Source organism: Pseudomonas lurida (genome assembly GCF_013522705.1).
GTDB classification, from domain to species: Bacteria; Pseudomonadota; Gammaproteobacteria; order Pseudomonadales; family Pseudomonadaceae; genus Aquipseudomonas; species Aquipseudomonas quebecensis.
In genome coordinates this window covers 56,034-111,388 of record NZ_JAAMRE010000013.1, presented here as the reverse complement: position 1 = coordinate 111,388, position 55,355 = coordinate 56,034, and the positions used below count along the sequence as shown (strand labels likewise).

The window sequence follows — 55,355 nt, the reverse complement described above, 5'->3', positions numbered from 1 at the left end:
AGCCTGTCAACCACCGCGGCCAGCGCGCGTTCGAACAGTGGGCTGTCATCCAGCACCTGCAAACTGCCCTGCTTGAATGCCAGCGCCAGTTGGCCGGGGCTTTGCTCCAGCACCTTGAGCCCCGCGCGGTTGACGAACACATAGGTATTGGCCGGTGCCAGGATGGCGGCGAGCTTGCAGCGCAAGGCAACGGTGGCGTCCTGTTGAAGCAGGATCCAGGCGCCGACCCGAAGTGAATGGACCTTGAGCAGATCGGGATCGTCGGATGGCAGGTCGATCGCCGGCTCGCCTGGCAACGTGCCAAGCACGAAAGGCTCGCGCACTTCGATCAACCCGTCGATGCGCTCGGCCGGCTGCACATGCAACGCCTGCAGCTGCACGAAGAATTCTCGGGCACTGAAAGGATCGAACGCGGCGCTGTTCAAACCGTCGCGCAGCGCCTTGAGCAGGCCAGGCAACTGCTCCAGCAAACGCCGGCCGGCCTCGGTGTCGTCGTGCAGGCCGACGCTCCAGATCAGGTCGTCCATGGTGCGCAAGGCCGCCTGCCAGTGCACCGACTGCTCGCCATGCTTGAGGCTGGCCAGCAACAGCACCTGGCTCCAGGCCTGTTGCAGGAACTGCACCACCACCTGCGGCAGTACTTTGCCCAGCAGTCGCCGATTGAGCGCATCGGCCACCCGCGTACGCGCCTCGTCGGTGCGTACGCGGCCTTGTTCGGCTTCGCGGGTGTGCTGTTCGAGCAGCGCGCTGCGCCGTTGTTCGTCGGCGGTAAAGGCCCTGAACTCGGTGAGCAATTGGGAAAAAATCGCCGCGTCGTCGACAAACTCATTGAGCAAGCGCTGCACCAGTTGCTCGACGCGCAGGTACAGGGGGTCGCGCGGCTCGTCTTCTCCCACGCTGCTGCCCATGGTCGCGGCGGCGATGTCATTGAGCAGGCGTCGCGCCGGATGGCTGGCGTGGCTGAAAAAGCCCTTGTCCAGCACCGCCACTTTCAGCATCGGAATCTGCAGGCGAGCGATCAATGACTTGAAGGTATCGGGGACGGTGCAGTCGCTGAGGATGAATTCGAACACCAGCGCAATCAGGTTGATCACGTCTTCGTCGGCTTCTTCCACCACCCGCGACTTGCCACTCTTGACGCTGACGCGGGTGAGTAATTGCTCAAGCTGGTTGCGCAGATCGAACTCGTCCTCGACCTGCGGCGTCGGCACGTACTGCTGCAAATGGGACAACAGTCGCAACAGGTCGCGGGTGGCGATGGGCTGCGGTTGGTGACTGGCTTCCAGGGTCGGCGCCACACTGCCGCGCACGGCTTTGAGTAAGGTTTGCAGCGCAGCGAAGGCTTGCTGGCCGCCCTCGTCGACGGGCAACTCGGTGGGCGGCAACGCCTCTTCGTGCCGCTGCTCACGAGCGGCACGCTCACCCGCGCGCCGCGACGGCGCAGCCTTGAGTTCAGGCAGCACGCCGGTGGCGACCAGCAACTGATTGGCTTCGCCATACAGTTGATCGGCATCGCTGAGGACGTATTTTTCGAAGAGTTTGAGCATGATCAGCTTGACGCGGATTTCCACCCCAAGGCTGCGCCCCGCCTGCAGGAAGCATTCGCAGAGCAGCGCCGGCCCCAGGGGGTTTTCACATTCGGCCAGGTGACTGCCCAACACGGCGCTCAGCCGTGCGGTGAGCTGCGCCAGCGCCAGCCCGTCGCGATGCCGCACACGCTCGAGCATGGCCTCCAGTGCCACGGCTTTTTCCAGTGCATCGCGGGGCGTCGTGGGCGCCGCTTCGTAAGACACCAGCGGCACCAGTTGCAGCTCACCGCGCCCGGCTTCGCCCAGGCTGGCGAAGGCCGCGAACAGGCGCTCCATGAACACGCGCTCGAAATTCTTGCGCTTGAGGCGCAGGTCGCGCATGGCCTGAAAGAAAATATGGTGGTCGACGTTGCTGCGGGCCTTGTCGGCCATTTCAAACAAGGTGTCGTCGGCGTTATCGAACAGGTCCTGCAAGCCCTGCTGCAGCTGCTGCGCCGCCTTGTCGCGAACCTGCAGCAACACAACCGGCAGGCGGGCGAGCGGCGATGGCGTGGCGTGCGCCTTGTTGATCGGCACCACCTTTCCGTCATTGTGCATCCTGGCCTCCTGAGACGGCGGTATCGAATGGGGCGGGACCGGCTGCGCGCCAGCACGCTCGCTGGCAAAAGCCGGCCACCACCAGGACGTCAAAGCTATGACGCCAATTGCAAGGCGCGAGATTATCTTGCAAACGAGGGGGGTTACGCCAGCACGCTCTGACATTCGCGCATAAATCAGCAGGCCGCTGGGTTCGCAGGCACACACCCCCTATAATCGAGGCACTTTGTTTGTGGAGCCTGTTATGCCGAATCTGCGTCTTGCCGACCTCACCGCCGAAATTGAAGCCAACGTGCGCCGTGCGCTGCTGGAGGACATCGGCAGTGGAGACATCACCGCGCAGCTGATCCCTGCCGAACGGCTGGCCAAGGCCACCATCATTACTCGCGACGCAGCGGTGATCGCCGGCACGGCGTGGGTGGACGCGGTGTTCCGCCAGTTGGACCCTCGGGTCGCCGTGCATTGGCAGGTGGCCGATGGCGAGCGCGTCAGCCCCAATCAGGCATTGTTCCACCTAGAGGGCCCGGCGCGCTCGCTGCTCAGCGGCGAACGCAGTGCGCTGAACTTCCTGCAAATGCTGTCCGGAGTCGCCACACGCGCCCGGTTCCTGGCGGACTTCGTCGCCAGCACTCCAGTCAAATTGCTGGATACCCGCAAAACCCTGCCGGGCTTGCGCCTGGCGCAGAAATACGCCGTGACCTGCGGGGGCTGCCACAACCATCGCATCGGTTTGTACGATGCGTTCCTGATCAAGGAAAACCACATCGCGGCCTGCGGGGGCATTGCGCAGGCCATCACTGCCGCGCACAGGATCGCCCCCGGCAAGCCAGTGGAAATCGAGGTGGAAAGTCTGCAAGAGTTACGCGAAGCATTGGCGGCGGGCGCCGACATCATCATGCTTGATGAGTTGAGCCTGGAGGACATGCGCGAAGCCGTGCGCCTGAGCGGCGGTAAGGCGAAACTGGAAGCCAGCGGCGGTATCAATGAAAGCACCCTGCTGCCCATCGCCGAGACCGGTGTGGACTACATCTCCATCGGTGCGATGACCAAGGATGTGAAGGCGGTGGATCTGTCGATGCGGCTCAGTATTTGAGGCATTTCAAGCTGCAAGCAAGTCGAGTGAACACTTGCAGCTTGAAGCGTGCGGCTCTTATCTAAACCACCAGGTTATTCATCTCGCAATACTCGTCCCATTCGACGCCCAGCACCTCGGCCGCTTCCTTGTGCAGGACCAGCCGCTGAGCTTCGAATTCTTCCGGTTTCGAGGTGTACTTGAGGGTCAATTCCCAAGGCTGCAGGCCCTGGCTTTCGGCCTCGTCCTCGAATGCCCACTGGATCTGGTCGCGCTGGTCATCGGCGCTCAGGTCCTTGATCTCTTCTTTAAGCTGCGGCGACTCCTTGAGGTAAAGTTCAAGAGCTGCTTCGTGCCGCGCTGCCTGGGTCATTTCGGTCGTGGTCATGGTGTTCTCTTAGATCGAGGAATGGGGATGCATCTGGGACATCAGGTTGCGCAGATACAAAAGAACAGGCATGGATGCCGGCTCGTCTGGCCTTCAGAACCATTCTGGGATCAGCTGAAAACGTTGCCTTGAAACGCTGTTGCCTTTGTGCCCGAGACAGGAATCGAACCTGCGACCTTCGCGTTACGAGTGCGCTGCTCTACCGGCTGAGCTACACGGGCGGTGGACTAAAGCTAGCACCGCATCGGGCGTCCGGCAACTCGCGGCCTTCAGCGGGCGATGACACCCTGCGCCCAGAAGCGAGGCTGCAGGTAACTGCCCGTGGCGTCGAGGTACTGCCGCTGGGCCTGCTTGATGTGGGGCACATCGCGCAGCGCGACATGCACCAGCAACGCGATCGCCAATACACTCAACACTTTCCACACCGTCCAGGCCAACGGCCAAGTCGCCGTTGCAGGTGTTCGCCAACGATGCAACGCCATCAGCCACCCCACGACCAGCGCAAGCCAGACCTGGGAATTGGGCATCACCAGCACACCGTCGACCATGGACTGCGTCAGGGCACCCACCAACGCCGCAAACAGGCATAAGCGCAGCAGGTCCGCGCGTTCACTTGAGCGCGCGCGCTCACGCAACACAGCAACCGTGACCCAGCCACTGCGTCCTGCCAAAACCGCCACGCACAACGTCGAAAGCACACCCCACTCGCTGGCCCACTGCAATACAGCCTGATGCGGATGGGCGGCAACCTTGTTGGCAATATCGGCAAAATGCATCGGGCCGAACCCCAGCCACGGCCGCTCGGCGACCATCTGCCAACCCTGCCACCAGATCGGGCCGCGCCCAGACAGTGAAGTGGTGAGGCGCTCGCTGGCGTCATTGGACGTCTCGATCCCCAGGTAGGTCGCCAGCACCGTGAACAGCAGCCAGTAAACCCACAAGCCGCCCAGCATTGCGGCCAACTGCCAACCCAACCATTGCCGCCCCCACGGACCGAGCAGCGCCAGTACCATTCCCGCCACCCCCATGCCCAGCCAGGTGCCGCGTGTACCGCCGCTGATCGCAATCAACCACCAGGCGCACAGCAACGCAAAGGCCATCCCCCGCAGTGAGCGAGAAACGGTGGGTAACAGCAGAGGAAGCGCCAGCAACGGCAGCGTGAGTGTCTGGAACTGACCGTAGAAACGCTTATTGGAAAAACTCGACAACAGCAGGTCCGGGTTCAACGTGGGCCCGCCGCTGGCGAACGCAAGCACGCCGGCGTACAGGTATTGAAACGTTTTGATCAGGCACAGCAGCACAACGATCAGCAGCAGCGCCCGATCCAAAGGCTCACCGCCATGACGGCGCAGCGATGCAAAGGCCAGCGCGATGGCTGCGCAGCTGACGAACAGTGCCACTTCGGTCAGCGCCCAGAGCGGCTGATGGGCCAGCAGCGAAGACGTCACGCCCAAGCCCACGATTACCGACAGGCCCAACGCCGTCTGGCGATCCACCCAGGGTTCAGTGGGCGTCACCGAAATACCGTACAGCACCGCGCAGAACCCGATGGCAATCTGCATGACCCGCTGTAGATCGTGCCCACCGAACGGCGTGCAAATACCCACCACCAATAGGCACACAGCCAGCACCAGGAAAATACTGCCGCGCCGCTGTACGGATAATGTCATTGGCCAGCTCGACGTGCGTGTGGGTGCAGGCACCGTCACGCGCCGCCGGCGGCGCAGCCCTTGGCGACGTATTTGGCCTCGGCAGTAGTGGTGCAGGTCCAGCCGCTGGTAGCGTTGCGGGTCAGGCTGATGGTCTTGCCCAGGACCGGCGCCGGCGCGTCGAGGATTTCGCAGCTGATGCCACCTGCGCCGGTGGCAACGTCGCCGGTCACGTCGATCTTGCAGTTGGCGGTAGGACTGGTGCCACCGATCAAGGCCACGGTAGGGACCGTGCCCTGATTGAGCGTGTCTTCGTACCCAGCCTTTAACGCAGTGATTTCCGCCAGGCCGGCAGTGAACTTGGCCTTGGCCTGATGGGTGGTGTACATGGGCAGGCCAATGGTGGCCAGGATGCCGATGATTGCCACGACGATTAACAACTCGATCAAAGTAAAGCCTTTCTGACGCATCACTTTCATTCTCCAAAAGAACTCATGACAAGGCGCTTCCTGCGCCCCGTGTTGTGCAGCGGCGCCAGTGTACTCATCCGCCGAGCGTCAATCGCGTGCAAGACGCATATTCTGACATTTTATCCGCCGCCGCAGCCTGCCCCAACTCACCGCCTGACTAAGCTTTGAAGCTCAACGACCGTGTGCGGAACCGTGACATGAACAACGCTTCGACGACTTACACCTGGGAAGGCACCACGCGCAAAGGGCGCAGGGTGTGCGGGCAAAGCACCGCGCACAGTCCGGCCCTGGTCAAGGCGCAACTGCGCCTGCAAGGTATTCGCCCCAGCCGTGTGCGCAGGAAAGCCCTGCTGCTGCCAAGTTTTGCGGTGCCGATCAACACCGCCGACATCGCCCTGTTAACCCGTCAACTGGCCACATTGCTCAAGGCTGGTATTGCCTTGCTGCAAGCCCTCGACCTGATCAGCGAAGGTGTCGAAAACCGGGCCGTGCGTGAACTGCTGCAAGCGCTGAAACAGCAGATCGCCGCCGGCACCAGCCTGGCTGACGCATTGGGCAGGCATCCGCGGTATTTCGATGAGCTGTACTGCAACCTGGTAGCGGCCGGCGAACAGGCCGGCGCGCTTGAAACCCTGCTGGAGCGAGTAGCGGTTCATCTGGAAAAAAGCGAGCAGCTCAAAGCCAGGATCAAGAAAGCCATGACGTATCCCATCGCCGTACTGGCGGTGGCCGGGGTGGTTACCGTTGTGCTGCTGGTGCAGGTGGTGCCGCAGTTCCAGGGCCTGTTCGCTGGCGTCGGCAGTCAGTTGCCGGACTTTACCTTGGCCGTCATCGCCCTGTCGGAATTCATGCGACAAGCCTGGTGGCTCGTCGCATTGGGGCTTGGCGCGGGGTGCATGGGGCTACGCCGGGCGCATCGAACGTCTTCACGCTTTCGCTACTGGCTGGATGCGGGTTTGTTGAAAATGCCGCTGGCAGGCAAACTGCTGCAGAAATCGGCCGTGGCCCGCTACGCCCGCACGCTCTCAACCACATTCGCGGCGGGGGTTCCGCTGGTGCAGGCCTTGGATTCCGTGGCGGGCGCCGTCGGTTCCAGGCCATTCAAACAGGCAATCGAACATATGCGTCGCGATGTATCCACAGGCATGCAACTGAACCGCGCCATGGCCTCCAGCGGCTTGTTTCCCGGCATGTCGATCCAGATGACCGCCATCGGTGAAGAGTCCGGCACGCTGGACTTGATGCTGGAGAAGGTCGCCAGCCACTATGAGGCCGAGGTAGACAATCAGGTCGATAACCTGACCAGTCTGATGGAGCCGCTGATCATGGTGGTACTGGGAGGCATTGTCGGCGCGCTGGTCATCGCCATGTACTTGCCGGTCTTCCAATTGGGGAGCGCATTTTGAGCCAGCTGTTGAGTGAATCCCCCTGGCTGTTTGTGGCGCTGACGGCTTTGCTGGGGCTGATCGTCGGCAGCTTTCTCAATGTGCTGGTGTGGCGCCTGCCGAAGATGCTTGCACGGGAGTGGCGTGCCCAAGCCCACGAAGTGCTGGGTTTTCCTGCCGAAGCAGCGGGGCCGACCTATAACCTGATGCACCCCAATTCCTGCTGCCCCCATTGCGAGCAGCCGATCCGCCCCTGGAACAATATCCCGCTGCTCAGCTACCTGCTCCTCGGGGGCCGGTGCGCCCACTGCAAAGGAACCATCAGCGCTCGTTACCCCTTCACCGAACTCGCCTGCGGGGTGCTGTCGGCGCTGGTGGCCTGGCATTTTGGTTTTGGCTGGCAAGCCGCAGCGGTGATGCTGCTGACCTGGGGCCTGCTGGCGATGAGCCTGATCGATGCCGACCATCAGTTGCTGCCGGATGTGCTGGTGCTGCCGCTTCTTTGGCTGGGTCTGATCGTCAACAATTTCGCATTGCTGGTGCCGTTGTCCGACGCGGTATGGGGCGCGGTGGTCGGGTACATGAGCCTGTGGTCGGTGTTCTGGCTGTTCAAGCTGATCACAGGCAAGGACGGCATGGGTCACGGCGACTTCAAGTTACTGGCTCTGCTTGGGGCCTGGGGTGGCTGGCAAATAGTGCCGATGACGCTATTTGTGGCGTCATTGGTCGGCGTGTTTGCCGGGCTGACCCTGATGCGTCTGCGCAAGGCCCAGGTATCCACACCCATGCCGTTTGGACCCTATTTGGCGATTGCCGGCTGGATTGCGTTGCTCTGGGGTGGTCAAATAACCGACTTCTATTTGCAGTCTGTCGGTTTCCAATGAGTCCTTCTTCTGTTCCAACTCCGTGGATACTCGGCCTGACCGGTGGCATCGGCAGCGGTAAAAGCGCGGCGGCTCAGCACTTTGTCGATCTGGGCATCGATATGGTGGATGCCGATCACGCCGCACGTTGGGTGGTCGAACCAGGGCGTCCTGCACTGGCACGCATCGCTGAACATTTTGGCGACGGCGTGCTCTTGCCTGATGGTCGGTTGGACCGTGCCGCCCTGCGCAAGCTGATCTTTGAAGTCCCTGAGGAACGCCGCTGGCTGGAAGCCCTTCTGCACCCGCTGATTGGCGAAGAAATTCGCAGCCATCTGGCGCAGGCGCGCTCGCCCTACGCGATTCTGGTGTCACCGTTGCTGATCGAATCAGGCCAGTACAGCATGACCCAGCGCATCCTGGTGATCGACGTGCCGCAATCACTGCAGATTCAGCGTACCCTGCAGCGCGACGGCATCAGCGAACAGCAGGTGCAGGCCATTCTCAAGGCCCAGTCCAGCCGCGAAGACCGCCTGAACCATGCCGACGACGTGCTGGTCAATGACAGAGACCTCGCCTGGCTGCACGACGAGGTCGAGCGACTGCACCACTTTTACCTTACTTTGCGTGGAGGCCGATCATGAGCCAACCCTTGACCGTCGACTGTCCAACCTGCGGCGCACCCGTGGAATGGAAAGCGACCAACCCCAACCGGCCGTTCTGCTCGGACCGTTGCAAGCTGATCGACCTGGGCGCCTGGGCCAGCGAAGAGCACAAGATCCCCGTGGCCCCGGACGCCGAAGACGAATTATTTTCCGAAGACCTGCCACCCCGCCACTAAGGGCGCATAAACGCATATTCCTGCTGGTCGTCGAGGTTTTCTGCCAGGTATTGCAGCTCGTCGGCCAGGTCTTCGAAACTGCGCACGCCCTTGCTCTGCTGCACCACCGCGCTGAGCATGGCGCGCAGGGTCAAGCCGGGGTCGAAACCGATTTCCTGGGCCGCGTCCTGACTTCTGCGAAGTTCCTGCCGTGCCCACTCATACACACTCATGATCCGCACTCCTGGAAAATTTCGCAGAGCATGGGCCTGCCGTGGCGCGCGCGGTTTGACCTGGATCAACGCAGCGAATCGTCGTCCTTCCAGGGCGCTGAGAGGTAGCGTGTGCGATTGAACGTCTCCAGCCATTCCGGACAAAACACCACCAGCGCACTGACGACCATGCCGTTGATAAAGGCTTCCGGAAAGATGATCAGCCACAGATAACCAATGAAGTCCTCCAACCATTCCGGCATGGCGAAAAGCCCATCGAACCACAGCAACCCCAGCCCCAGCAGCAGGCACGCCAACGCCGAGAGCGCAGCAGCCAGAAAACCGGAACAGAAGATGTACACAAAGGGATTGCGTGGCTGCGCACGCTCCACCCTTAACGCGACGCCTTCTGTGATCAGTACCGGCAGCACCATCAACAGCAGGCCATTGACGCCGATTGCGGCCAGGTCCTGGCGCCCGAGCAGTACCAGGCCCAATTGCGCGGCAACACCGCCGACAATCGCCAGTGGCCAGTCCAGCAGCAGCGTCACAGCCGTCATGCCGATGAAGTGGTAGGAAACCCCGGTGTCGAAATCGCGCCGAACCAGCCACAACATGAACAGCGCGAACACCGTCCCGAACAACAAATGCTGACGCCGTCGGTCGGCCAACAACTCGACCCACGGCGAGCGCAGTACCGCCCATGCCACCACTGGCGCAAACAACAGCCAACCGACAGCGAGGGTCTGCGGTGCCAGCACCGCGGCGCCAATCATGGCCTCACCTGCCCCATGGCCGGGAGACACGCGATCGTAAGATTGTAGGAAAGCCCTCCGTAACCCCTCACCGCTCACTCCTCGTACTGGCTTGATTGCAGGAGATCTCAGTCTACACCGAGCTTTTGCGGCGGGACTTCCTGCGGTCATCATTTGGACGCTAAGCTGCACCTATGGATGACTCAGATTACTTGCGCCTGCTCACCGTAGCGGCCGAACAAGCCAATGCGTTCCTATCCAATGCCCGCAAATGGGAGCGTGAGCGTTGGGTATGCCAGCGCCTGCTGCAAGGCCTGAATGTGCCCTACCGTGCCGAGGAGTTTCACCCTGCAGGGCAAGAGCCGCCGGACGTGTTGTTTCGCGATGCCAGCTTCGAGGTGTTTTTCGTGCTGGATGAGGGCCGACGACTGAACGACGAATGGCGCGATGAGTTGCTACGTCGACGCAGCGCGTTTTCCCTGAGTCAGCTGGTACGTCGCGAGGCCAAGCCACGCCGCATTCCGGCGCATGAATTCCTGATGCGCCTGGCGCCTACGTTGCGCAAGAAGGCACATAACTACAAAGAACGCGGGATGGACCTGGGCGAACTGGATCTTGTCGCCTTCGCGAGCCTCAAACGTGAGGTGCTCGACCTCAACAGTCACTTCCCACCGCCAACCGAGTACCTGCGCCAGGGCTGGCGCTCGCTGTCGCTGGTGGGGCCGACGTTTGCCAGGGTGTTGTTCGCCCATCCGGACGCGCCGGATTTCTTGCGCAACAACCTGGGCCGCAGCATAGTGTTCGACGTGGGCATCAGCCTCTGAGCCCTGCTGTAACGTGGCGCCCCTTTGCAACGTCTACCTGACGAGGCCTTTATGACCAGCCGCCTGAAACCCGAAGACCAACAGCGTGTCGAAGAGTACCTGCAACTCTCCCAGAACAGAGTCGAGCGCAAGCCTTTCAGGCCCTGGCTGCTCCTTTGTGTGGTGCTGGTGGCCGTGATCGGGCTTGGTCTGCTGAGCCGCCTGTTGAGTTACCTCACGCTATGAGCTGCCTGGCGCTCGCGGGGGTAACTGCTCCGATTTCTTTTAGCCTTGCGAGATATCCCCATGACCCATCGTATTATTATCGTCGGCGGCGGCGCCGGCGGCCTGGAGTTGGCTACCCGCCTGGGTAAGACTCTGGGCAAGCGCGGCACCGCCAGCATCACGCTGGTCGACACCAACCTGACCCATATCTGGAAACCTCTGCTTCATGAGGTGGCTGCCGGATCCTTGAACTCTTCGGAAGACGAACTCAATTATGTCGCCCAGGCGAAATGGAACCACTTCGAGTTCCAGCTGGGGCGCATGAGCGGGCTCGATCGCGAGCAGAAAAAAATCCAACTGGCCGCGACCCTCGACGAGGAAGGCCGCGAACTGGTGCCTGCGCGCGTGCTGGGCTACGACAGCCTGGTGATCGCTGTCGGCAGCACCACCAACGATTTCGGCACCGAGGGCGCAGCACAGCACTGCCTGTTCCTCGATACCCGCAAACAGGCCGAGCGCTTTCACCAGCAATTGCTAAACCACTACCTGCGCGCCCATGCCGGGCAGACTGACGTGGTAGAAAAAATCAGTGTCGCCATCGTCGGCGCCGGCGCGACCGGCGTTGAACTGGCTGCCGAGCTGCATAACGCCGCTCATGAGCTGGCGGCCTATGGGCTGGACCGGATCAAGCCGGAAAACATGCACATCACGCTGATCGAAGCCGGCCCGCGGGTATTGCCCGCCCTGCCGGAACGCATCGGCGCGCCGGTGCATAAAACCCTGGAGAAACTGGGGGTGACGGTGCTGACGAATTCGGCGGTCAGCGAAGTGACAGCCGATGCGCTGATCACCAGCAGCGGTCAGGTGATTCCGGCCAGCCTGAAGGTATGGGCCGCCGGTATCCGCGCGCCGGGCTTCCTCAAGGACATCGACGGCCTGGAAACCAACCGCATCAACCAGTTGCAGGTGCTGCCGACGCTGCAAACCACCCGCGACGATAATATTTTCGCCTTTGGTGACTGCGCCGCGTGCCCGCAACCAGGCACCGACCGAAACGTGCCGCCACGCGCCCAGGCCGCGCATCAGCAGGCTTCGCTGTTGGCCAAGTCGCTCAAGCTACGGATCGAAGGCAAGGCGTTGCCGTCGTACAAATACACTGACTACGGGTCGTTAATCTCGCTGTCGCGATTCTCGGCGGTGGGCAACCTGATGGGCAACCTGACTGGCAGTGTCATGCTGGAGGGCTGGCTGGCGCGGATGTTCTACGTGTCGCTGTACCGCATGCACCAGATGGCGTTGTACGGCGTGTTTCGTACGGCAATGCTGATGCTGGGCAGCCGGATTGGACGCGGGACGGAGCCGAGGCTCAAGCTGCACTGACAGTAAGGTCTGGAGGGGGCTTGTTCGATGTGAGAGCAAGCCCCCTCTTGCATAGTCATACCACTGCGTTTTCGCGCGCAAAAAAAATCCCCGTATCTTTCGATACGAGGATTTTTAATATGGTCGGGGTAGGGGGATTCGAACTCCCGACATCCTGCTCCCAAAGCAGGCGCGCTACCGGACTGCGCTATACCCCGGTAATAAAAAGGCGACCTTTCAGTCGCCTTCTTCGATCAGTGCTTTTGGCCTCTGATCTTAAGATCTGATCCCAGCGCTAACTGGTTTCAAAAATGGTGGGTCGTGTGGGATTCGAACCTACGACCAATTGGTTAAAAGCCAACTGCTCTACCAACTGAGCTAACGACCCAAATATGGTCGGGGTAGGGGGATTCGAACTCCCGACATCCTGCTCCCAAAGCAGGCGCGCTACCGGACTGCGCTATACCCCGATTTGAAGTTGGCTCCGTGACCAGGACTCGAACCTGGGACCCAATGATTAACAGTCATTTGCTCTACCGACTGAGCTATCACGGAACTTAGCACTTCAAACGTACAACTTACTGCTTTTTACTTCCTCTTCGACCCTTGCGTATCGCTACGTTCGTGTCTCTGAGGCGCGCTATTCTACAATCTTAAAAACCCCTGTCAACCCTTTAAATTGCTTTTAAGACAATGATTTGCGCTTGTTTCTGATTTCCTCTTGGGGAGAAGAAACCCGTGGGCTGACGTTGCTGCGGGGCGCACTTTACAAGCCTTTGCCTTACAGTTCAACGCCCTAGCGAAAAAAAAGGCCCCGCAATGCGGGGCCTTCCCTTCTCAACCGGCGACCAGGCCTCAGTGGAACACGATTTCGTCGTTTTCCACGCTGGCCGTGACGCTGGTTCCCGGCATGAAACTGCCCGAGAGGATCAACTGCGCCAGCGGGTTTTCGATCCAGCGCTGGATCGCACGTTTCAGAGGCCGTGCGCCATACACCGGGTCGTAGCCCACTGCGATCAGCTTGTCCAACGCTTCGCTGCTCAAGTCCAGAGACAGCTCGCGCTCGGCCAGGCGACCACGCAGGCGACCCAACTGAATCTCGGTGATGCCTGCGATCTGATCCCGCGCCAAGGGCTCGAAGATCACCACTTCATCGACCCGGTTGATAAATTCCGGGCGGAAGTGTGAGGTCAACGCATCCATCACCGCCGCGCGTTGCGCCTCGCGATCGCCGACCAGTTCCTGGATCTGTGTCGAGCCCAGGTTGGACGTCATCACGATCACCGTGTTGCGGAAGTCCACCGTACGCCCATGGCTGTCGGTCAAACGGCCATCCTCCAGCACCTGCAGCAGGATGTTGAACACATCCGGGTGGGCCTTCTCGACCTCATCCAGCAGGATGACCGAGTAAGGCTTGCGCCGCACAGCTTCGGTCAGGTAACCGCCCTCTTCATAGCCCACATAGCCTGGTGGCGCACCGATCAAGCGCGCGACCGAGTGCTTCTCCATGAATTCGGACATATCGATCCGCACCATGGCCTCTTCGGTATCGAAGAGGAACTCAGCCAGGGCCTTGCACAGCTCGGTCTTACCCACACCGGTCGGCCCGAGGAACATGAACGAGCCGCTTGGACGGTTCGGGTCGGACAACCCCGCACGCGAACGCCGCACCGCGTTGGACACCGCCACCACCGCCTCTTCCTGGCCGATAACGCGCTGATGCAACAGGCTTTCCATTTTCATCAGCTTGTCGCGCTCGCCTTCCAGCATCTTCGACACAGGAATGCCGGTCCACTTGGAGACGACCTCGGCAATTTCTTCCTCGGTCACTTTGCTGCGCAACAACTGGTTCTCGCTATGGCCATGCTGGTCGACCATCTGCAGGCTGCGCTCCAGGTCGGGGATAACCCCGTACTGCAACTCGGCCATGCGGTTCAGGTCGCCTTTACGGCGCGCCGCTTCCAGTTCCTGGCGGGACTGCTCGATCTTTTGCTGGATCTGCGCAGAGCCCTGCACTTCGGCTTTCTCCGAGGTCCAGATTTCTTCGAGGTCCGAGTACTCACGCTCCAGGCGCACGATTTCTTCCTGGAGTTTTTCCAGGCGTTTCTTCGCCGCGTCGTCCTCTTCCTTCTTGAGGGCCTGGGATTCGACCTTCAGTTGAATCAAGCGCCGATCCAGACGGTCGAGCACTTCCGGCTTGGAGTCGATCTCCATACGAATACGGCTGGCCGCTTCGTCGATCAAGTCAATCGCCTTGTCGGGCAACTGGCGGTCCGTGATATAGCGATGGCTCAATTTGGCCGCCGCTATAATCGCGCCATCGGTAATCGCCACCTTGTGGTGAACCTCATAACGCTCTTTCAGGCCACGCAAAATCGCGATCGTGTCTTCTTCGCTCGGCTCTTCCACCAGCACTTTCTGGAAGCGCCGCTCAAGGGCGGCATCCTTTTCTATGTACTGGCGGTACTCGTTGAGCGTCGTGGCGCCCACGCAGTGCAATTCGCCGCGGGCCAATGCCGGCTTGAGCATATTGCCCGCATCCATGGAGCCCTCGCCTTTACCGGCGCCGACCATGGTGTGCAGTTCGTCGATAAACAGAATGATCTGCCCTTCCTGCTTGGATAGCTCGTTCAGCAGGGATTTGAGGCGTTCTTCGAACTCACCGCGAAACTTGGCACCGGCAATCAGCGCCCCCATGTCCAGGGACAACAGGCGCTTGCCTTTGAGGCCGTCCGGCACTTCACCATTGATGATGCGCTGGGCCAGCCCCTCGGCAATCGCGGTTTTACCCACGCCAGGTTCACCGATCAGCACCGGGTTGTTCTTGGTGCGACGCTGCAGGACCTGGATGGTGCGACGAATTTCGTCGTCACGACCGATCACCGGGTCGAGCTTGCCGTCTTCGGCGCGCTTGGTCAGGTCGACGGTGTATTTGTCCAGGGCTTGGCGCGACTCCTCATGATTAGGGTCGTTTACCGCATCGCCGCCGCGCAGGTTGTTGATGGCATTTTCCAGGGCTTTCTTGCTGACACCCTGGCCCAGCAACAACTTGCCCAGTTTGCTGTTCTCATCCATCGCGGCGAGTAGCACCAGTTCACTGGAGATGAACTGGTCACCTTTTTGCTGAGCCAGACGATCGGCCTGGTTCAACAGGCGCGCCAGGTCCTGGGACATGTTCACGTCGCCCGTCGGGTTCTGGATTTTCGGCAGTTGGTCGAGCTCTTTGCTCAACTCCTTGCGCAGGCTGTTGACGTCAAAGCCCACCTGCATCAGCAAGGGCTTGATGGAACCACCTTGCTGTTCCAGGAGCGCCTGCATCAAGTGCGCAGGCTCAATGGCCGGGTGGTCGAGGCCCACCGCCAAGGATTGAGAGTCCGATAAGGCCAACTGCAATTTGCTGGTTAAACGATCAATACGCATTAGTCACCTTCCTTTTGAGCAGGCCGGATCTATAAACACATCCTGAATGAAGAAACCTGCCAGATACCCTTATAGATGTGGTCGATTCTGGGAGATTCAAGCAGCCGGCAGTTGACGTAGATCAGGAGAGTCTAGCGCTCAAGCCAGATAAGGGAGGCGAATCGACCCGTACGAGGACTGCGACGATAAGAGAAGAAGCGCGGATCGGTGACGGTGCACAAACCGCCACCATAGACCGCCTTGATGCCCCGCACAGCCAGGCGCAGGCGCGCGAGTTGATAGATGTCGGCCATGAACTTGCCGGGATTGCGGCTCGGCGTGAACGCCTGGGCGGTCGCCGGCAGTTGTTGCATGAACACTTCACGCACCTCCGGCCCGACTTCAAACGCCTGCGGGCCAATCGACGGGCCCAGCCAGACCAATACATCGGCAGGCTCGACGCACAGGCTATCAACCGTCGCCTCCAGCACGCCGGCCGCCAGGCCGCGCCAACCGGCATGGGCGGCGGCCACGCGCGTTCCGGCGCGGTTACAGAACAGGGCCGGCAGACAATCGGCGGTCATTGATGTGCACGCGATACCTGGCGTGCCGGTCCAACTGGCGTCGGCCTCGACAGTACGGCCGGGATCGGCTTCGACCACGTTCACGCCGTGGACCTGACGCAGCCAGGCTGGCTGGATATCGAAGGTTTGGGAGAGACGCCGGCGATTTTCCAGGACCGCCTCCAGGCTGTCCTCGACATGATCGCCCAGATTGAGGCTGTCGAACGGCGCCAGACTGACGCCGCCCGCACGGGTGGTGACGCAGGCCTTGACCTGAGCCGGCGCGGGCCAGTCAGGCATCAGCCAGTCATTCATCCGATAAATGCCTCGCGGTCCTGCTTGAGCAGCGACAGCAACCACACCAGATCGTCCGGCAGCGGCGATTCCCAGCTCATGCGCTTACCGCTCGTCGGATGATCCAGTTCCAGGAACCGTGCATGCAGCGCCTGACGAGGGAAGGACTTGAGCGATTCAACCATGGTCGCGCTGGCCGCCGGCGGAATGCGGAAGCGACCGCCGTAGGCCGGATCACCGACCAACGGGAAGTTGATATGCGCCATATGCACACGAATCTGGTGGGTGCGACCGGTTTCCAGCTTGACCCGCACATGGGTGTGGGACCGAAAACGCTCCAGCACACGGTAGTGGCTCACGGCCTGCTTACCACCTTCCATCACCGCCATACGCTGGCGCTGCTGGCCGTGGCGGCCGATAGGGGCGTTGATCTTGCCACCGGCCACCACCACGCCGATCACGATGCACTCGTAGATCCGGCTGACGCTGCGACTCTGCAACTGGGTGACCAATTGAGTCTGGGCCTGGATGGTCTTGGCGACCACCATCAAGCCGGTGGTGTCCTTGTCCAGTCGGTGCACGATGCCGCAGCGCGGCACATTGATGATGTCCGGTACGTGGTGCAGCAGGGCATTGAGCAAAGTGCCATCAGCGTGCCCTGCCGCCGGGTGTACCACCAGGCCTGCGGGTTTGTTGATGACCAGGATGTCGTCGTCTTCATAGACGATATCCAGCTCGATGTCCTGGGCGACCCACTCTCCCTGGGCTTCCTGCTCGGCGGTCAGCTCAAGAATCGCGCCGCCATGGACTATGTCTCGCGGGCGGATAACCGCTCCATCCACAGTCAGGCGGCCGTCTTTGATCCAGGCGGAAAGGCGCGAGCGCGAGTGCTCAGCGAATAATTGTGCGGCGACTTGATCGAGGCGTTGGCCGCCCAATTCGGACGGCACCTCTGCGCGAAGTTCAATTTTATCGGACATGCTCAGACTAGGCGTGGCACAGCCTTTGGTTTCGGCTGCGCGCTTGTGGTTAAATACGGCGTCTTTTGCCCCGAGGCTTTCAACGGGGCGCTCATCATAACAGGACGGCCCCGCCCAAGACAGCGGCCGTCATAGGGACGCAAGCCGCCATGCAAGTGAAACACCTGCTGCTGATCGCCATCCTCGCCATGACTGCTGCTTGCTCGTCAACAAAGGAAGTCGTCGACGAAAACCTGAGCGAAGTCGAGCTGTACCAACAGGCTCAGAAAGACTTGGACAATAATAGCTACACCAGCGCCACAGCCAAGCTGAAGGCACTGGAGTCGCGCTATCCGTTCGGGCGCTACGCTGACCAGGCCCAACTCGAGCTGATCTACGCCAACTACAAGAACGCCGAGCCGGAAGCCGCCAAGTCCGCCGCCGAGCGTTTCATCCGTCTGCACCCGCAGCACCCGAACGTGGACTACGCCTACTACATGAAGGGCCTGACCTCGTTCGACCAGGACGTGGGCCTGCTGGCGCGCTTCCTGCCGCTGGACATGACCAAACGCGACCCGGGCGCGGCGCGCGACTCGTACAACGAGTTCGCCCAACTGACCAGCCGTTACCCCAACAGCCGCTACGCGCCGGACGCCAAGCAGCGCATGATCTACCTGCGCAACCTGTTGGCGTCCTACGAGATCCATGTCGCTCACTACTACCTGACCCGTCAGGCGTACGTCGCTGCCGCCAACCGCGGCCGCTATGTGGTGGAGAACTTCCAGGAAACCCCATCCGTGGGTGATGGCCTGGCTGTGATGACCGAGGCCTACCAGCGCCTGCACCTGGATGAACTGGCCACTACCAGCCTTGAAACCCTCAAGCTTAACTATCCGGATCACCCGAGCCTGAAGGACGGCCAGTTCGTGCCCCAGGTTGCCGAAGCCGACAACCGCTCGTGGCTGAGCAAGTACACCCTGGGCCTGATCGAATCCCGTCCACCGCTGCCGCCGGGCGAAACCCGAGCCAACCAGGATGTGATCAAGCAGTTCCAGGACGCCAAGGACGCCATTCCTTCGGACCTCAAGCCCCACGACGAGAACGGCGACGTGATCGAAGAGGAAGAACCGCAGGCCCTGGGCAACAACCAGGACCGCTCGTGGTTCAGCTACATGACCTTCGGCGTCTTCGACTGACCCGTCGGCGTAACGCAAAAAAGGGAGCTCTTCGGAGCTCCCTTTTTCATGGGCCGGCATTATTGCTCTGTGCGCTTGCCACGTCCTTGGCTAAACTGGCGCATTCCCTGTAGAGAAACTGCCCATCATGCTTCGTCTTCTGTTCTGGATCGCCGTCATTGCTGCCGCAGTATGGTTCTGGCGCAAGTTCAAAAGCCCGGCCGCCAGGCAGCAGCGCGCCAGCGAGCCGAATGCAGCGCTGATGGTGCGCTGCGCCCACTGCGGCGTGCATGTGCCGCAGGATCGAGCCCTGAGCCTGCGCCAGGAGTGGTATTGCACCCAAGCGCACCTGGAACAGGGGCCGAAGTCTATCCAGCGTTGAGCCGGCCTTCGGGTGCATAAGGCGCCGGGTCGATAATCGGCGTTCGCCCCAGCAACAAGTCGGTAAATAGCTGGCAGGAGGCTGGCGCCAACACCAGGCCATTGCGGTAATGCCCGCAGTTGAGCCACAGCCCCTCGAAATTCGGAACCTGGCCAATAAAGGGAATGCCTTCCGGCGAGCCGGGCCGCAAGCCGGCCCAGTGCCCTACCACTTCAGCGTCCGCCAACGCGGGGATCAGCTCGACGGCGGAAGCTTTAAGGCTTTGCAGCGCAGTGTCGGTAGGCGCCTTATTAAAGCCTTCGTGTTCCAGGGTGCTGCCGATGAGAATATGCCCATCCCGTCGCGGAATTGCATAACGGCCCTTGGCCAGGACCATGCAGGACAGGAAGTCCGAAGCACACTTGTACAGAATCATCTGGCCCTTGACCGGCTCAACCGGCAGCGACAAGCCCAACGTACCCAGCAGTTCCCCGCTCCATGCCCCGGCCGCCAGTACTACCGTATCCCCAAGGATCGGACCATCAGCTGTATTAACACCCACTACGCGACCGTGCTCCACGACAAAACCGGCAACCTCGCAGTGTTCGCGAACCGTCACGCCAGGCAACGCCAGCAGTGCGGCCTTGAGGGATTTGACCAGGCGCGGGTTACGCACGTTGGCCACATCGGCCATGTACAGCGCCTGGGAATACCCGTCGCCCAACACGGGGACGGCATCATGGGCGGCCGATACATCCACCTTGCTCAGCGGGCGCCCCTCCCGCGCGGCCCAGTCCAGGGCCTCAGCCTCGTCGTCCAGATCGAGCCAGTACAAGCCGGTGATGTGAACCTGCGGGTCGACGCCCGTCGCGTCAAACAGGCGTTCGGCCAATTGCGGGTAGAAATCCTGCGACCAATGGGCCAACGCCGTGACCGCCGGGCTGTAGCGCCACGGATACAGCGGCGAAACAATGCCGCCGCCTGCCCATGAAGACTCCTGCCCTACGCCGGCGCGCTCCAGCAGCACCACCGCCTGGCCCTGGTTCGCCAGGTTGAACGCCGTCAACAAGCCGATGACTCCGCCACCGACAATCACTACCCGCTGTTGCTTAGCCATCATTTGATCCAGCCGATAAATAGGAACAAGCGCACCCGGCGCCCAATCATCCAGCATTTGCATCATTGCCCCCAGCACGCCTGGCGCGACATCTCCGGCTGCGCACCTGGATTGCTCCTCGCGCCGGTGCTGGTCAGGCTGAATTCGCCGCAAGCGTCGCCGACCATGAGCGAGTCAGCCACAGGCGTAGCCAGCAGATGGAAATCCTGAGGGTTCAATACGACGGTGATTCTATAGCGATCATTACCGGCACTGACGCCGCCTGCATCAATAAAAGTGCCGTTCCTGGTATAAAAACGCTCCAGCTCGTGTGCCTGCTCAGTCAGTAAGGCGACGATCTGCGCACGGTAGGCTTTTCTCACATGGCCGGCGTAACCGGGGTACGCAATCCCGGCCAGCAGCGCGATGAGCACCACGCCGACCAGCAGCTCAATCAGGGTAAAACCTCGGCTTTCCTTGCCCATTGCATTTGCTCCTTATTGAAGTTGCCGCCAGGACACCCGCCGAAATCGTGAGCCGCCCTCCCCATCCCCCCGTGCATACACGCTTTCCAGCACGGTGCGCGACTGACCATTGAGGCCCACTGCCGTCACGCGATAGAGCGCGGCCGGTGTCAGCGCCGGTAAATGCACGATCCCCACCCCAGTACCCAATGACTGAACGCCATAAAGACCGCCCTTAATCGCGACCCAGGTAATCGCCGAAACCGGGTGCGTCCCAGCATTCATGACTGTTAACGCCTCTTCCGGCGGGACGCAGGTGACCGGCGAAGTACACGGTGGCAACCCCACGCCGCTGCGCCGTATGCTCCACTCTCCAAACCTCAAGCCGCTCTCGGCGCTTTGCAGCGACTGGTTGCGATGCCAGAAGCTGGCGGCCATTTTTTGCTGGGCCACCACCGCTTGCATCGAGGAAAGGCCGATCAGCGATAACAGCAGCAGGAAAACCAGGCTGAACAGCAGCACCATGCCTGCCTGGCGAAGATGAATACTTGCGGTGCGTTCCATGGTCGCCCTACCCCAGACGATTACGCAGCGCCGCAACGACACTGTACGTTTGATCCTTGACGCGAGCGGTCGGGTCCTGCAGCGTCATTTGAATACGCACGCTGCGTATCAACGAGTCGTCGGCCGGGCTGGCGTCGTAACGAGCCACCTGCGTCGATGCCGGGTCGGCGGCCACGCCGAAACTGATCTCGAACGCCCGCACGTTATCCACCAGCACCGCCTTGGCTGGCGCGGCCGGCGTACTGACCTTCAATTGACCCGCTTCGTAGGTGTAGGTGAGTTGGCGTACCGCGAAACGCATCTGCCCAGGGCCGGGAACAGGTGAATGCCCGGCATAAGCCTGGGCGGTGCCCGTACAGTCGGAGAGCACCGTCCAGTCCGGCCTGCCGGCGCCGTCACCTACGCTGGCGGTAACCAGGGTCAGCGATCTGGAACCTGCAACGGCGCTCCAGCTTACCGGCCGATCAAAGGCCGGTGGAGCGTGCTCGATGCCAGCGCTGGCCAGGCAACCGAACATGCCGACCTGGCGAATATCCTGAACCATCTTGCCGAGTGCGAACCGCGCATCGTCCTGCAACAACATCGCTGCCTGTTGGCTGGCGTGTGTCATTCGGGAAGAGATTGCAACCTGGCTGACGCCAGCCACCAGCACCCAGCCCAGCGTCATGGCCAGCAGCAATTCCACCAGGCTGAAACCGCGAATGAACGGGTTCATCGCATGCCCTCCACATCGGCGTCGAGGCGACTGGTCAACGTGAAGGTTTCGCGCGTGCCGGCGATGCCGCTGCCTCGGCTGTCATCCCAACTGATACTGACAGTCACGTCATGAGCATTGACGACCACCGCCCCTGCGCCGCTCTCCCCGGCGAACCCCAGGATATTGGCCTCGAAATCGTGCAGGTCGAGGTCGCGCACGCTCGCGCCGGCAACACTGGCCGGGGCCCGCGCGGCACGGCCCCACGCGTAGTCGGCACCGGCGTTGGCACGGATTCGGTCGAGCATATCGTAGGCAATAAAGCTGGCCTGGCTGGTCATTCTCGAACTGTCGGTGGACTTCAACGCGTTGAGTTGGATAACCGCCGCGCCCAGCAGGCCAACGCCAAGAATCAGTACCGCTACCAGGACCTCGATCAGTGTCGTGCCGGCTTGGTGCCGAGGTAATGCAACAAAAAAATAAGCGTTGGAATAAGCGAGCATCACCATCGTCATCCGTGTCGAGGGTCGAAAGAGAGCAGGCAAAAACCTGCTGTGCGACCCAAGACTAGCGCCAGCTTTTCGCCCGTGCCGCGCCAGGAACAAAGGGAAATACTTTGGACATAAAGGCCATCATCCAAGGCCGAGCCCCAGGCGCTATACCTTGGTCTGCACCTGACATATTCAGCCGCGTCCACGGAGGGACAGCCCATGAAACAACGAGGATTCACCCTGATCGAATTGCTGCTCGGGCTGATCGTGAGCGGTATTCTGGCTCACATCACCGTACCCGGTTTCAAGCACCTGCTGGAATCACAGCAGCGGCAAGGCGCAGCACACTCATTGGCGAACGGACTGCGCTTCGCACGCGCCGAGGCCATCGCACGCAATCGACCGGTGGTCATTCATGCCCTGAACAGCGATTGGAGCCACGGTTGGCGGATCATTGTCGACGTGAGCGGGCGCGGCCATCTGGACGATGACAACCCGATCCTGCTGGAGCGTCAGGACAACGGACGCATACCGCTTGTAGGCAACGGGCCGTTGAAGAACCAGGTACGCTTCAGCGGGCTGGGCGAACCGGTATTTTCGGGGGGAGGGTTTCGCGCCGGCACCGTGCATGTGTGCGACACGCAAAACGCCCTCAGCCTGCACCAGATAGTGCTGGCGCCCAGCGGGCGCATCAGCCTGCGCAGCGATAAGGCCGAACAGGCCTTGTGCCGCGGTTACTCGGGCAACCTCGCGCTCAGAGCAGCGAGCGAACCCGCAGTTCCTTGGGCATGGAGAAAGTAATGTTTTCCTCACGCCCGGCCAGCTCATCGGCGCCGGTCGCACCCCACGCGTGCAATTGCTGGATAACGCCACGCACCAGCACTTCCGGGGCTGAAGCACCCGCCGTGATGCCGATACGCTCAATGCCATCGAACCAATCGCGCTGCAGGTCTTCGGCACCGTCGATCAGGTACGCCGGGGTGGCCATGCGCTCGGCCAACTCACGCAGGCGATTGGAGTTGGAGCTGTTCGGGCTGCCAACCACCAGGACAACGTCGCACTCATCGGCCAATTGCTTGACCGCATCCTGGCGATTTTGCGTGGCGTAGCAGATGTCGTCCTTGCGCGGCCCGCCGATCGCCGGAAAGCGCGTGCGCAGGGCGTCGATGACGCGGCTGGTGTCGTCCATGGACAAGGTGGTCTGGGTCACGAACGCCAGACGCTCCGGATTGCGCACCTGCAGGTTGGCCACGTCCTTCTCGTCTTCGACCAGGTAGATGGCGCCACCGTTGCCGGCGTCATACTGGCCCATGGTGCCTTCAACTTCGGGGTGGCCGGCATGGCCGATCAGAATGCATTCGCGGCCGTCGCGGCTGTAACGCGCCACTTCGATATGAACTTTGGTGACAAGTGGGCAGGTGGCATCGAAGACTTTCAGGCCTCGGCCCGCCGCTTCGCTGCGCACGGCCTGGGAAACGCCATGGGCGCTGAAGATAACGATAACGTCGTCCGGCACCTGGTCGAGTTCCTCGACGAAGATCGCGCCGCGGGCGCGAAGATCTTCGACCACGAACTTGTTGTGCACGACTTCGTGACGCACATAAATCGGTGGCCCGAAGACTTCCAGAGCGCGGTTGACGATTTCGATCGCCCGGTCCACGCCGGCGCAGAAGCCACGGGGGTTGGCGAGTTTGATTTGCATGCTGTGCCTCGTGCCTGGCGCTTGGTCAGAGTTGACGCTACTGAACTGTCAATGAAGATCAAAGTTGGGAGGGGGCTTGCCCGCTCCCACACCAGCCCGCTCCCGTATTTAAATCGGGGCGTTGATCAAAGTGCTTTAACGTCGATGATTTCCACATCGAACGTCAAGGTTTTACCGGCCAACGGGTGGTTGAAGTCGATGGTCACTTGCGCGTCATCGAACGTCTTGACCACGCCTGGCAACTCGGTATTCGCCGCATCGTTGAAAATCACCAGCAGGCCTTCAGACAGCTCCATGTCCTGGAACTGCGAACGCGGGATGATCTGCACATTCTGCGGATTGGGCTGGCCAAACGCGTTTTCCGGCTGGATCTGCAGGGTACGCTTGTCGCCGGCCTTGAAACCGAACAAGGCGGCTTCGAAACCCGGCAGCAGGTTACCGTCGCCGACCTTGAAGGTCGCCGGAGCCTTGTCGAACGTGCTGTCGACCGTATCGCCGTTTTCCAGGCGCAGTGCGAAATGCAAAGTGACTTCCGTGTTCTGGCCGATGCGTTGCTCAGCCAATACCTGTTCAGTCATTGACGGTCTCTCCGGTTTTCTTACTTTTGAACATATCCAGCGCCAGCATGATTGCACCGACGGTGATCGCGCTGTCGGCGAAGTTGAACGCCGGGAAATAGTGGCGGTTCTGCCAGTGCACCAGGATGAAGTCGATCACATGGCCCAGGGCAATACGGTCGTACAGGTTACCCAACGCGCCACCCAACACCAGGGCCAAGGCCACGGCCAACCAAGTGTCATCGCGGCCCAGGCGCTTGAGCCAGACCACCAGCACCGCACTGACCACCACCGCGATCAGGGCGAACAGCCAACGCTGCCATCCGCCGCTGTCGGCGAGGAAGCTGAACGCCGCGCCAGTGTTGTAGGCCAGGGTCCAGCTGAAGTAGTCAGGGATCACTACGATTTGCTGGAACATTTCCAGGGAGCCTTCGAAGTGAGCCTTGCTGACCTGGTCGATGACCAGCACCAGCAGACTCAATACGAGCCAACCCAGACGTCCGAAACGGCCGGCGTTAGGCATAGTGGCGAACCTCACCGGCACCGCTGATATTGTCGACGCAGCGACCGCAGATTTCCGGATGCTCGGGGTTCACGCCGACATCTTCACGGCAGTGCCAGCAACGGGCGCACTTGGCGAAGGCCGACTTGACCACTTTGAGCTTCAAGCCAGGCACTTCGGTAGCCACGGCATCCGCCGGAGCCTGGGCGAACGGCGCCAGGCTGGCGGTGGAAGTGATCAACACGAAACGCAGCTCGTTGCTCAACTTGGCCAGATCGGCGCTCAGGCCTTCTTCGGCAAACAGCGTGACTTCGGCCTGCAGGTTGCCACCGACGGCCTTGGCCGCGCGCTGAACCTCCAGCTCCTTGTTCACCGCAACCTTGACCGCCATCACGCCTTCCCAGTACTCACGGCCCAATTCGAAGTCAGCCGGCAGTTCTGTCAGCCCTTCGTACCAGGTGTTGAGCATCACGGACTCGTTACGCTCGCCCGGCAGATACCCCCACAGTTCGTCGGCGGTGAAGGCCAGGATCGGCGCGATCCAGCGCACCAGCGCTTCAGAGATGTGGTACAGCGCGGTCTGCGCCGAACGGCGCGCCTTGCTGTTGGCGCCGGTGGTGTACTGGCGGTCCTTGATGATGTCGAGGTAGAAACCGCCCAGCTCCTGCACGCAGAAGTTGTGGATCTTGGAGTAGACGTTCCAGAAGCGGTATTCGCCGTAATGTTCCTGCAACTCGCGCTGCAGCAGCAGGGTGCGGTCCACGGCCCAACGATCCAGGGCGAGCATGTCCTCGGCCGGCAGGATATCGGTGGCTGGGTTGAAACCGGTCAGGTTCGACAGCAGGAAGCGTGCGGTATTACGGATACGACGGTAGGCATCGGCGCTGCGCTGCAGAATCTGCTCCGACACGGCCATTTCGCCGGAATAGTCGGTAGACGCCACCCACAGACGCATAATGTCGGCACCCAGGGTGTCGTTGACTTTTTGCGGCGCGATCACGTTGCCCAGGGACTTGGACATCTTGCGGCCGTTTTCGTCGACGGTGAAGCCGTGGGTCAGCAGTTCGCGGTACGGCGCGTGGTCGTCGATGGCGCAACCGGTCAGCAATGAGGAGTGGAACCAGCCACGGTGCTGGTCCGAACCCTCCAGGTACAGGTCGGCGCGCGGGCCGGTCTCATGCCCCATCGGATGCGAGCCGCGCAATACGTGCCAGTGCGTGGTGCCGGAGTCGAACCACACGTCGAGGGTGTCGCTGATCTTGTCGTACAGCGGCGCTTCGTCACCCAGCAGCTCGGCGGCGTCCAGTTTGAACCAGGCCTCGATGCCTTCCTGTTCAACGCGCTGGGCCACTTCTTCCATCAGTTCAACGGTGCGCGGGTGCAGCTCGCCGCTTTCCTTGTTCAGGAAGAACGGGATCGGCACGCCCCAGTTGCGCTGGCGGGAGATGCACCAGTCCGGGCGGTTGGCAATCATCGAGTGCAAGCGCGCCTGGCCCCAGGCCGGGATAAAGCCGGTGCCTTCGATGGCCTTGAGGGCACGATTGCGCAGGGTGTCGCCGGCCACCGGTTCTTTGTCCATGCCGATGAACCACTGCGCGGTGGCGCGGTAGATCAGCGGCGTCTTGTGGCGCCAGCAGTGCATGTAGCTGTGCTGGATAGTCGCGGTCTGCATGAGTGCGCCAACGTCGCGCAGCTTGTCGATGATGGCCTTGTCAGCCTTGAAGATGAACTGGCCACCGAAGAACTCCAGCGACGGCACATAGACGCCGTTGCTTTGCACCGGGTTGATGATGTCATCGTTGACCAAGCCGTACTTCTTGCAGATCACAAAGTCGTCCACGCCGTAGGCAGGCGAGCAGTGAACCACACCCGTACCCGAACCCAGCTCGACGTAATCGGCCAGGTACACCGGCGACAGACGGTCATAGAACGGATGACGGAAGTTGATCAACTCCAGCGCTGAACCGGTGGTGGTGGCAATCACCGAACCTTGCAGCTCGTAGCGCGCCAGGCAGGCCTCGACCATTTCCTCGGCCAGCACCAGCAGGCGATCACCGACGTCCACCAGGGCGTAGGTGAATTCCGGGTGCACGTTCAGCGCCTGGTTGGCGGGGATGGTCCACGGGGTGGTGGTCCAGATCACGATGGCCGCCGGCTTGGCCAGGCTGGCCAGGCCGAACGCATTGGCCAGCTTGGCCTCGTCCGCGATCGGGAAGGCCACGTCGATGGTCGAGGACTTCTTGTCTTCGTACTCAACTTCAGCTTCCGCCAGGGCCGAGCCGCAGTCGAAGCACCAGTTCACGGGCTTGAGACCCTTGAACACGAAACCGCCTTTGACGATCTCGGCCAAGGCACGGATTTCACCGGCCTCGTTCTTGAAGTCCATGGTCTTGTAGGGGTTGGCCCAGTCGCCCAGGACACCCAGGCGGATGAACTCGGACTTCTGCCCTTCGATCTGTTCGGTGGCATACGCACGGCACAGTTCGCGTGTCTTGTCCGCGCCCAGGTTCTTGCCGTGGGTCACTTCGACTTTGTGCTCGATCGGCAGGCCGTGGCAGTCCCAACCTGGAACATAAGGTGCGTCGAAACCCGACAGGGTTTTCGAGCGGACGATCATGTCCTTGAGGATCTTGTTCAGCGCATGACCGATGTGAATCGTGCCGTTGGCGTAAGGAGGGCCGTCGTGCAGGACGAATTTCGGACGATCCTTGCCAATTTCGCGCAACTTTCCGTACAGGCCAATACTGTCCCAGCGCTGCAGGATCTGCGGTTCGCGCTGTGGCAGGCCGGCCTTCATTGGGAAGGCGGTGTCCGGAAGGTTTAGCGTGGCTTTATAGTCGGTCATTTAAGGCTCTTCGGTTAGCGATGGGCGCTAGGTGCGGCTAGTGCACGGGCGGCGGCGACATCCGCATTGATCGCCGTTTTCAACGCCTCGAGGGAGGCGAAACGCTGCTCTTCACGCAGCTTCTGGTGGAAAACCACCGTCAAACGCCGGTCATACAAATCACCGGCAAAATCCAAAAGGTGAACTTCCAGGTGGGTCTTGCCATCACCTGCAACCGTGGGTCTGACGCCTATGTTGGCGACTCCCGGCCACGATTGACCGTCGATGTCGACGCTGACCAGGTAAACCCCGGTCAGCGGCACACGGCGGCGCTTGAGTTGCACGTTGGCGGTCGGCGTGCCCAATTGGCGCGCCAGCTTCTGGCCGTGCAGTACCCGCCCGGCGATGCGGAACGGGCGACCGAGCAAACGCTCGGCCAAGGCGAAGTCGGCGGCGGCCAGGGCATTGCGCACCTGCGTACTGCTTACACGCAGGCCGTCCAGCTCGACGGTTTGCGCGGCCTCGACGGTAAAGCCCTGGCGGATGCCGGCCTGTTGCAGAAAGTCGAAATCCCCAACCCGGTCGCAGCCGAAACGGAAGTCGTCGCCGACCTCCAGATGCTGCACACCCAGGCCATCGACCAGGATGCGGTCGACGAACTCGGCAGCGCTGAGACTTTGCAAACGCTGGTTGAAGGCCAGGCAGAGGACACGGTCCACGCCTTCTTCGGCCAGCAGCTGCAGTTTGTCGCGCAGGCGCGCCAGGCGAGCCGGCGCGGTCTCGGGGGAGAAGAACTCCCGCGGCTGCGGCTCGAAAATCACCACGCAGCTGGGCACGCCCAACTCGACCGCACGCTCGCGCAGCCTGGCCAGGATAGCCTGGTGGCCACGGTGAACACCGTCAAAGTTGCCAATAGTGGCGACGCAGCCCCGATGCCGGGGGCGCAGGTTGTGGAGACCTCGAACCAGCTGCATAACGCGCTTCTTGCTCATAAAGTGGTCGATTATAACCACACACTGCCCCGGACGACAGGCAACAGCGCAGGGCAAATGGGTCGAATCGATAAAACACCGGTTTTATCGCGGCAAACTCTCTAACTCAGCGACTTGCGATTGAAATCCCGCAGCCGGAAACCTTGCAGTAATAACATCCCGAAGTACACCACTACCCCAGCGACCACCAGCACGCCCAGGCGCATGAAGCGTTCGAGCATATGGCCCTGGTCCCAGGCGGGCATGAAGTGCATCAGCCCAAGCAACACGGCGCACATCATCCCCACCGCCACCAGCAGTTTGACCGCGAACATCCCCCAGCCTGGCTGCGGCTGGAACATCTGCTGTTTGCGCAGTTGGTAGAACAGCAGGCCGGCGTTGATGCAGGCGCCCGCGCTGATCGCCAGGGCCAGACCGGCATGGGCCAGCGGGCCGATAAACAGCAGGTTGAGCAACTGCGTGACGATCAGCGTGAAAATCGCGATTTTCACCGGCGTGCGAATGTTCTGCTGGGCGTAGAAGCCCGGCGCCAGCACCTTGATCACAATGATGCCGAGCAGGCCGACGGAGTAGGCGATCAGCGCGCGCTGGGTCATCAGGGCGTCATGGGCGTCGAATTGACCATATTGGAACAGCGAGACTGTCAGCGGCTCAGCCAGAATGCCCAGCGCCAGGGAACACGGCAGCACCAGCACGAAGCACAGGCGCAGGCCCCAATCGAGGATGCGCGAGTATTCCTGGCGGTCCTTGTTGGCGTAGGTTCGCGCCAGGGTCGGCAGCAGGATTGTGCCGAGTGCCACGCCCAGCACACCGGAGGGCAACTCCATCAGACGATCGGCGTAATACATCCACGACACTGAACCCGATACCAGCAACGAAGCGAACGCGGTGTTGATGATCAGGGAAATCTGACTGACCGACACGCCAAGGATGGCCGGCAACATATTGCGCATGACACGCCAGACGCCGGTGTCCTTGAGGTTCAGGCGCGGCAGCACGAGCATGCCGATCTTCTTCAAATGCGGCAGCTGGTAAAGCAATTGCGCCAGGCCACCGGCCAGCACCGCCCAGCCCAGCGCCATCACCGGCGGATCGAAGTACGGGGTGAGGAACAGCGCAAAGATGATCATGCTGACGTTAAGCAGCGTTGGCACGAAGGCCGGTACCGAGAAACGGTTCCAGGTATTGAGGATGGCCCCGGCCAGGGAAGACAGGGAAATCAGCAATATATAAGGAAAGGTCACGCGCAGCAGGTCGGTGGTCAGCGCGAATTTTTCCGGGGTGTCGGCAAAGCCGGGCGCCGTGGCCCAGATCACCCACGGTGCGGCGAGCATGCCCAGGGCGGTCACCAGCATCAATACCAGGGTCAGCAGGCCCGAGACGTAGGCAATAAAGGTGCGCGTCGCCTCTTCGCCCTGCTGGGTCTTGTACTCCGCCAGAATCGGCACGAACGCCTGCGAGAACGCCCCCTCGGCGAAGATGCGCCGCAGCAGGTTGGGCAACTTGAACGCGATAAAGAAGGCATCCGTGGCCATGCTGGCGCCAAAGATGCGCGCCAGCAGGGTGTCACGCACGAACCCCAGAACCCGGGAAATCATCGTGATAGAGCTGACGGCAGCCAGCGATTTGAGCAGATTCATTGAAAGAGTTTGCGCCTATGATAAAGAGCAGGCGAACTGTGCGCCCACTTATGCGATACTGCGCGCCTGCAACAGCACAGCGCCAAAGCTCGCGAGTTTACAGGTCAAGCGCCGGAAATAAATCACCCGCCTCTTAAGATCGACCACTCAGCAGTTCGCATCTGCCGCCCTTGACAACCCATCAAGTCATCGGCATGATTCGCGGCCTATTTTGTTTGCTATTTCCTAAAAAGTCTTTCGAGGAGCTCGACGGTGGCCAACACACCTTCCGCCAAAAAACGTGCAAAACAGGCTGAGAAGCGTCGCAGCCACAACGCCAGCCTGCGTTCCATGGTTCGTACCTACATCAAGAATGTAGTTAAAGCCATCGACACCAAAGACGCTGAAAAAGCTCAAGCAGCCTACGTTCTGGCTGTGCCGGTTATCGACCGTATGGCCGATAAAGGCATCATCCACAAGAACAAGGCCGCTCGCCATAAGAGCCGCCTGAATGGCCACATCAAGGCTCTGAGCGTTGCTGCTGCAGCCTGAGTGGTAACAACTGCAACGCAGCCCAGGTTGCGTAACAGTTAAGAAATGCCCCGTACCGAAAGGTCCGGGGCATTTTTGTTTGTGCCTGAAAATCATCGCAGTTCCACCGGTGGGAGGGGCAAGTCCTCCCACATTTTGATCGCGGTGTATTTTCGGGCACAAAAAAACGCCCCGAACCGGTCGGGGCGTTTTTGCTACCGCTTGATCAAAACATCAATCAATGGTGATGACCGCCTTCACCGTGGACGTGACCGTGGGCCACTTCTTCCTGGGAAGCGTCGCGGATGGCAACGATCTTCACTTGGAAGTTCAGGCGCTGGCCAGCCAGGGGATGGTTGCCGTCGACGGTAACGTCGTCGCCGTCCAGGTCACGGATTGTGACGATCTGCATTTGACCGTCCGGCGCGGAAGCGTGGAACTGCATGCCCACTTCCAACTCATCAACACCTTCGAACATGCTGCGGCTCAGGGTGCTGACCAGTTCGGCGGAGTATTCGCCGTAGGCATCTTCAGGCTCCACGGCAACGTTCAGCTCATCGCCAACGCTTTTGCCTTCCAGTGCCTTTTCCAGGCCTGGAATGATGTTACCTGCGCCTTGCAGGTAGACCAGCGGCGCGCCGCCGGCTGAGCTGTCGATGACCTCACCAGCGTCGTTGGTCAGGGTATAGTCGATGGAGACAGCCTTGTTAGCGGCGATCGTCATGGGGCGAGACCTTTTGCATAAGAATGAAGAACGGACAAGTCTAAACAAGGATTTGCCCGAAAGCGAACAGAACCCGGACGGACGGGACCGACCAACGGTCTCCCGCATCCTCGGCTTCCACCTGGACGTCGAGCAGCAATGGGTTGTCGAGCTGTCCTGCGGCCACACCCAGCACCTGCGCCACCAGCCACCCTGGCAATCCCGCGCCTGGGTACTCGACCCGCTGCAACGCAGCAAAAAAATAGGCCAGCGCTTTGCCTGCGGCTGGTGTGCGCAAGCCCACGAATAGCGATAACCTTGGCACCTGATTCCCGGCAGGCGCTCAGTCATAGAGCGCCACCGAAGCCATGCACCTCCAGAGAATTCGCATGCAGACTTTTTTTATCGCGCCCACCGATTTTGGTGTGGGTCTGACCTCCATCAGCCTCGGGCTGGTGCGCACCCTCGAACGAGCCGGGCTGAAAGTCGGCTTCTTCAAACCGATTGCCCAACCTCACCCAGGCGATACCGGCCCCGAACGCTCCACCGAGCTGGTGGCGCGCACCCACGGCCTCAAGCCGCCACAGCCCCTGGGCCTGGCCCACGTAGAGCGGATGCTCGGGGACGGCCAGCTCGATGAGCTGCTGGAAGAAATCATCACCCTGTATCAGCAGGCCGCCGTGGGCAAGGATGTGCTCATCGTCGAGGGCATGGTGCCGACCCGCAGCGCCAGCTATGCCGCACGGGTCAACTTGCACCTGGCCAAGAGCCTGGATGCGGAAGTGATCCTGGTCTCGGCCCCGGAAAACGAAGTACTCACCGAGCTGTCCGGCCGCGTGGAACTGCAGGCCCAACTGTTCGGCGGGCCGAAAGACCCGAAAGTGCTCGGCGTAATCCTCAACAAGGTGCGCACCGACGAAAGCATGGAAGCCTTCTCGGCGCGCCTCAAGGAACATTCGCCCTTGCTGCGCAGTGGCGATTTCCGCCTGTTAGGCTGCATTCCCTACCAGCCTGAACTCAATGCCCCGCGCACCCGTGACGTCGCCGACCTGATGGGCGCACAGATCCTCAATGCCGGCGACTACGAAACCCGGCGCATGACCCGCATCATCATCTGCGCCCGCACCATGCGTAACACCGTGGAACTGCTCAAGCCCGGCGTGCTGGTGGTGACCCCCGGGGACCGCGACGACATTATCCTGGCCGTCAGCCTGGCCGCCATCAACGGCGTGCCCCTGGCCGGGTTGCTGCTGACCAGCGACACCCTGCCCGACCCGCGCATCATGGACCTGTGCCGCGGCGCCTTCCAGGCCGGGCTGCCGGTGCTGTCGGTGAGTACCGGCTCCTACGAGACCGCCAACCTGCTCAACAACCTGAACAAGGAAATTCCCATCGATGACCGCGAGCGCGCCGAGATCATTACCGATTTCGTCGCCGGCCATCTCGATGCACGCTGGCTGCACCAACGCTGCGGCACGCCGCGGGAGATGCGCCTGTCGCCGGCGGTGTTCCGCTACCAGTTGATCCAGCGCGCCCAGGCCGCCAACAAGCGCATCGTCCTGCCCGAAGGCAGCGAGCCGCTGACCGTGCAGGCCGCCGCCATCTGCCAGGCTCGCGGCATTGCGCGCTGCGTGCTGCTGGCCAAGCCGGCGGACGTGGAAGCCGTGGCCCGTGCCCAAGGCATCGAATTGCCCGAAGGACTGGAGATTCTCGACCCGGACCTGATCCGCGAGCGGTACGTCGAGCCCATGGTGGCGCTGCGCAAGAGCAAGAGCCTCAATGCGCCGATGGCCGAGCAGCAGTTGGAAGATACCGTGGTGATCGCGACCATGATGCTGGCCCTGGATGAAGTCGACGGGCTGGTATCCGGGGTTATCCATTCCACCGCCAATACCATCCGCCCGGCCTTGCAGTTGATTAAAACCGCACCGGGTTGCACGTTGGTGTCGTCGGTGTTCTTCATGTTGTTCCCCGAACAGGTGCTGGTGTACGGCGACTGCGTGATGAACCCGCACCCCAGCGCCGCCGAACTGGCGGAAATTGCCCTGCAGAGCGCCGACTCGGCGCAGGCGTTCGGCATTACCCCGCGCGTGGCAATGATCAGTTACTCCAGCGGCGACTCGGCCAGCGGCGAAGAAGTCGAGAAAGTCCGCGAAGCCACTCTGCTTGCCCATGAACAGCAAAGCACACTGTTGATCGACGGCCCGCTGCAATACGACGCCGCCGCCAACGAAACCGTGGCGCGGCAACTGGCGCCCAACAGCCCGGTCGCCGGCAAGGCCACGGTATTCGTGTTCCCGGACCTGAACACCGGCAACACCACCCACAAAGCGGTGCAGCGCAGCGCCGACTGCGTAAGCCTGGGGCCGATGCTCCAGGGGCTGCGCAAACCGGTCAACGACCTGCCGCGCGGCGCCCAGGTCGACGACATCGTGTACACCATCGCACTGACTGCGATCCAAGCCGCCAACCGACCTATGGATATCTAAATGCTGGATTTTCTGCCTGCCGCCGTACGCGGGGTGATCGCATCGCTGTTGCTGGCGCTGAACACAATTCTGCTGTGTTCGTTCCTGTTCGTCGTGGCGCTGTTCAAGGCCCTGCCCTTTGCCAAGCGCTTCAGTGAATGGCTGATGAACCACACCCATGAGGCCTGGGTCACCAACAATAAGGGCTGGATGAACCTGGTCCGGCACACGCGCTGGCACGTGTCCGGCCTTGAAGGCCTGGACTACCAGCATTCCTACCTGGTGACCAGCAATCACCAGAGTTGGGTCGACATCATGGTGCTGCAATATGTGCTCAATCGTCGCATTCGCCCGCTCAAGTTTTTCCTCAAGCAGGAGTTGATCTGGGTGCCGGTGATTGGCCTGGCGTGGTGGGCGTTGGGCTTTCCCTTCATGAAACGCTACACCAAGGCCTACCTGGAAAAACACCCGGAGAAGAAAGGCAAGGACCTGGAAACCACCCGCAAGACCTGCGCGAAGTTTCGCGACAACCCGGTGGGCATCTTCAATTTCGCCGAAGGCACGCGGTTTACGCCGGGCAAGCACGCGCAGCAAAATTCACCGTTTCGCTACCTGCTCAAGCCCAAGGCCGGCGGTATCGCGTTTGTGCTGGATGCCATGGGCGAACAGTTGAAGTCGCTGGTGAACGTGACTATCCACTACCCCGCCGGGCGCCCTGGGTACTGGGACTTGCTATGCGGGAAGGTGAAGGACGTGGTGGTGCGGTTTGATGAGGTGCAGATCCCGCGCGAGTTCATCGGCAAGAACTATGAGCAGGATGGGGAGTATCGACTGGCGTTCCAGGGGTGGATCAACCAGCTGTGGGAAGAGAAGGATGCGTTACTGGACAAGCTACATAAAGACTTCCCAGACAAACGATAATCAAAAGGTGGGAGAGGGCTTGCCCTCGATAGCAGTGTGTCAGTCAGTACCTCTGTCACGGGTACATCGCTATCGGTGGCAAGCCCCCTCCCACATTTGACTGCGCGAGCTTAGATCGCGCCGCGCTGACGCAACAGTTCCAGCACTTGCTTGACGCTGTCTTCCAGCGACAGGGCCTGGGTGTCGATGACCAGGTCGGCGTTCAACGGCACGTCGTACGGGAAGGACTCGCCAGGAATGTTATCCCCACCGGCGGCATACAGGCCTTGCGGATCGCGCTCGGCGCACACCAGCGGCGACGCCTGCACGTAAACGGTCAGCAGGCGGTCGCTGCCAATCAGCGCCTTGGCCTGTTCACGACCTTCGGCATCCGGTGCGACGAACGCGGCCAGGGTCAGCAGGCCGGCTTCGTTGAACTGACGCGCCACATGCGCGGCACGCCGCCAGTTCTCGGTACGCCCGGCGCGATCCTGCGGCAGCCCTTTGTTGAGGTCGTGGCGCAGGTTCTGGCCATCCAGCACGAACACGGCACGGCCCATATCGAACAGCTTGCGCTCGACCGCATAGGCCAGGGTGCTCTTACCGGCGCCCGACAACCCGCTGAACAACACCGTAGCCGGTTGCTGGCCGAAGCGCAGCGCGCGCTCTTCGGTTGCCACATGGGCCAACTTGCCGTGGTGCGACGCACCGCCATGGTTCACCGGCGGCGCGATGATCATGCCGGCCGCCACGGTGCCGTTGGTCAGACGATCAATGACAATGAAGGCGCCGGTGGTGCGGTTGCTGTCGTAACCGTCCAGCGCGATGGCGGCGTCGAGGCTGACCTTGACCCGGCCGATCTCGTTCAACTGCAACGAACTCGCCGGGCCTTCGGCCAGGGTGTTCACGTCCACGCGGTGCACGATGCTGGTGATGGAACCCGGCACGTAACTGGTGGCGCGCTTGATGTCGTATTTCTTGCCCGGCAGCATCGGTTCTTCGGCCATCCACACCAGCATGGCATCGAAGGCGTCGGCCACCTGCGGCACGTTGTCGGCATGCACCAGCAAGTCGCCGCGCGAGATGTCGATCTCGTCTTCCATAGTCAGGGTCACCGCCTGGCCGGGGCCGGCGTGCTCCAGCTCACCTTCGAAGGTGACGATGGATTTGACGCGGCTGCTCTTGCCCGACGGCAGCACCACGACTTCGTCGCCCTTGTGCACGATGCCGCTGGCCAGGGTGCCGGCGAAGCCACGGAAGTTCAGGTTCGGACGGTTGACGTACTGCACCGGGAAACGCAGGTCGGTGTAGTTGCGGTCGTTGGCGATCTCGACGGTCTCGAGGATCTCCATCAACGACTGGCCGGTGTACCAAGGCGAACGCTCGCTCTTGTTGACCACGTTGTCGCCCTTGAGCGCCGACATCGGCACGAACGCCATGGTGCTCGGCTTGAATGCGATGCCGTCGGCGAACTTCAGGTAATCGGCCTTGATGGCCTCGAAGACGTTTTGGTCGAAGCCGTTGATATCCATCTTGTTGACGGCGATTACGATGTGCTTGATGCCCAGCAACGAGGCGATGTAGCTGTGGCGACGAGTCTGGGTCTGCACGCCATAGCGCGCGTCGATCAGAATGATCGCCAGGTCACAGGTGGACGCACCCGTGGCCATGTTGCGGGTGTACTGCTCATGGCCGGGCGTGTCGGCGATGATGAATTTGCGCTTGGCGGTAGAGAAGTAGCGGTAAGCCACATCAATGGTGATGCCCTGCTCACGCTCGGCCTGCAAGCCGTCGACCAGCAGGGCCAGGTCGATATCGTCACCGGTGGTGCCGGACTTCTTCGAATCGCGGGTAATGGCTTCCAAGTGATCTTCGTAGATCATCTTGGAGTCGTGCAGCAGGCGCCCGATCAGGGTGCTCTTACCGTCGTCGACGTTGCCACAGGTCAGGAAGCGCAACATTTCCTTGCGCTCGTGCTGGCCCAGGTAGGCGAGGATGTCCTCGCTGATCAAATCAGATTGATGGCTCATTGGGTTCAAGCTCCGAGCTGTAAGCTTCAAGCGGCAAGCTTGTCGGCGTACAGCTAGTCAGAAATTTTGTTGATCAGGCCGCAGAGCATTTTTGAGAGCTCGCGAGTTTCTGTAATCCAGTTTTCAGCCAGCGGGCGGGCGATGTAAGCAATGTCGCTACCGATGAGAATCTGTGTCCGTAACTCACCACAAGAAGCCTTCGCTATCCAAAGAAAACGCGCCTTTTCTTTAGCACTGCGACGCTCCATACCCTCAGCAATATTGGAGGGCACCGAAAGTGCAGAGCGAGTGATCTGGTCCTTAAAACCAAGATCCCTGCATTGCGCCAACTCCCGGTAGACTCCCACCGCTAAACATTTGCTTCTCTGCCAAACGACCAACTTCTCGAAGTCCATTACGAGTCACTCGATAGCGGCTCGCAACAACCGGCTGCAAGCACCAAACCGCCAAATTACGCATACCGCCTTTAACTTGCAGCTTGCCGCTTGTAACTCGAAACTTAAAAGTACCCCTGCCGTTTTTTATCTTCCATGGAGCCGGCGCCATCATGGTCGATGACCCGGCCCTGGCGCTCGGAAGTTCGCGTCAGGAGCATTTCCTGAATGATGTCCGTCAGCGTTTCGGCTTCGGACTCCACCGCGCCCGTCAACGGGTAGCAGCCAAGGGTACGGAAACGGACTTTCTTTTTGACGATACGGGCTTTGTCTTCGTCGGACAGGTGCTCAAGGATGCGGTCGTCGTCGATCATGATCAACGTGCCGTTCTTCTCGATCACCTCACGCTCGGCGGCGAAGTACAGCGGCACGATCGGGATGCCCTCCAGGTAGATGTACTGCCAGATGTCCAGCTCGGTCCAGTTGGACAGCGGGAACACGCGGATCGACTCGCCCTTGTTGACGTTGCCGTTGTAGACGTTCCACAGCTCCGGACGCTGGTTCTTCGGGTCCCAGCGGTGTTTGCTGTCGCGGAACGAGTACACGCGCTCTTTGGCGCGGGATTTCTCTTCATCGCGACGGGCGCCGCCGAATGCTGCGTCGAAACCATACTTGTCCAGGGCCTGCTTGAGGCCCTCGGTTTTCATGATGTCGGTGTGCTTGGCGCTGCCGTGGGTGAACGGGTTGATGCCCTGCGCCACCCCATCCGGATTGACGTGGGTGATCAACTCCAGGCCCAGCTCTTCGACCATTTTGTCGCGGAACTTGTACATCTCCTGGAATTTCCAGCGGGTGTCGACGTGCATCACCGGGAATGGCAGCTTGCCCGGGAAAAACGCCTTGCGTGCCAGGTGCAGCATCACGGCGGAGTCTTTACCGATCGAGTAGAGCATCACCGGGTTGTCGAACTCGGCGGCGACCTCGCGGATGATATGGATGCTTTCCGCCTCCAGCTGTTTCAGATGCGTCAGTTTGTCGACCATGGCTACTCACGAAAACGATCTTATGGACGGCCAGCGGGCCGTGTTCGAGCGGGGCATGCTAGCACAGCAACTTCTTCTATTTAGGGCGCCATCTAGACCGAAACGATATATGAATATGCCCCAAGGTTTGGCGTCGATGGCCGGTCGAACCCGCTCAGACGCAGGGGTGTGCGTCAGATCGGGTTGGGGCAATCGATGAATAAATGCTCCAAGGCAAAGCGCCGCGCCAGGTAATCGCCCAGCGCCTGTACGCCGTAACGCTCAGTGGCGTGATGGCCGGCGGCAATGAAGCTGACGTCGTTTTCGCGGGCGCTGTGGAAGGTCTGCTCGGACGCCTCGCCGCTGAGGAACAGATCGACACCGGCGGCGATCGCCTGGTCGATATAGCCCTGGCCGCCGCCGGTACACCAGCCGATGCGGCGGATCATCTCGCTGCCCTCGATCAGCAGCGGCTCGCGGCCCATGACGTCCTGCACGCGGCGGGCGAAGTCGCGGGGCGACAAGGGCTCGGCAAGGGAGCCGACCAGACCGATAACTTTCAGATTATCCGGGTCCAGCGGGCCTTCGACGGTGATGTCCAACTGCCGCGCCAGCTGCACGTTATTGCCGACGTCGGGGTGCAGGTCCAGCGGCAGGTGGTAGGCCAGCAGGCTGATGTCGTGCTTGAGCAGGGTTTTCAGGCGACGTTGCTTCATGCCGGTGATGCACGGGTTTTCGCCTTTCCAGAAATAACCATGGTGAACCAGCACCAGATCGGCCTGGGCCTCGACGGCGGCATCCAGCAGCGCCTGGCTGGCGGTCACGCCGCTGACGATGCGCATCACCTGCGGACGACCCTCGACCTGCAGGCCGTTGGGGCAGTAATCAGCAATTTTTGCACTGCCGAGGTAGCGGTCCGCTTCCTCGACGAGGGTGGTAAGGGGGACGGCCATGAAAGTCTCCTAAATATCCCGTTCAGAGGCGCTCGCAGCCTCGTATAATGCGCGACATTATGGGCGCTCCCCCGCCCCCTGCAACCTGTCAGGACTTACTTGATGCTCAAGGCGCTGCGTTTTTTTGGATGGCCATTGCTGGCCGGCGTGCTGATCGCGATGCTGATCATTCAGCGTTTCCCCCAGTTGGTGGGCTTACCCAGCCTTGATGTGAACCTGCAACAGGCCCCGCAGACCACCACGGTGGTGCAAGGCCCGGTGACCTATGCCGACGCAGTGGTGATCGCCGCTCCGGCGGTGGTCAACCTGTACACCACCAAAGTCATCAACAAACCGGCGCATCCGCTGTTTGAAGACCCACAGTTCCGCCGCTACTTCGGTGACAACGGGCCCAAACAGCGGCGCATGGAGTCCAGCCTGGGTTCCGGCGTGATCATGAGCCCCGAAGGCTACATTCTCACCAATAACCACGTGACCAGCGGCGCCGATCAGATTGTGGTGGCCCTGCGTGACGGCCGCGAAACCCTGGCCCGTGTGGTGGGCAGCGATCCGGAGACGGACCTGGCGGTGCTGAAGATCGATTTGAAGAACCTGCCTGCGATCACCCTCGGCCGCTCCGATGGTTTGCGCGTAGGCGATGTCGCGCTGGCGATCGGCAACCCGTTCGGGGTCGGTCAGACCGTGACCATGGGCATCATCAGCGCCACCGGGCGCAATCAGTTGGGCCTCAACAGCTACGAAGACTTTATCCAGACCGACGCCGCGATCAACCCGGGTAACTCCGGCGGCGCGCTGGTGGATGCCAATGGCAACCTGACCGGCATCAACACGGCGATTTTCTCCAAGTCCGGCGGCTCCCAGGGCATCGGGTTTGCGATTCCGGTGAAGCTGGCGATGGAGGTGATGAAGTCGATCATCGAACACGGCCAGGTGATTCGCGGCTGGCTGGGCATCGAAGTGCAGCCACTGACCAAAGAGCTGGCCGAGTCGTTCGGCCTGACCGGGCGTCCCGGCATCGTGGTGGCGGGAATCTTCCGCGACGGCCCGGCGCAGAAGGCCGGCCTGCAACTGGGTGACGTGATTCTAAGCATCAACGGCGAACCGGCCGGCGACGGGCGCAAGTCGATGAACCAGGTGGCGCGGATCAAGCCAACCGAGAAGGTTGCGATCCAGGTCATGCGCAATGGCAAGGAGATCAAGTTGTCAGCCGAAATCGGCCTGCGCCCACCGCCAGCCCCAGTAAAAGAAGAGGAATAATCGACCTCACCCACGTGCCCGCTCGCAGGCACCTGGGTGATATTTCGTAGCGATTCATTCTCATTAGGCATGTTATATTGTTTCAATACTGTTATTGGAACGCTCTCTCATGCCGTCTCGAAAAATCGCTCCCCTGGCTGGCCTGGCCCTGGGATTGCTGCTGGATCCGGCCTTCGCCGAAGACAACCGCCTGGAACTGGACGCCATCAGCGTCACCACCGATGCCTATGAATCCGCCACCGGCCCGGTCAAGGGCTACCGCGCCACCCGCTCCGCCAGTGCGACCAAAACCGACACGGCCCTGCGCGACATCCCACAGTCCATCAGCGTGATTCCGGCCACGGTGCTCAAGGACCTGGGCAGCACCAACGTGGAACGCGCGCTGGAATTCGCCGGTGGGGTGTCCAAGCAAAACAATTTCGGCGGCCTGACCCTTTACGAATACAGCGTGCGCGGTTTCACCACGTCGGAGTTCTACCAGGACGGCTTCAGCGCCAACCGTGGCTACCCGAGCACGCCGGACACCGCCAATATCGAACGTATCGAAGTGCTCAAGGGCCCTGCCGCGAGCCTCTACGGACGCGGCGATCCCGGCGGTACGGTGAATATCGTCACCAAAAAGCCTCAACCCGAAGCCTTCACCACCCTGCAAACCAGCGCAGGCAGTTGGGATCGTTATCGCACCGCACTGGACGTCAACACCCCGCTGGACAGCCAAGCTAACGTGCTGTCACGGGTCAACCTGGCGGTGGAGGACAACCACAGTTTCCGCGATCACGTCGGCAGCAAGCGGGTGTTTGTCGCGCCGTCGTTCAGTTGGCAATTGGACCCGGACACCACGCTCTTGGTGGAAAGTGAGTTCGTGCGCCACAGCTCCACCTTCGACCGTGGCATCGTCGACGCTCCCGGCGTATCGCGCCGCACATTCCTCGGCGAACCCAACGATGGCGACATCGACAACCACAACAACCGCCTGCAGGCGACCCTCGAACATCACCTCAACGATGCCTGGAAACTGCGCCTGGCCAGCCACTACAAACAAGGCAGCCTGTGGGGCGATGCTTCGGAAAACCGCGCGCTGAATGCCGACGGTCACACCCTCAATCGCCGTTACCGCGAACGCTCCATGGGCTGGCACGACAGCATCACCCAGCTGGAACTGCGCGGCCTGTTCGACATCGGCAATTGGCAGCACGAGCTGTTGGTGGGCACCGAATACGAGGACTACCGCAAGAACGAGCGCGTGACTGCGGTCGCGGGGAGCTACCCCATCGACCTTTACAACCTGGTCTACGGCCAGCCCAAACCCAACGGCGCGCGCTCCGGCACTGACTTCTTCGAGCAGACCAGAAGCCACGCCTTGAACCTGCAGGACCAGATCGTCTTCACCGACCGCCTGCGCGGCATGATTGGCGCGCGCGTTGAGCATTTCGAACAAACCGTCGATGACTTTACCCGTAACGCCCCAACCAGCCGCCAAACCCACGACGCCCTGACTCAGCGCGCCGGATTGCTTTACCAGCTCACGCCAGAAATCGGTGTGTTCGCCAACGCCTCGACCTCGTTCAAGCCCAATAGCGGCCTGGACGCTACGGGCAAAACCTTCAAGCCTGAAGAAGGCGTGGGCTATGAAATGGGGGTCAAAAGCGAACTGTTCGACGACCGCCTCAGCGCCACCCTCGCCGCCTTCCATATCGAAAAGGAAAACGTGCTGGCCCTCGACCCGGCCACCAACACCAACCGCGCCATGGGCAAGGCCCGCAGCCAGGGTTTCGATCTGCAACTGACCGGGCAAGTGACCGACGCCGTGCGCGTGATCGGCGCCTTCGCCTACATCGATGCCGAGGTGACCAAGGGTGACAACACCATTCCAGCCGGCAGCCGCATCCTTGGCGTGGCCAAGCGCAGCGGCAGTCTGTTGGGGGTGTATGAATTCCAGGAGGGCGCCCTGCGCGGCTCGGACCTGGGCGCAGCATTCACCTATGTGGGGGACCGCTCGGGGGAAGCCGGCGGCAGCTTTGAACTGCCCGCCTACCACACCGTCGACCTGCTGGCCCATTACAAAGCCACGCAAAACGTGACGGTGGGCCTGAACCTTAACAACCTGTTCGATGAAAAGTACTACGAACGGTCCTACAGCAGTTACTGGGTCAGCCCAGGCGAACCGCGCAATCTCACGGTCAGCCTGACCCTCGACCTATAACGCGGCTACAGTTGCTGCGGCGCGCGCTCGCACAGGGTATTGAGCGCCGCCGCCCACTGCGGGTCGTCGTTCAGGCAGGGCACCAGCACCAGCTCTTCGCCCCCGGCCTCACGGAACTGCTCGCGGCCGCGATCGCCGATCTCTTCCAGAGTCTCGATGCAATCGGCGACGAACGCCGGGCACATCACCAGCAGCTTTTTCACGCCTTGCTGGGCCAGCGCCTCCAGGCGCGCCTCGGTGTAGGGTTCGATCCACTTCGCGCGGCCCAGCCGCGACTGGAACGCCACCGACCATTTGCCGTCCGGTAAGCCCAGACGTGCAGCGAAATCACGGGCGACGCTGAAGCACTGCGCGCGATAGCAGGTGGCAAGCACCTGCGGCGACGCGTTCCTGCAGCAGTCGGCATCTTTGAAACAATGCTGGCCGGTGGGGTCGAGCTTGGTCAGGTGCCGCTCCGGCAGGCCGTGAAAACTCAGCAGCAGGTGATCGTAATCCTGCTCCACATACGCCCGAGCGCTCGCCGCCAATGCCTCGATGTACTCCGGCTGATCGTAGAACGGCTGCAGGATCGAAAACTGCACATCCAGTCTCTTATCACGCACCACGCGCCGGGCTTCTTCGATCACCGTAGTCACGGTGCTGTCGGCAAACTGCGGGTATAACGGCGCGAGCGTGACTTTGCGGATGCCCTGGGCGGCCAGGCGCGTCAGGGTGGTTTCCAGGGAGGGCTCGCCGTAACGCATCGCCAACTCCACCGGGCCTTGGGTCCATTGCGCGGTCATCTGCGCTTGCAGGCGCCGGCTGAGTACCACCAGCGGCGAGCCCTCCTCCCACCAGATCGACGCATAGGCGTGCGCCGACTGCTCCGGGCGTTTGATCAGGATCAGCGACACCAAAAGGCGTCGCACCGGCCATGGCAGGTCGATCACATAAGGGTCCATCAAAAACTGGTTGAGGTAGCTGCGCACATCGGCCACCGAAGTGGACGCCGGTGAACCCAGGTTGACCAGTAACAACGCGTGATCCGTCATGCAACATCCTATCTCTAGAGGCGGGTGGACAAGTCGTCCAGAGCCGCGCGCAACTCAGTGAACTGGAAAGTGAAACCGGCCGCCAGCAACCGTTCGGGTACGGCCTTCTGCCCGCCCAGCAATAACCCCGACAACTCGCCCAGCCCCACCTTCAGCGCGAAGGCCGGCATGGGCATGAACGCCGGACGATGCAGCACCTGGCCCAGGGTTTTGGCGAACTCGCGGTTACGCACCGGGTGTGGCGCGCACGCATTATAAGGACCGCTGGCGTCTTCCTTGTGCAGAAGAAAATCAATCAGGGCGATTTGATCATTGATATGCACCCACGGCATCCACTGCCGTCCATCGCCGATCGGCCCGCCCAGCGCCAGCTTGAAGGGCAGCAGCAACCGCGACAAAAAGCCGCCCTGCGCAGCCAGCACCAGGCCAGTACGCACCAGTACCACGCGAATGCCCAGGGCTTCGGCGCGCTGGGCGGTTTCTTCCCAGGCGATGCACAACTGGCTGGGGAAATCGTCCTGCACCGGGCCGCTGGCTTCGGTCAGTTCGCGCTCGCCGCCGTCGCCGTACCAACCCACCGCAGAGCCCGACACCAGCACCGCCGGTTTCTGCTCAAGGCCTTCGAGCCAGGCCAGCAGGGTTTCGGTAAGACTGATGCGGCTGCTCCACAGCAGCGCCTTGCGCTTATGGGTCCACGGGCGGTCGGCGATGGGTGCGCCGGCCAGGTTGACCACCGCATCCACCGCGCCGATCACCTCTTCCAGGCGCGCAACGCCCAGTACTTGTGCGCCGCACAGCGACGCCACTTCTTCCGGATGACGGCTCCACACGGTCAGGCGATGCCCCTGGGCCAGCCAGTGTTGGCAGAGTTGGCGACCGATCAAGCCGGTACCGCCGGTCAGCAAAATATGCATGGGACGCTCCTCATGTAACGTTCGCCGCCGATCACTGGTCTATTTTATAAGCAGGGATCAATTCGTAGTTGGGCGTGGCGTATGGTTAACCATAGGACACGTCAACGGTTCAGGTACGCCAAAACTTATACCAAAAAACAATATTGTACAGCTATTGGTCTCGGCGTAGCCTGTACGCAACGGTAAATGAGGCTCACCATGACTCTACCCATCGCGATTATCGGTACCGGTATTGCCGGTCTCTCCGCCGCCCGAGCGTTAAAAGAGGCCGGTCATGTTGTACAACTCTTCGATAAAAGTCGCGGCAGCGGCGGGCGTATGTCCAGCAAGCGCAGCGATGCCGGTGCGCTGGACATGGGCGCCCAGTACTTCACCGCCCGTGATCGGCGTTTTGCCACCGAGGTGCAGCGCTGGCAGGCGCAGGGCGTGGTCGATCAGTGGCTACCCAAGCTCTACCAATTCAAGTCCGGCCAGCTCACTCCCTCCCCCGATGAACAGGTGCGCTGGGTCGGCACACCACGCATGAGTGCCATCACTCGCGCACTGCTGGATGATTTGCCGGTGCAGTTCGGTTGCCGCATCACCGAGGTGTTCCAGGGCAAACATCACTGGAACCTGCAGGACGCCGACGGCGGCAATCACGGGCCTTTCAGCCACGTGATCATCGCCACCCCGGCGCCCCAAGCGAGCGCCCTGCTGGCGGCCGCGCCCAAACTGGCGAGCGTCGCCGCCGGGGTAAAAATGGACCCCACCTGGGCCGTCGCCCTGGCCTTCGACACACCGCTGGACACCCCGATGCAAGGCTGTTTCGTACAAGACAGCCCCCTCGACTGGCTGGCACGCAACCGCAGCAAGCCAGGGCGCGACACGCGCCTCGACACCTGGGTACTGCATGCCACCAGCGCTTGGAGCAAGGCCCACCTGGATTTGTCCAAGGAAGCAATCACGGAATACCTGCACGGTGCCTTCGCCGAGTTGCTGCACAGCACCATGCCCGAGCCTTCGTTCAGCCTTGCCCATCGCTGGCTGTATGCGCGACCGTCCAGCGCCCATGAGTTCGGCGTACTCGCCGATGCTGACCTGGGGTTGTATGTCTGCGGCGACTGGTGCCTGTCCGGCCGCGTGGAAGGCGCCTGGCTCAGTGGCCAGGAAGCGGCGCGCCGTCTGATCGAGCATCTGCGATGAACCGCATCAACCCGGACAAATTGCTGCTGTCGAAATGGACAGCAGCACACCCGAAAAACAAGGAAAAACATTTCCTGGTCACTGAGCTGTTTCGTGACGAGGAAGGCACCGTGCTCGAACTCGAACTGCAGGCAGTGATGACCCGGCGTGGCGAGCGGCTGCCGTGGCAAACCCTGCAGGACGCCGAAACGTGGACAATCGGCTGGAAATAACCTTCGCGCAAAAACTTATACAAATAATTTGACTTGTACATCATCAAACCTATGATGAGATTTAGTTGTACAGGCTATAGAGTTTGTATAGGAATTTCGCAGAGGTTTGCCCATGTCCAACAGCCCCAAACCGAAGATCGCTATCAGTGCCTGTCTGTTGGGCGAGAACGTGCGCTTCAATGGCGGACACAAGCAATCCCTGCTCTGCTGCCAGACCCTGGCCGACTATTTCGACTTCGTTCCCTTGTGTCCGGAAGTGGCCATCGGGCTGGGCATTCCCCGCGAGCCGATCCGCCTGGTAGGCGACGCTGCCCAGCCACAGGCCGTCGGTACCGTGAACCGTGCGCTCAACGTCACCCAACCGCTGGACGATTACGGCCGGCAGATGGCGCGCGAACATACTGATTTGTGCGGTTACATCTTCATGCAGAAGTCACCGTCCTGTGGCCTGGAAAGGGTCAAGGTCTATCGTGAAAACGGCACACCGGTGGACGGCGGCGGTCGCGGCATCTATGCCCAGGCGTTCTGCGCGCGCCACCCCAACCTGCCGGTAGAGGAGGACGGGCGCCTGAACGACCCGGTCCTGCGGGAAAACTTCCTTACCCGCGTGTTCGTCTATGCAAGCTGGCAAGCACTGCTGGCCGAAGGCTTGAGCCGCCATCGCTTGCTGGCCTTTCACTCGCGCTACAAGTACCTGCTGATGGCCCACAGTCCGCAACATTACAAAAGCCTCGGCCACCTGCTGGGCACGATGGACAAAGGCATCCCGCTGGAAGAACTGGCCGCCGGCTACTTCAGCGAATTGATGACCGGCCTGAAAAAATGCGCCACCCGCGGCACCCACAGCAACGTGCTGCAGCACATCAGCGGCTACCTCAAGCAGGTAATCAGCGCAGACGACAAACAGGAAATGCAAACCGTCATCGGCCAATACCGCCACGGCATCGTGCCGCTGGTGGTGCCGCTGACGTTGCTCAAGCACCACTTTCGCCAACACCCGGACCGCTACATCGCGCAGCAGGCGTACTTGCAGCCGCACCCGGAAAATCTCAGCCTGCGAAATGCGATCTAACCCATGAAAAGCGTCATGAAAACCGCCGTGCACGAAGAACCCGGCGAAGACATTGCCCAAGCCCTTGAAGATGGCTGGCTGCCGATCCGTGAGGTCGCGCGTCAGACCGGCGTCAACGCAGTGACCCTGCGCGCCTGGGAACGTCGCTATGGCTTGATCGTGCCCCAGCGCACGCCCAAAGGGCATCGGCTATTCAGTGCCGAGCATGTGCAACGTATTCACACCATCCTGACGTGGCTCAACCGAGGCGTACCGGTCAGCCAGGTGAAAAACCTGATCGACTCCGCCCAGACCAGCCCCGACAGCGTTGCCAACGAATGGCAGAGCCTGCGCCAGACCCTGGTGCAGGCCATCAGCGACCTGGCCGAGCGCCGGGTGGACGATGCCTTCAACCAGGCCATGGCGCTCTACCCGCCGCGCACCCTGTGCGAGCAACTGCTGCTGCCGCTGATCCAGGAACTGGAGCAACGCTGGCAGGGCCAGTTCGGCGCGCAGATGGAGCGGGTGTTTTTTCTGTCATGGCTGCGCAGCAAATTCGGCGCGCGCATCTACCACAACAATCGCCAATTGCACGGCGCGCCACTGCTGTTGATCAATCAATCCGACCTGCCGCTGGAGCCGCACCTGTGGCTCAGCGCCTGGCTGGCCAGCAGCGCCGATTGCCCGGTGGAAGTCTTCGACTGGCCGCTGCCCGCCGGCGAACTGGCGCTGGCGGTGGAACACCTCAAACCGCGCGCAGTGTTGCTGTATTCAAGCAAGGCCTTGCAACTGCCGGCCTTCGCCAAACTGTTGGGCGGTGTTGACTGCCCGACGCTGCTGGTCGGTCCCACGGTGAGCATTCATCAGGCCGAGCTGGCGTTGCTCAGCCATGACCTTGCCGATCTGTCCGTCGCCGAAGACCCGCTGTCGGCCCACCAGCTTATGCTCCAGCGTGGACTCGTCTAAATGCACCTGATTTGGCTGCGCACCGACTTGCGCCTTCACGACAATACCGCCCTGGCCGCCGCGAGCCAGCGCGGCCCGCTGGCGGCGGTTTACCTGATCACGCCCGAACAATGGCGGGCCCACGATGACGCACCGTGCAAAGTGGATTTCTGGCTGCGCAACCTGCAGTACTTGAGCCAGTCCCTGGGCGCACTCAACATCCCGCTGCTGATCCGCACCGCCGCCACCTGGGACCAGGTGCCCGCCGTGCTCAGCCAATTGTGCGGCGAGCTGGGCGTGGCCTCGGTGCATGTCAACCAAGAGTACGGCATTCATGAAAGCCGCCGCGACGCAGCGGTGGCCAAGGCGCTGGAAGCCGATGGCGTGACTTTCCACAGCTACCTGGACCAACTGTTTTTTCAACCCGGCAGTGTGCTCACCAAAAGCGGCACGTATTTCCAAGTGTTCAGCCAGTTTCGCAAGGTCTGCTACACCCGCCTGCACAGCGCCCTGCCGCGTCTGGTGAACACGCCGAAGGCGCAGCAAAAACTCGCCATCGAGAGCGACGCCGTGCCGATCGCCGTCGATGGCTTCGAACCGCCCAGCGAGCGCCTGCGCGCACTCTGGCCTGCCGGCGAAGATGAAGCCCGGCGCCGCCTGGAAACCTTCGCCGACGCGCAGATCAGCTATTACAAGGATGAGCGCGATTTCCCCGCCAAGCCCGGCACCAGCCAATTGTCGGCCTACCTGGCAGCCGGTGTGATCTCGCCGCGCCAGTGTCTGCACGCGGCGCTGCAAATCAATCAGGGCGAGTTCGAAAGCGGCGATATCGGTGCGATCACTTGGATCAACGAACTGCTCTGGCGTGAGTTCTACAAACATATTCTGGTGGGCTACCCGCGCGTGTCCCGCCATCGCGCCTTCCGCCCCGAAACCGAAGCGGTGGCCTGGCGTGACGCACCCGAGGACCTCGCCGCCTGGCAACAGGCGCGCACCGGTCTGCCGATCATCGACGCGGCGATGCGTCAGTTGCTCGACACCGGCTGGATGCACAACCGCCTGCGCATGGTGGTGGCGATGTTCCTGACCAAGAACCTGCTGATCGACTGGCGTGAAGGCGAACGTTTCTTTATGCGCCACCTGATCGACGGCGACCTGGCCGCCAATAACGGTGGCTGGCAGTGGAGTTCGTCCACCGGCACCGACTCGGCGCCGTATTTCCGGATTTTCAGCCCGCTGAGCCAGTCGGAAAAATTCGACCGCGACGGCGTGTTCATCAAGCACTGGCTGCCGGAACTGGCCGGGTTGAATAAAAAGGAAGTCCACAACCCCGATGCGGTTGGCGGCCTGTTTGGCGTGGCGGATTACCCCCGTGCCATCGTCGATCTGAAAAAATCCCGCGAGCGCGCCCTGGCCGCGTTCCGCAGCCTGCCATCGCGCGAAGCCGCCGGGGGTGCCCATGAGTGACTTTCTGCGCCGCTTCGCCCACACCTTTGCCACGCTGGACAAGCACAACCTGCACCTGCTCGACAGCCTGTACAGCAAGGACATCGTCTTTACCGATCCGCTGCACGAGGTGCACGGTCTGACCGCGCTGCACCGATATTTCGAAACGCTGTACGGCAATGTCAGCCAACTGCGTTTCGACTTTCACGGCTTCGATCAGGTGGCCGAAGGCGAAGGCTACCTGCGCTGGAAAATGAGCTTCTGCCACCCGCGCCTGGCCAATGGCCGGGTGATTCGCGTGGAAGGCTGCTCGCACCTGATGTGGCGTGACAAGGTCTACCGCCATCGTGACTATTTCGACGCTGGCGCCCTGCTGTATGAACACCTGCCCGTACTCGGCAAAGTGGTCAGTTGGCTGAAAAGGAGAGTGGGATGAATAGCGTGACGCCCCGTCGTTATTGGCTGACCGGCGCCAGCAGTGGCATCGGCGCCGCGCTGGCCGAGGAGCTGCTCAACAGCGGCGCCCAAGTGGCCGTGAGCTCACGCTCCAAAGAGCCGCTGGAGGCCCTGGCGCAACGTTACCCCGGCCAAGTGCTGGTGGTGGCCGGCGACTTGACCAACAGCCAGACCGTGCGCGAAATCGGTGAACACATTACCCACGCCTGGGGCGCGCTGGACACCGTGATCCTCAACGCCGGCACCTGCGAATACGTCGACGCCCGCCAGTTTGACTCGTCCATCATCGAGCATGTGGTGCGCACCAACCTGCTGGCCAGTAGTTATTGCATCGAAGCGGCGCTGCCGCTGTTGCGCGCCGGCCTGACGCCACACCTGGTGGGCGTCGCCAGCGCCGTGACCTACCTGCCGATGCCGCGCGCCGAGGCCTACGGCGCCTCCAAGGCCGGCCTGCGGTATTTGTTCGAATCGCTGCGCATCAGCCTGTCGCCGGAAAACATCGACGTCACGGTGATCAGCCCGGGCTTTGTCGACACGCCCCTGACCGAACGCAATGACTTCCCGATGCCCCTGAGCTGGCCCGCCGACAAGGCCGCGCGGCATATCTTCGCCAAACTGCACAAGCGGCCGTTGGAGATCGCCTTCCCCGCGCTGTTTATCGCCACCCTGTGGCCCTTGTCGAAGCTACCTAACCGCGCGCAGTTGATCATCGGCAAGCGCATGTTGCGCAGTGCTCCGCCGAAGAAGGACGACCTATGAAGATCGCCATCATCGGCAGCGGCATCGCCGGGTTGACCAGCGCTTACCTGCTCAACCGCCGTCACGACATCACCCTGTTCGAAGCCGGCGACCGCATTGGGGGCCATACCCATACGGTCAAGGTCACGGTGGAAGGCCAGCACTACGCGGTGGACACCGGTTTCATCGTGTTCAACGACTGGACCTACCCCAATTTCATTCGCTTGCTGGGGCAGATCGGCGTGGCGTTCAAACCCACCGAGATGAGTTTTTCGGTGTGCGACGAGCGCACGCGCTTTGAGTACAACGGCAATAACCTCAACAGCTTGTTCGCTCAGCGCAGCAATATCCTGTCGCCGGGCTTCTGGGGCATGTTGCGCGACATCCTGCGCTTCAATCGCCAGGCGCCATTGGATTTACAGGAACACCGCATCAGCGCCGACATGACCCTGGGCGACTACCTCACCGCCGGCGGCTATGGCGAGCGCTTCGTGCGCCACTACATCGTGCCGATGGGCGCGGCGATCTGGTCGATGTCGCTGGCGGACATGCTGGGCTTTCCGTTGCAGTTCTTCGTGCGTTTTTTCAAGAATCACGGCCTGCTCTCGGTGAACAATCGCCCACAGTGGTGCGTGATCGAAGGCGGCTCCAGTGCGTATATCGAACCCCTGACTCGCGGTTTTCGTGAGCGGATCCGCTTGAGCTGCCCTGTGCATAACGTCGAGCGCAACGAGGACGGCGTGGTTATCCACAGCGCGTCCGGCAGTGAGTCCTTTGACCGCGTGGTGTTCGCCTGCCATAGCGACCAGGCCCTGGCGTTGCTCGGCGACCCAAGCCAGGCGGAGCAGGAGATCCTCGGTGCCCTGCCCTATGCCGATAACGACGTGGTGCTGCACACCGACACGCGCCTGCTGCCCGATCGCACACTGGCCTGGGCCAGTTGGAACTACCGGCTGACCGGCGACAGTCAGGCCCAGGCCGCCGTGACCTACGACATGAACATCCTGCAAGGCATCGACAGCGCCACGACGTTCTGCGTAAGCCTCAACCAGACGGCGGTGATCAACCCGCTGAAGATTCTTGCGCGCTACACCTATGCCCATCCGCAATACAGCCTGGGCGCCGTCGCCGCCCAGAACCGCTGGGAAGAATTGAACGGCGCCCGCCATACCCATTATTGCGGCGCCTACTGGGCCAACGGCTTTCATGAAGACGGCGTAGTCAGCGCCCTGCGCGTGGCGCAAGCCTTTGGGGAAACCCTGTGAACAGCGCCCTGTACAGCGGCTGGATCGCCCATCGCCGGTTTGCGCCCAAGGGCCATGCGTTTCGCTACCGCATCGGCCTGCTGTACCTGGATTTGAGTGAAGAAGACCACGTGCTAGGGCTCTCGCCCCTGGCCGGGCGCAGCCGCCTGGCGCCTTTTGGTTTTCGCCAGCAGGACTACCTGCGTGAGTTGACCGGCCACGGCATGAGCCTGAGCGATGCCGTGCGCCAGGAAGTCGGCAAGGCGCTGGGGCGTACACCCCAGGGCGTTATCTGCCTACTGACCCAGGCCCGCAGTTGGGGCCTGGCTTTTAATCCGGTGAGTTTCTTCTACTGTTTCGAGGCCGACGGGCAACTGGCCGCGATCCTGTGTGAAGTCACCAATACCCCTTGGCGCGAGCGCTATCGCTACGTGCTGCCGGCCCAGGCTCTGGGTGCGGACGAGCACCAGCATTTTGCCGTGGCCAAGGCGTTCCATGTGTCGCCGTTCCTGCCGCGCGACCTGCAATACCGCATGAGCTTCAGCCCGCCCGCCGAGCGGCTCGGCGTGCACATGGCCGACTGGCAGGGCGAATTGAAAGTCTTCGACGCCACCCTCAGCCTGCACAAAGAGGCGCTGACCCGCGCCAGCCTGCACCGCTACCTGTGGCGCTTTCCGTGGATGACCGCCAAGACCTGCCTGGCGATTTACTGGCAGGCCTTGCGTCTGTTGCTTAAACGTACACCGATTTTCTCCCACCGGGCCGCCGATGGCGCCTCTCGCACCGCCGTCGGGTATACCAAGGAACATCGCCATGAAATCCCCTAGCTTATCGGTCAAGGCCAGCCGCCTGAACGTCAACGGCATGACCACCGCGCTGCTGCGCAAGGGTGTGCTGCGTCAACTCAGCCAATTGCGCCACGGCCAGTTGGTGGTGATCGAGGATGGTGAACGCCAAGTGTTCGGCGCACGGGAAGCGCACCTGCTGGGGGAAATCCAGATCGTCGATCCGGCCGTGTGGGGCCTGGTGGCGGCCAACGGGTCGATCGGCGCCGGCGAGGCATTTATCCACGGCCATTGGACCAGTCCGGACCTGACCGCCGTAGTGCGGGTGATGGTCAGCAACCTGGACGTACTCGACGCGATGGAGGGTGGCCTGGCCCGCCTCGCGCGCCCGCTCACCCAAAGCCTGCACTGGCTCAACCGCAATACGCGCAAGGGCTCGCAAAAAAATATCGCCACTCACTATGACCTGGGCAACGACTTGTTCGAAGCGTTTCTGGACCCGACCATGATGTACTCGGCGGCGCAATTTCTGACGGCCGACGACACGCTGGAACAGGCGCAACTGAACAAACTGGAACGCATCTGTCAGAAACTGGCGCTTAAACCCAGCGACCATTTGCTGGAAATCGGCACCGGCTGGGGCAGCATGGCGCTGTATGCGGCGCAGCATTACGGCTGCAAGGTCACCACCACGACATTGTCCAAAGAACAGTTCGCCTACACCCAGCAACGAATCCACGCCTTGGGCCTGCAGGACCAGGTCACCCTGTTGCTGAGCGATTACCGCGATCTGACGGGGCAGTACGACAAACTGGTGTCGATCGAGATGATCGAAGCGGTGGGCCATCGCTTTCTGCCCACCTACTTCAAGCAATGCGCGCAGTTGCTCAAGCGCGACGGCCTGATGCTGCTGCAGGCCATCACCATTCGCGAACAGCGTTTCGAGCAGGCCAGGCGCAGTGTGGATTTTATCCAACGCTACATTTTCCCCGGCGGCGCTCTGCCTTCGGTGCAGAACATGCTGCACATCGTCGGCCGCGACACCGACATGAACCTGTTGCACATGGAAGACTTCGGCCTGCACTACGCAAAAACCCTGCGCCTGTGGCATGAGAATTTTCGCCGCGCCCATGGCCGCCTGTCGGAACTGGGCTACGACGAATACTTCCTGCGGCTGTGGGAGTTTTACCTGTGTTACTGCGAAGGTGGCTTTATGGAGCGCACCATCGGCACCGCTCAATTGCTGCTGGCCAAGCCCGCAGCCATCAACCCACCCCTGCTCGGACGCTTCAATGCTTAAAACCGTGGCCAACGCCGCGCTGTTCCAGTGCGGCTGGTTTGCCTGCGTGCTGGGCGGCGACAGCCTCTGGTTGCTGGTGGGTGTGGTAGTCCTGGCCGTTCACCTGCTGTGGATAAGTTCATGGGCCGAGGACGGCGCGCTGATTATCGGCGTGACCCTGGCGGGCACTGTGCTGGACACCTTGCTGCGGGTGTCGGGGGTGTTTCAGTTCAGCGAACCGGGGCCGTTGATCCCGTTCTGGCTGATGCTGCTGTGGGCCCTGCTGGCGACCACGCTGCGGCATTGCCTGGCCTGGAGCGCGCAACCCTGGTGGCTGGCCGCCTTGCTGGGCGCGGTGGGTGGGCCGCTGTCGTATTACGCCGGCAGCCAGTTGGCGGGGGTGCGATTTGGCTTCGCCCTGGCACCGACGCTCAGCGGGTTGGCACTGCTGTGGGCGGCGGTTTTTGTCGGATTGCATCGGCTGGCGCGCTGACGTCTGTCAGACCTTTCACACCCACAGCCTGCGCTTGCCTTACACTGCGCGCCTATGAACACCATCCCCCACCTGCAAATTGCTGAACCCGCCGTCACCTGTTCTACGTGTGCGGCGTGCTGTTGTCAGCTGGAAGTCATGTTGATCACCGACACGGGTGTACCGCAGCGCTATATCGACACGGACGATTGGGGCGGTGAAGTCATGCTGCGCCTGGACGACGGCTGGTGCGCGGCGCTGGATCGGGACACGATGATGTGCACAATTTACGAGCGGCGACCGCTGATTTGTCGCGAATTCGAGATGGGCGCACCGGAGTGTCTGGACGAACGCCAGGGCATTGCCACGGCGTATCGCTGATGCGCCATGCGGTAGGAGGCAAGCCCCCTGCCGCAAGGGTTTTACGGGAGGGCGGTTACAACGGCATGGTGTAGTGCAGCGCGTAGCTCTCTACCCCATCGTTGTTGCTGCTGATACCGGCGTTGGAATAATGCGTGGCGCGGATGCCCACTTCATGCCCACCGGTAAAGCGCAGCCCGAAACCCAAGCGGTCTTCGAACTGGAAAGCCTGACCAATGTTGTTGTCTTCCAGCTTGGTGCGGGAAAACACCGCCACACCGATGCCGGCCTCGATATACGGCTTGACCGACTGCCCGGCGAATTCATACACGAACACTGGCGAGAACGACAGGCTGCTGGCGCCTGCGCGGTCGTCACCTTCCCAATACGTGTAAGCGCCGCTCCAGTAACCG

Annotated in this window: 57 protein-coding genes and 5 tRNA genes (2 of these 62 cut by a window edge); 29 read left to right on the top strand and 33 right to left on the bottom strand. The window is 61.4% G+C overall.

What is annotated here, in order from left to right; genetic code table 11:
• Positions 1–2,126: the 5' portion of a DUF1631 domain-containing protein gene (locus G7025_RS13270; protein WP_181079645.1), read on the bottom strand. It extends 25 nt beyond the left edge of the window; only the first 2,126 of its 2,151 coding nucleotides appear in the window; the start codon lies at positions 2,124–2,126; its stop codon lies beyond the left edge, outside the window.
• 244 nt (positions 2,127–2,370) lie between these two features.
• Here G7025_RS13270 and nadC point away from each other — a divergent pair, with 244 nt between their 5' ends.
• Positions 2,371–3,219 (top strand): carboxylating nicotinate-nucleotide diphosphorylase, encoded by an 849-nt coding sequence (gene nadC / locus G7025_RS13265; protein ID WP_181079644.1) that lies wholly within the window; start codon positions 2,371–2,373, stop codon positions 3,217–3,219.
• Positions 3,220–3,280: 61 nt separating this feature from the next.
• On the opposite strand, the gene G7025_RS13260 is transcribed toward nadC, so the two are convergent.
• The 4 genes from G7025_RS13260 to G7025_RS13245 all read right to left on the bottom strand — a co-directional run bounded on the left by G7025_RS13260 (position 3,281) and on the right by G7025_RS13245 (position 5,705).
• Positions 3,281–3,586, bottom strand: a complete 306-nt coding sequence (locus G7025_RS13260) for a DUF6388 family protein (protein ID WP_181079643.1) — start codon at positions 3,584–3,586, stop codon at positions 3,281–3,283.
• 148 nt (positions 3,587–3,734) lie between these two features.
• Positions 3,735–3,807: transfer RNA gene (locus G7025_RS13255), tRNA-Thr, on the bottom strand.
• Between the two features lie 48 nt (positions 3,808–3,855).
• Complete coding sequence (locus G7025_RS13250) at positions 3,856–5,256, bottom strand: O-antigen ligase family protein (protein WP_181079642.1); 1,401 nt, start codon at positions 5,254–5,256, stop codon at positions 3,856–3,858.
• 35 nt (positions 5,257–5,291) lie between these two features.
• Complete coding sequence (locus G7025_RS13245; protein ID WP_181079661.1) at positions 5,292–5,705, bottom strand: pilin; 414 nt, start codon at positions 5,703–5,705, stop codon at positions 5,292–5,294.
• Between the two features lie 197 nt (positions 5,706–5,902).
• Here G7025_RS13245 and G7025_RS13240 point away from each other — a divergent pair, with 197 nt between their 5' ends.
• Genes G7025_RS13240 through yacG form a run of 4 tightly spaced genes read left to right on the top strand, consistent with a single transcriptional unit; the run spans position 5,903 to position 8,794 of the window.
• Entirely contained in the window at positions 5,903–7,111 is a 1,209-nt protein-coding gene (locus G7025_RS13240; RefSeq protein ID WP_181079641.1) for a type II secretion system F family protein, read from the top strand.
• Positions 7,108–7,974, top strand: coding sequence for a prepilin peptidase (locus G7025_RS13235; protein WP_181079640.1), 867 nt, complete (start codon positions 7,108–7,110; stop codon positions 7,972–7,974). The genes G7025_RS13240 and G7025_RS13235 overlap by 4 nt, the downstream gene beginning before the upstream one ends.
• Positions 7,971–8,597, top strand: coding sequence for a dephospho-CoA kinase (gene coaE / locus G7025_RS13230; RefSeq protein WP_181079639.1), 627 nt, complete (start codon positions 7,971–7,973; stop codon positions 8,595–8,597). The genes G7025_RS13235 and coaE overlap by 4 nt, the downstream gene beginning before the upstream one ends.
• Positions 8,594–8,794: a DNA gyrase inhibitor YacG gene (gene yacG / locus G7025_RS13225; protein WP_181079638.1), complete on the top strand. Its 201-nt coding sequence runs from the start codon at positions 8,594–8,596 to the stop codon at positions 8,792–8,794. Before coaE ends, yacG begins: the two co-directional genes overlap by 4 nt.
• Here yacG and G7025_RS13220 read toward each other — a convergent pair.
• Together G7025_RS13220 and G7025_RS13215 are read right to left on the bottom strand one after the other, a co-directional pair.
• Positions 8,791–9,006 (bottom strand): hypothetical protein, encoded by a 216-nt coding sequence (locus tag G7025_RS13220; protein WP_003171680.1) that lies wholly within the window; start codon positions 9,004–9,006, stop codon positions 8,791–8,793. The genes yacG and G7025_RS13220 overlap by 4 nt on opposite strands.
• A gap of 65 nt (positions 9,007–9,071) precedes the next feature.
• Positions 9,072–9,761: an energy-coupling factor ABC transporter permease gene (locus G7025_RS13215; protein ID WP_181079637.1), complete on the bottom strand. Its 690-nt coding sequence runs from the start codon at positions 9,759–9,761 to the stop codon at positions 9,072–9,074.
• A 173-nt stretch (positions 9,762–9,934) separates the two neighbouring features.
• On the opposite strand from G7025_RS13215, the gene G7025_RS13210 reads away from it, so the two are divergent.
• Genes G7025_RS13210 through G7025_RS13200 form a run of 3 tightly spaced genes read left to right on the top strand, consistent with a single transcriptional unit; the run spans position 9,935 to position 12,148 of the window.
• A complete protein-coding gene (locus G7025_RS13210) occupies positions 9,935–10,564 on the top strand; it encodes a DUF1780 domain-containing protein (RefSeq protein WP_181079636.1) in 630 nt (209 codons plus the stop codon).
• Positions 10,565–10,615: 51 nt separating this feature from the next.
• Positions 10,616–10,789: a DUF3094 family protein gene (locus tag G7025_RS13205; RefSeq protein ID WP_181079635.1), complete on the top strand. Its 174-nt coding sequence runs from the start codon at positions 10,616–10,618 to the stop codon at positions 10,787–10,789.
• A 60-nt stretch (positions 10,790–10,849) separates the two neighbouring features.
• Complete coding sequence (locus tag G7025_RS13200) at positions 10,850–12,148, top strand: NAD(P)/FAD-dependent oxidoreductase (RefSeq protein ID WP_181079634.1); 1,299 nt, start codon at positions 10,850–10,852, stop codon at positions 12,146–12,148.
• A 120-nt stretch (positions 12,149–12,268) separates the two neighbouring features.
• On the opposite strand, the gene G7025_RS13195 is transcribed toward G7025_RS13200, so the two are convergent.
• The 7 genes from G7025_RS13195 to rluD form a co-directional block, all read right to left on the bottom strand.
• Positions 12,269–12,345 (bottom strand) — tRNA-Pro (locus tag G7025_RS13195).
• Between the two features lie 94 nt (positions 12,346–12,439).
• Positions 12,440–12,515 (bottom strand) — tRNA-Lys (locus G7025_RS13190).
• A gap of 5 nt (positions 12,516–12,520) precedes the next feature.
• Positions 12,521–12,597, bottom strand: a tRNA-Pro gene (locus G7025_RS13185).
• 9 nt (positions 12,598–12,606) lie between these two features.
• Positions 12,607–12,682, bottom strand: a tRNA-Asn gene (locus G7025_RS13180).
• A gap of 300 nt (positions 12,683–12,982) precedes the next feature.
• A complete protein-coding gene (gene clpB / locus G7025_RS13175) occupies positions 12,983–15,547 on the bottom strand; it encodes an ATP-dependent chaperone ClpB (protein WP_181079633.1) in 2,565 nt (854 codons plus the stop codon).
• Positions 15,548–15,678: 131 nt separating this feature from the next.
• The gene (gene pgeF, locus G7025_RS13170) at positions 15,679–16,404 is read right to left on the bottom strand and encodes a peptidoglycan editing factor PgeF (RefSeq protein WP_181079632.1); all 726 of its coding nucleotides are present in this window, start codon (positions 16,402–16,404) and stop codon (positions 15,679–15,681) included.
• A complete protein-coding gene (gene rluD, locus G7025_RS13165; protein WP_024073341.1) occupies positions 16,401–17,363 on the bottom strand; it encodes a 23S rRNA pseudouridine(1911/1915/1917) synthase RluD in 963 nt (320 codons plus the stop codon). Before rluD ends, pgeF begins: the two co-directional genes overlap by 4 nt.
• Positions 17,364–17,512: 149 nt before the next feature.
• Here rluD and G7025_RS13160 point away from each other — a divergent pair, with 149 nt between their 5' ends.
• Positions 17,513–18,538, top strand: a complete 1,026-nt coding sequence (locus G7025_RS13160) for an outer membrane protein assembly factor BamD (RefSeq protein WP_169867962.1) — start codon at positions 17,513–17,515, stop codon at positions 18,536–18,538.
• A 127-nt stretch (positions 18,539–18,665) separates the two neighbouring features.
• Positions 18,666–18,899 carry a PP0621 family protein gene (locus tag G7025_RS13155; protein ID WP_181079631.1) on the top strand — a complete coding sequence of 78 codons (234 nt, stop codon included), beginning with the start codon at positions 18,666–18,668 and terminating at the stop codon, positions 18,897–18,899.
• On the opposite strand, the gene thiO is transcribed toward G7025_RS13155, so the two are convergent.
• The 5 genes from thiO to pilV form a co-directional block, all read right to left on the bottom strand.
• Complete coding sequence (gene thiO / locus G7025_RS13150; RefSeq protein WP_181079630.1) at positions 18,886–19,995, bottom strand: glycine oxidase ThiO; 1,110 nt, start codon at positions 19,993–19,995, stop codon at positions 18,886–18,888. The two genes, G7025_RS13155 and thiO, sit on opposite strands and share 14 nt — an antisense overlap.
• A gap of 62 nt (positions 19,996–20,057) precedes the next feature.
• Positions 20,058–20,459: a type IV pilin protein gene (locus G7025_RS13145; RefSeq protein ID WP_181079629.1), complete on the bottom strand. Its 402-nt coding sequence runs from the start codon at positions 20,457–20,459 to the stop codon at positions 20,058–20,060.
• Positions 20,460–20,471: 12 nt separating this feature from the next.
• A complete protein-coding gene (locus G7025_RS13140; protein WP_258197675.1) occupies positions 20,472–21,002 on the bottom strand; it encodes a pilus assembly PilX family protein in 531 nt (176 codons plus the stop codon).
• A 7-nt stretch (positions 21,003–21,009) separates the two neighbouring features.
• Positions 21,010–21,717: a PilW family protein gene (locus G7025_RS13135; RefSeq protein WP_181079628.1), complete on the bottom strand. Its 708-nt coding sequence runs from the start codon at positions 21,715–21,717 to the stop codon at positions 21,010–21,012.
• Positions 21,714–22,199: a type IV pilus modification protein PilV gene (gene pilV, locus G7025_RS13130; protein ID WP_181079627.1), complete on the bottom strand. Its 486-nt coding sequence runs from the start codon at positions 22,197–22,199 to the stop codon at positions 21,714–21,716. Before pilV ends, G7025_RS13135 begins: the two co-directional genes overlap by 4 nt.
• A gap of 207 nt (positions 22,200–22,406) precedes the next feature.
• On the opposite strand from pilV, the gene G7025_RS13125 reads away from it, so the two are divergent.
• Positions 22,407–22,988 carry a GspH/FimT family pseudopilin gene (locus G7025_RS13125; protein ID WP_181079626.1) on the top strand — a complete coding sequence of 194 codons (582 nt, stop codon included), beginning with the start codon at positions 22,407–22,409 and terminating at the stop codon, positions 22,986–22,988.
• Here G7025_RS13125 and ispH read toward each other — a convergent pair.
• From ispH to murJ, 6 genes are all read right to left on the bottom strand, one after another.
• Positions 22,942–23,889, bottom strand: a complete 948-nt coding sequence (gene ispH / locus G7025_RS13120) for a 4-hydroxy-3-methylbut-2-enyl diphosphate reductase (protein ID WP_181079625.1) — start codon at positions 23,887–23,889, stop codon at positions 22,942–22,944. The genes G7025_RS13125 and ispH overlap by 47 nt on opposite strands.
• A gap of 125 nt (positions 23,890–24,014) precedes the next feature.
• Complete coding sequence (fkpB, locus tag G7025_RS13115) at positions 24,015–24,452, bottom strand: FKBP-type peptidyl-prolyl cis-trans isomerase (protein ID WP_181079659.1); 438 nt, start codon at positions 24,450–24,452, stop codon at positions 24,015–24,017.
• A gap of 7 nt (positions 24,453–24,459) precedes the next feature.
• Complete coding sequence (lspA, locus tag G7025_RS13110; RefSeq protein ID WP_181079624.1) at positions 24,460–24,969, bottom strand: signal peptidase II; 510 nt, start codon at positions 24,967–24,969, stop codon at positions 24,460–24,462.
• On the bottom strand, positions 24,962–27,793 hold the full coding sequence (gene ileS / locus G7025_RS13105; protein ID WP_181079623.1) for an isoleucine--tRNA ligase: 2,832 nt from the start codon (positions 27,791–27,793) through the stop codon (positions 24,962–24,964). The genes lspA and ileS overlap by 8 nt, the downstream gene beginning before the upstream one ends.
• 14 nt (positions 27,794–27,807) lie before the next feature.
• Complete coding sequence (gene ribF, locus G7025_RS13100) at positions 27,808–28,746, bottom strand: bifunctional riboflavin kinase/FAD synthetase (RefSeq protein WP_181079622.1); 939 nt, start codon at positions 28,744–28,746, stop codon at positions 27,808–27,810.
• A gap of 119 nt (positions 28,747–28,865) precedes the next feature.
• On the bottom strand, positions 28,866–30,404 hold the full coding sequence (gene murJ / locus G7025_RS13095) for a murein biosynthesis integral membrane protein MurJ (protein ID WP_181079621.1): 1,539 nt from the start codon (positions 30,402–30,404) through the stop codon (positions 28,866–28,868).
• A 252-nt stretch (positions 30,405–30,656) separates the two neighbouring features.
• Between murJ and rpsT the strand changes: the two genes are divergently transcribed.
• A complete protein-coding gene (gene rpsT, locus G7025_RS13090; protein WP_016976313.1) occupies positions 30,657–30,935 on the top strand; it encodes a 30S ribosomal protein S20 in 279 nt (92 codons plus the stop codon).
• 217 nt (positions 30,936–31,152) lie between these two features.
• Here rpsT and G7025_RS13085 read toward each other — a convergent pair whose 3' ends face one another.
• Complete coding sequence (locus G7025_RS13085) at positions 31,153–31,638, bottom strand: FKBP-type peptidyl-prolyl cis-trans isomerase (protein WP_181079620.1); 486 nt, start codon at positions 31,636–31,638, stop codon at positions 31,153–31,155.
• On the opposite strand from G7025_RS13085, the gene G7025_RS13080 reads away from it, so the two are divergent.
• From G7025_RS13080 to G7025_RS13070, 3 genes are all read left to right on the top strand, one after another.
• Positions 31,637–31,927: a DUF3565 domain-containing protein gene (locus tag G7025_RS13080; RefSeq protein ID WP_181079619.1), complete on the top strand. Its 291-nt coding sequence runs from the start codon at positions 31,637–31,639 to the stop codon at positions 31,925–31,927. The genes G7025_RS13085 and G7025_RS13080 overlap by 2 nt on opposite strands.
• A gap of 79 nt (positions 31,928–32,006) precedes the next feature.
• On the top strand, positions 32,007–34,106 hold the full coding sequence (pta, locus tag G7025_RS13075; protein WP_181079618.1) for a phosphate acetyltransferase: 2,100 nt from the start codon (positions 32,007–32,009) through the stop codon (positions 34,104–34,106).
• Positions 34,107–35,006, top strand: coding sequence for an acyltransferase (locus tag G7025_RS13070; RefSeq protein ID WP_181079617.1), 900 nt, complete (start codon positions 34,107–34,109; stop codon positions 35,004–35,006). It abuts the gene before it with no gap.
• Positions 35,007–35,116: 110 nt separating this feature from the next.
• Here G7025_RS13070 and cysN read toward each other — a convergent pair whose 3' ends face one another.
• The 4 genes from cysN to G7025_RS13050 form a co-directional block, all read right to left on the bottom strand.
• Positions 35,117–37,015: a sulfate adenylyltransferase subunit CysN gene (cysN, locus tag G7025_RS13065; protein ID WP_181079616.1), complete on the bottom strand. Its 1,899-nt coding sequence runs from the start codon at positions 37,013–37,015 to the stop codon at positions 35,117–35,119.
• 53 nt (positions 37,016–37,068) lie between these two features.
• On the bottom strand, positions 37,069–37,410 hold the full coding sequence (locus G7025_RS13060; protein WP_181079615.1) for a four helix bundle protein: 342 nt from the start codon (positions 37,408–37,410) through the stop codon (positions 37,069–37,071).
• 104 nt (positions 37,411–37,514) lie between these two features.
• Positions 37,515–38,432 carry a sulfate adenylyltransferase subunit CysD gene (gene cysD / locus G7025_RS13055; RefSeq protein ID WP_003208447.1) on the bottom strand — a complete coding sequence of 306 codons (918 nt, stop codon included), beginning with the start codon at positions 38,430–38,432 and terminating at the stop codon, positions 37,515–37,517.
• Positions 38,433–38,605: 173 nt separating this feature from the next.
• Positions 38,606–39,364, bottom strand: a complete 759-nt coding sequence (locus G7025_RS13050) for a Nif3-like dinuclear metal center hexameric protein (RefSeq protein ID WP_181079614.1) — start codon at positions 39,362–39,364, stop codon at positions 38,606–38,608.
• Positions 39,365–39,466: 102 nt separating this feature from the next.
• Between G7025_RS13050 and algW the strand changes: the two genes are divergently transcribed.
• Both algW and G7025_RS13040 read left to right on the top strand, forming a co-directional pair.
• Complete coding sequence (algW, locus tag G7025_RS13045; RefSeq protein WP_181079613.1) at positions 39,467–40,621, top strand: Do family serine endopeptidase AlgW; 1,155 nt, start codon at positions 39,467–39,469, stop codon at positions 40,619–40,621.
• A 109-nt stretch (positions 40,622–40,730) separates the two neighbouring features.
• Positions 40,731–42,824 carry a TonB-dependent siderophore receptor gene (locus G7025_RS13040; RefSeq protein WP_181079612.1) on the top strand — a complete coding sequence of 698 codons (2,094 nt, stop codon included), beginning with the start codon at positions 40,731–40,733 and terminating at the stop codon, positions 42,822–42,824.
• Between the two features lie 5 nt (positions 42,825–42,829).
• On the opposite strand, the gene hemH is transcribed toward G7025_RS13040, so the two are convergent.
• Together hemH and G7025_RS13030 are read right to left on the bottom strand one after the other, a co-directional pair.
• Entirely contained in the window at positions 42,830–43,855 is a 1,026-nt protein-coding gene (hemH, locus tag G7025_RS13035; protein ID WP_181079611.1) for a ferrochelatase, read from the bottom strand.
• A gap of 14 nt (positions 43,856–43,869) precedes the next feature.
• Positions 43,870–44,769: a TIGR01777 family oxidoreductase gene (locus G7025_RS13030; protein ID WP_181079610.1), complete on the bottom strand. Its 900-nt coding sequence runs from the start codon at positions 44,767–44,769 to the stop codon at positions 43,870–43,872.
• 198 nt (positions 44,770–44,967) lie between these two features.
• Here G7025_RS13030 and G7025_RS13025 point away from each other — a divergent pair, with 198 nt between their 5' ends.
• The 12 genes from G7025_RS13025 to G7025_RS12970 all read left to right on the top strand — a co-directional run bounded on the left by G7025_RS13025 (position 44,968) and on the right by G7025_RS12970 (position 54,963).
• A complete protein-coding gene (locus tag G7025_RS13025; RefSeq protein WP_181079609.1) occupies positions 44,968–45,954 on the top strand; it encodes an NAD(P)/FAD-dependent oxidoreductase in 987 nt (328 codons plus the stop codon).
• Complete coding sequence (locus G7025_RS13020; RefSeq protein WP_181079608.1) at positions 45,951–46,166, top strand: TIGR02450 family Trp-rich protein; 216 nt, start codon at positions 45,951–45,953, stop codon at positions 46,164–46,166. The genes G7025_RS13025 and G7025_RS13020 overlap by 4 nt, the downstream gene beginning before the upstream one ends.
• 112 nt (positions 46,167–46,278) lie before the next feature.
• The gene (locus G7025_RS13015) at positions 46,279–47,238 is read left to right on the top strand and encodes a YbgA family protein (protein ID WP_181079607.1); all 960 of its coding nucleotides are present in this window, start codon (positions 46,279–46,281) and stop codon (positions 47,236–47,238) included.
• 15 nt (positions 47,239–47,253) lie between these two features.
• On the top strand, positions 47,254–48,183 hold the full coding sequence (locus G7025_RS13010; RefSeq protein ID WP_181079606.1) for a MerR family transcriptional regulator: 930 nt from the start codon (positions 47,254–47,256) through the stop codon (positions 48,181–48,183).
• Positions 48,184–49,629 carry a deoxyribodipyrimidine photo-lyase gene (gene phrB / locus G7025_RS13005; protein WP_181079605.1) on the top strand — a complete coding sequence of 482 codons (1,446 nt, stop codon included), beginning with the start codon at positions 48,184–48,186 and terminating at the stop codon, positions 49,627–49,629. It abuts the gene before it with no gap.
• On the top strand, positions 49,622–50,044 hold the full coding sequence (locus tag G7025_RS13000; protein ID WP_181079604.1) for a nuclear transport factor 2 family protein: 423 nt from the start codon (positions 49,622–49,624) through the stop codon (positions 50,042–50,044). The genes phrB and G7025_RS13000 overlap by 8 nt, the downstream gene beginning before the upstream one ends.
• Entirely contained in the window at positions 50,041–50,823 is a 783-nt protein-coding gene (locus G7025_RS12995; protein ID WP_181079603.1) for an SDR family NAD(P)-dependent oxidoreductase, read from the top strand. Before G7025_RS13000 ends, G7025_RS12995 begins: the two co-directional genes overlap by 4 nt.
• Positions 50,820–52,067 carry an NAD(P)/FAD-dependent oxidoreductase gene (locus tag G7025_RS12990; RefSeq protein WP_181079602.1) on the top strand — a complete coding sequence of 416 codons (1,248 nt, stop codon included), beginning with the start codon at positions 50,820–50,822 and terminating at the stop codon, positions 52,065–52,067. Before G7025_RS12995 ends, G7025_RS12990 begins: the two co-directional genes overlap by 4 nt.
• Positions 52,064–52,873 carry a DUF1365 domain-containing protein gene (locus G7025_RS12985; protein WP_181079601.1) on the top strand — a complete coding sequence of 270 codons (810 nt, stop codon included), beginning with the start codon at positions 52,064–52,066 and terminating at the stop codon, positions 52,871–52,873. The genes G7025_RS12990 and G7025_RS12985 overlap by 4 nt, the downstream gene beginning before the upstream one ends.
• A complete protein-coding gene (locus tag G7025_RS12980) occupies positions 52,860–54,131 on the top strand; it encodes an SAM-dependent methyltransferase (RefSeq protein WP_181079600.1) in 1,272 nt (423 codons plus the stop codon). The genes G7025_RS12985 and G7025_RS12980 overlap by 14 nt, the downstream gene beginning before the upstream one ends.
• On the top strand, positions 54,124–54,603 hold the full coding sequence (locus tag G7025_RS12975; RefSeq protein ID WP_181079599.1) for a DUF2878 domain-containing protein: 480 nt from the start codon (positions 54,124–54,126) through the stop codon (positions 54,601–54,603). The genes G7025_RS12980 and G7025_RS12975 overlap by 8 nt, the downstream gene beginning before the upstream one ends.
• Positions 54,604–54,657: 54 nt before the next feature.
• Positions 54,658–54,963, top strand: a complete 306-nt coding sequence (locus tag G7025_RS12970; RefSeq protein WP_181079598.1) for a YkgJ family cysteine cluster protein — start codon at positions 54,658–54,660, stop codon at positions 54,961–54,963.
• 55 nt (positions 54,964–55,018) lie between these two features.
• Here the strand turns inward: G7025_RS12970 and G7025_RS12965 are convergent, their stop codons facing one another.
• Positions 55,019–55,355 carry the 3' portion of an acyloxyacyl hydrolase gene (locus G7025_RS12965; protein WP_181079597.1) on the bottom strand. The gene runs 182 nt beyond the window's last position, so the window shows 337 of its 519 coding nt (coding positions 183–519); the start codon falls outside the window, past its right edge; it ends in the stop codon at positions 55,019–55,021.

Coding starts and splice junctions, on each gene's coding strand:
- nadC (WP_181079644.1), top strand. CDS start 2,371: ATGCCGAATCTGCGTCTTGCCGACCTCACCGCCGAAATTGAAGCCAAC.
- G7025_RS13260 (WP_181079643.1), bottom strand. CDS start 3,586: ATGACCACGACCGAAATGACCCAGGCAGCGCGGCACGAAGCAGCTCTT.
- G7025_RS13250 (WP_181079642.1), bottom strand. CDS start 5,256: ATGACATTATCCGTACAGCGGCGCGGCAGTATTTTCCTGGTGCTGGCT.
- G7025_RS13245 (WP_181079661.1), bottom strand. CDS start 5,705: ATGCGTCAGAAAGGCTTTACTTTGATCGAGTTGTTAATCGTCGTGGCA.
- G7025_RS13240 (WP_181079641.1), top strand. CDS start 5,903: ATGAACAACGCTTCGACGACTTACACCTGGGAAGGCACCACGCGCAAA.
- coaE (WP_181079639.1), top strand. CDS start 7,971: ATGAGTCCTTCTTCTGTTCCAACTCCGTGGATACTCGGCCTGACCGGT.
- yacG (WP_181079638.1), top strand. CDS start 8,594: ATGAGCCAACCCTTGACCGTCGACTGTCCAACCTGCGGCGCACCCGTG.
- G7025_RS13220 (WP_003171680.1), bottom strand. CDS start 9,006: ATGAGTGTGTATGAGTGGGCACGGCAGGAACTTCGCAGAAGTCAGGAC.
- G7025_RS13215 (WP_181079637.1), bottom strand. CDS start 9,761: ATGATTGGCGCCGCGGTGCTGGCACCGCAGACCCTCGCTGTCGGTTGG.
- G7025_RS13210 (WP_181079636.1), top strand. CDS start 9,935: ATGGATGACTCAGATTACTTGCGCCTGCTCACCGTAGCGGCCGAACAA.
- G7025_RS13205 (WP_181079635.1), top strand. CDS start 10,616: ATGACCAGCCGCCTGAAACCCGAAGACCAACAGCGTGTCGAAGAGTAC.
- G7025_RS13200 (WP_181079634.1), top strand. CDS start 10,850: ATGACCCATCGTATTATTATCGTCGGCGGCGGCGCCGGCGGCCTGGAG.
- clpB (WP_181079633.1), bottom strand. CDS start 15,547: ATGCGTATTGATCGTTTAACCAGCAAATTGCAGTTGGCCTTATCGGAC.
- pgeF (WP_181079632.1), bottom strand. CDS start 16,404: ATGAATGACTGGCTGATGCCTGACTGGCCCGCGCCGGCTCAGGTCAAG.
- rluD (WP_024073341.1), bottom strand. CDS start 17,363: ATGTCCGATAAAATTGAACTTCGCGCAGAGGTGCCGTCCGAATTGGGC.
- G7025_RS13160 (WP_169867962.1), top strand. CDS start 17,513: ATGCAAGTGAAACACCTGCTGCTGATCGCCATCCTCGCCATGACTGCT.
- G7025_RS13155 (WP_181079631.1), top strand. CDS start 18,666: ATGCTTCGTCTTCTGTTCTGGATCGCCGTCATTGCTGCCGCAGTATGG.
- thiO (WP_181079630.1), bottom strand. CDS start 19,995: ATGGCTAAGCAACAGCGGGTAGTGATTGTCGGTGGCGGAGTCATCGGC.
- G7025_RS13145 (WP_181079629.1), bottom strand. CDS start 20,459: ATGGGCAAGGAAAGCCGAGGTTTTACCCTGATTGAGCTGCTGGTCGGC.
- G7025_RS13140 (WP_258197675.1), bottom strand. CDS start 21,002: ATGGAACGCACCGCAAGTATTCATCTTCGCCAGGCAGGCATGGTGCTG.
- G7025_RS13135 (WP_181079628.1), bottom strand. CDS start 21,717: ATGAACCCGTTCATTCGCGGTTTCAGCCTGGTGGAATTGCTGCTGGCC.
- pilV (WP_181079627.1), bottom strand. CDS start 22,199: ATGCTCGCTTATTCCAACGCTTATTTTTTTGTTGCATTACCTCGGCAC.
- G7025_RS13125 (WP_181079626.1), top strand. CDS start 22,407: ATGAAACAACGAGGATTCACCCTGATCGAATTGCTGCTCGGGCTGATC.
- ispH (WP_181079625.1), bottom strand. CDS start 23,889: ATGCAAATCAAACTCGCCAACCCCCGTGGCTTCTGCGCCGGCGTGGAC.
- lspA (WP_181079624.1), bottom strand. CDS start 24,969: ATGCCTAACGCCGGCCGTTTCGGACGTCTGGGTTGGCTCGTATTGAGT.
- ileS (WP_181079623.1), bottom strand. CDS start 27,793: ATGACCGACTATAAAGCCACGCTAAACCTTCCGGACACCGCCTTCCCA.
- ribF (WP_181079622.1), bottom strand. CDS start 28,746: ATGCAGCTGGTTCGAGGTCTCCACAACCTGCGCCCCCGGCATCGGGGC.
- murJ (WP_181079621.1), bottom strand. CDS start 30,404: ATGAATCTGCTCAAATCGCTGGCTGCCGTCAGCTCTATCACGATGATT.
- G7025_RS13080 (WP_181079619.1), top strand. CDS start 31,637: ATGGGGCGAGACCTTTTGCATAAGAATGAAGAACGGACAAGTCTAAAC.
- G7025_RS13085 (WP_181079620.1), bottom strand. CDS start 31,638: ATGACGATCGCCGCTAACAAGGCTGTCTCCATCGACTATACCCTGACC.
- pta (WP_181079618.1), top strand. CDS start 32,007: ATGCAGACTTTTTTTATCGCGCCCACCGATTTTGGTGTGGGTCTGACC.
- G7025_RS13070 (WP_181079617.1), top strand. CDS start 34,107: ATGCTGGATTTTCTGCCTGCCGCCGTACGCGGGGTGATCGCATCGCTG.
- cysN (WP_181079616.1), bottom strand. CDS start 37,015: ATGAGCCATCAATCTGATTTGATCAGCGAGGACATCCTCGCCTACCTG.
- G7025_RS13060 (WP_181079615.1), bottom strand. CDS start 37,410: ATGGACTTCGAGAAGTTGGTCGTTTGGCAGAGAAGCAAATGTTTAGCG.
- cysD (WP_003208447.1), bottom strand. CDS start 38,432: ATGGTCGACAAACTGACGCATCTGAAACAGCTGGAGGCGGAAAGCATC.
- G7025_RS13050 (WP_181079614.1), bottom strand. CDS start 39,364: ATGGCCGTCCCCCTTACCACCCTCGTCGAGGAAGCGGACCGCTACCTC.
- algW (WP_181079613.1), top strand. CDS start 39,467: ATGCTCAAGGCGCTGCGTTTTTTTGGATGGCCATTGCTGGCCGGCGTG.
- G7025_RS13040 (WP_181079612.1), top strand. CDS start 40,731: ATGCCGTCTCGAAAAATCGCTCCCCTGGCTGGCCTGGCCCTGGGATTG.
- hemH (WP_181079611.1), bottom strand. CDS start 43,855: ATGACGGATCACGCGTTGTTACTGGTCAACCTGGGTTCACCGGCGTCC.
- G7025_RS13030 (WP_181079610.1), bottom strand. CDS start 44,769: ATGCATATTTTGCTGACCGGCGGTACCGGCTTGATCGGTCGCCAACTC.
- G7025_RS13025 (WP_181079609.1), top strand. CDS start 44,968: ATGACTCTACCCATCGCGATTATCGGTACCGGTATTGCCGGTCTCTCC.
- G7025_RS13020 (WP_181079608.1), top strand. CDS start 45,951: ATGAACCGCATCAACCCGGACAAATTGCTGCTGTCGAAATGGACAGCA.
- G7025_RS13015 (WP_181079607.1), top strand. CDS start 46,279: ATGTCCAACAGCCCCAAACCGAAGATCGCTATCAGTGCCTGTCTGTTG.
- G7025_RS13010 (WP_181079606.1), top strand. CDS start 47,254: ATGAAAACCGCCGTGCACGAAGAACCCGGCGAAGACATTGCCCAAGCC.
- phrB (WP_181079605.1), top strand. CDS start 48,184: ATGCACCTGATTTGGCTGCGCACCGACTTGCGCCTTCACGACAATACC.
- G7025_RS13000 (WP_181079604.1), top strand. CDS start 49,622: ATGAGTGACTTTCTGCGCCGCTTCGCCCACACCTTTGCCACGCTGGAC.
- G7025_RS12995 (WP_181079603.1), top strand. CDS start 50,041: ATGAATAGCGTGACGCCCCGTCGTTATTGGCTGACCGGCGCCAGCAGT.
- G7025_RS12990 (WP_181079602.1), top strand. CDS start 50,820: ATGAAGATCGCCATCATCGGCAGCGGCATCGCCGGGTTGACCAGCGCT.
- G7025_RS12980 (WP_181079600.1), top strand. CDS start 52,860: ATGAAATCCCCTAGCTTATCGGTCAAGGCCAGCCGCCTGAACGTCAAC.
- G7025_RS12975 (WP_181079599.1), top strand. CDS start 54,124: ATGCTTAAAACCGTGGCCAACGCCGCGCTGTTCCAGTGCGGCTGGTTT.
- G7025_RS12970 (WP_181079598.1), top strand. CDS start 54,658: ATGAACACCATCCCCCACCTGCAAATTGCTGAACCCGCCGTCACCTGT.